A 57,671-nucleotide genomic window follows, 5' to 3' on the forward strand; every position below is an offset into this window, starting at 1 on the left:
AAGCTCACAAGGAAAAGTACGGTGGCAAGAGCAAGAAGGAAACACCTGTAACCATGCCGAACACAGTAGTTAAGCTTCTTCACGCCGAGAGTAGTTGGTGGGAGACTGCCTGCGAGGGTAGGACGCTGCCGTGCTTTTTAGTATTCCGGCTTAGCTCAGTTGGTAGAGCGCTTGACTGTTAATCAAGATGTCGTCAGTTCGAGTCTGACAGCCGGAGCAAAGAGAGAAGAGGACCTGGAAAGGTCCTCTTTTTTTGTGCCTGATGATGTTTAAGTGACGATGGCTATTATATTAGAAATACGTGAGCTAATTTTTAAAGAATGTGACATCAAACCTTTTTAACGATAAAATAATATTGGATATGTTTTATCTAAAGGAGGAAATCTCATGGTAGGAATTATTTTAGCCAGCCATGGTGGTTTTGCTGACGGTATTGCGGAATCTGCGCAGATGCTGTTTGGCGAACAAGATAATTTTGCTCATGTCATTTTGAAACCTGATGAAGGTCCAGATGATATTAGAGGCAAAATGGAAACGGCAATTGCTTCATTTGCAAATCAAGATGAAGTTTTGCTGATAGTTGATTTGTGGGGAGGTACGCCATTTAATCAAGCTAATGCCCTGCTTGAAAAGCATCCTAATTGGGCTATTGTTACTGGTATGAACTTACCAATGGTTGTTGAAGCACTAACGCAGAGAATGGCCAATCCCGATGCTACTGCTCATCAGATTGCAAGTGCCATTATTGAGCCGGCAAAGGACGGTATTAAAACCAAGCCAGTTGACTTAATGCCGCAGGAATCTGCAGCAGCTCAAAAACCGTCCCAACCTGCTAATTCAGCTAATAAGAAAACTATTCCTGAAGGTACAGTTGTTGGTGATGGTCACATTAAGTTTGTCTTAGCGCGAATTGATTCACGTCTTTTGCATGGTCAGGTAGCAACGGGCTGGATACCGACTATGCACCCAGATCGTGTAATTGTAGTTTCCGATAGTGTAGCTAAAGACGAAATGCGTAAAAGCATGATTCGTGAAGCCGCTCCTGCAGGGGTCAAAGCGCATACTGTTCCGTTGAAGAAGATGGTAGAGATTGCTAAAGATCCCCGTTTTGGTAATACACATGCCTTATTGCTTTTTGAAAACCCGGAAGATGTTTTAAAAGTAATCAAAGCAGGTGTTGACATTAAGACTGTTAATGTCGGTTCAATGTCTTACAAAGTCGGAGACGTCAATGCAAATAACGTATTGTCTATGAATCAAGAAGATGTTGATACTTTCCACGAACTTGAAAAAATGGGAGTCAAGTACGATGTGCGTAAAGTTCCAACAGATAAAGAAGGCAATATGGAAGCTATTTTAAATAAAGCCCAAAGTTTGCTTGACGAACAAAACAAGTAGGAGAATAGGAGTAAAAAATGAACGCTATTCAAATGATTTTAGTTGTCATAGTGGCCTTTCTTGCAGGTATGGAAGGTATCTTAGACCAATGGGAATTTCACCAACCATTAGTTGCTTGTACATTAATTGGTCTTGTAACTGGTAATCTAGTTTTAGGTGTTATCCTAGGTGGATATTTACAAATGATTGCCTTAGGTTGGGCTAACATTGGTGCTGCTGTTGCTCCTGATGCCGCTTTAGCTTCAGTAGCTTCCGCAATCATTTTGGTTCAAAGTGGTCAAGGAACAAAAGGAATTGGTATGGCTACTGGTATTGCTATGCCTTTGGCCGTTGCCGGACTCTTTTTAACCATGATTGTGCGGACTATTTCTACTGGTATTGTCCACATTATGGATGCTGATGCTAAAAAGGGTGATTGGCGTAAAATTAATATGTGGCAATGGCTTGATGTTTGTCTACAAGGGTTGAGAATCGCTATTCCGGCTGCACTGCTATTAGCTATTCCTGCTTCACAAGTTAGATACTGGCTGGGCTTAATGCCAGCATGGCTGAGCGATGGTATGTCAATTGGTGGTGCTATGGTTGTAGCTGTTGGTTACGCAATGGTTATCAACATGATGGCCAGTCGTGAAGTTTGGCCATTCTTTGCCATCGGTTTTGCTCTGGCAGCAATAAAAGATTTAACTTTGATTGCTTTAGGTGCAATTGGCTTAGCTTTAGCACTGATGTACTTATCTTTAGAGTCAAAAGGTGGCAATGGCGGTAGCTCAAATTCTGATAATGACGGTACCGGCGATCCACTCGGCGATATCATAGATGACTATTAGAGTGATATTTAAGAGGAGGATTTTATAATGGCTGATAAAAAAATAAAATTAACTAAAGCCGACCGCTTCAAAGTTATGTGGCACTCACAATTTTTGCAAGCTTCATGGAACTATGAAAGAATGCAGAACGGTGGTTATGCCTATTCACTTATTCCCGCTTTAAGGAAACTTTATCCTAAAAAGGATGATATGGCAGCTGCTTTACAAAGACACCTGGTATTCTTTAACGTTCACCCTTATCTGGTATCACCAATTTTAGGTGTTACTTTAGCCTTAGAGGAAGACAAGGCTAATGGTGCTAAAGTTGAAGATGAAGCTATTCAAGGTGTTAAGGTCGGAATGATGGGACCTTTGGCTGGTGTTGGTGACCCTGTATTCTGGTACACGGTAAGACCAATAGTTGGTGCCTTAGGTGCTTCAATGGCTATTCAGGGTAACGTGTTAGGACCGATTTTGTTCTTCGTTATTTGGAATGTAATTAGATTGGCCTTTATGTGGTATACACAGGAATTTGGTTACAAGGCCGGTTCTGCTATTACCAGTGATATGTCTGGTGGTCTATTGCAAAAAGTAACTCGTGGCGCCTCCATGATGGGTATGTTTGTTTTAGGCTCCTTAATTGAACGCTGGGTTAACATTAAGTTCACTCCGATTGTTTCAAAAACCCCTATTCAAAAGGGTGGCTATATTGACTGGGGATCACTTCCTGCTGGTGCCAAAGGAATTCAGCAAGCTTTAATAGATCAAGCCAACGGCTTATCACTAACCAAGTTTAAAGTAACTACTTTGCAAAACAACTTGGATAGCTTAATCCCTGGTTTAGCCGGACTACTGCTCACTTTCCTTTGTATGTGGCTATTAAAGAAGAAAGTTTCACCAATTTTGATCATTATTGCCATCTTTATTGTCGGTGTTGTTTTGCACGTTCTGCATGTGCTTTAATTTAAAATGGTTGAATCAAAAAATACTAAAGTTGATTTAACGGCAAATGCAACTTGGTTTCGTGCGTTATCAACATACGGTAAAGTAATGGTTGGAGATAAGGCGTTTGAATTCTATAATGAGCGCAATATCTCTGATTATGTCCAAATTCCGTGGCAAGAGGTTACCTACGTGGTAGCGGATGTTTATTTTCATGGACGCTATATACCTCGTTTTGAAATTCGCACTCGTGCAAGTGGTAAGTTTATTTTTACTACGCGAGACAATAAGAAAACTTTACGTGCTATTCGTCAATATGTTCCCGCTGAACATATGCGACAAGCGCTGGGATTATGGCAAAAAATCAAAAGAAGAATAAGACATAATTAAAAAAGTTCCTAGACAAAATCAATTGTCTAGGAATTTTTTGTTAATTATTGGTTTTAATACTTATGTCTACCACAACACCGAATTCCGCAGGAATTTTTTGTTTCAATGCTGGCATTGCTATGCCTTCTTTTCTTTGTGCCAAACTTTAGATACGGTTGACAAAACTATAAAGATTAACAGAGCTGAAACCATTGATACTCTGTTTGCAGGTAAAATTAATAGTAAAATTATCATTAAAATAAAAAAGATTAAAGTCATGTAATCTAAAAAAGGAAACCCTGGCATTTTGAAATCGGTAAGTTCTTGTGCAGGTGTCTTTTTCCGGTAGGCAATATGTGTTAAAAGCATTAGACACCAAATAATTAAAAACATACTGGTAGAAGTAGAAGAAATAAAATTAAAGGCCTCATTGCCAATAATAATAATAACAAATGGTGCTAAGGCCATTAGGCAGGCTGATAGAGTTAAAGCATTTTGTGGTAATTGTCTTCTTAAATGACCAAATGTCTGGTTAAATTTACCCTTACCGTTAAAAGTAACAGAAAATAATAATCGGCCTGCACTATACAAAATACTATTAGTTGAAGAAACAGCTGCTGAAATGACAACAAAGTTGATAATTGAACCAGCATTGCGAATGCCAGTTGCTGCTAAAGTCTGCACAAATGGGCTAGAGTTAGTAGCCACCTTATCCCAGGGAATAACGACCAAAATGGCGATAATAGCGAGAACATAAAATAATATTATCCGCATTGGTACTTCGTTAATAGCCTTTTTAATCGTTACCTTAGGATTTTGGGCTTCGGCAGCAGTCAATCCGACTAGTTCAACGCCAACAAAGCTAAAGATAACCATTTGAAAGCCAGAGAAAAAGCCGGTACTCCCTTTAGCAAAGAAGCCACCATGCGCAGACAAGTTAGCTAGAGTAACGGGACCAAAAGTGGTTTTGCCACCAGTTATTAACAAATAGGCTACTAAAATCACAAAAGCAATAACAGTCACAATTTTAATAATAGCAAAACTAAACTCCAAATTACCGAAAAGTCGGGCAGAAAGCAAATTAATAAATAGTAAAATTGCGATTGTGATCAAGCCAGGCACCCAGGTGGGCAAATGGGGAAACCAGTACTGGAAATATATACCTAGGGCTGTCATTTCTGCCATGCCTAACGTAACCCAACTAATCCAGTAAAGATAACCTGAGATAAAGCCAGTATTTTTACCTAAGTACTTTTCAATAAAATCAATATAGGTATGCTTGGATAAGTCTGAAACAATTAGCTCACCCAAAGCTCGCATTAGTAGAAATAAGAAAACACCAACGACGACATAAATCAGAATGACACTGGGACCGGCTCGTCTAATGCTATTACCTACGCCTAGAAATAAACCAGTACCAATTGTCCCACCCAGGGCAATCAATTGAATATGCGCGTTAGTCAAGGTTCGTTCGTAACCAGAACCGTTATTTTCCTCTTCTTCGCTCATTAAATCACTCCAAATACTTAAAAATTAGTTACATTATTAAATTATAGCATTATACATAAGCGTATGTTTTTAACAAAACCAAAATTTCGCTAAATTGTAAATTTTGTTATGTTAAAAAGGGCTTTATTTAAAGACAAATTGTAGTATCATATATTTTATTAAAAATAAATTAAGGAGGAAGATTTAATGTTTACCATTGGCCAATTTACTGTTAATAACTTGGATATTAGTTTGGTATTACCGGAAGTCAGTCATGCGGAAGCTTTATACGAAATTATTGTCCATGACCGTGATCAGCTGGCACATTTTTTACCTTGGGCAGGTAAGATTGCGAGTGTCAAAGATGAAGTTGATTTTATTAAGGCAATGCGAGTTGACACCGCTAATTATAAGAAACTGGTACTAGTTGTTCTTGTCAATGGCAAACCAGCGGGAATGGTTGACCTGCACAATATTAAGTTAAAAAATGAAAGCGGCGAAATTGGCTATTGGCTGGGGCAAAAATATCAGGGTAACGGAATCATGACTCAGGCCGTTAAAAAGTTAGTAGACGTGTCATTCAACCAGTTTGGATTACACAGTATTAAATTACTGGCAGATCATAATAATAAACCTAGTAGAGCCATTGCAGAGAGGCTGCACTTTGAATATGTGGCTAGGCTTAAAGATGAAGTTAAGTATCACGGTAAGTTCTGTGATATGGAGTTATATATCACATTTAATTCTAAAAACTAATCAAAAAAATTGCTGGTAAAATTTACCAGCAATTTTGTTATTTGTCTTCGTATCCTTGAGGATGAGTTTGGTGCCATTTCCATGCACTTGCCATTACATCTTCAGCGCTCTCATGTTGCGGCTCCCAGCCTAAAATAGTTCTGGCTTTGGTTGAATCGGCAACTAAACTGTCAGGGTCACCTGCACGTCGTGGTCCCATAGTATATGGAATTTCAATATTGGTAACTTTACGAGCCGCTTGTAAGATCTCTAAGTTGGAATAACCATGAGCAGTTCCTAGGTTGAACACATCGGATTTATTGGTTTTAATTAAGTACTCTAAAGACAGCAAGTGTGCGTCGATGAGATCTTCGATTTGAACGTAATCTCTGACATTAGTGCCATCTTTAGTGTCGTAGTCATTACCAAAAATAGTAAATTTACCATCGCCACTGACAGCACTTTTTAAAATATTAGGAATTAAATGCGTTTCCGGAGAGTGATCTTCTCCAATTGACCCATCACTTGCAGCACCAGCAACGTTGAAATAGCGCAGTGCAATTGATTTGATACCATCAGCTTTATCTGCCCAATGCATGATTTTTTCCATCATTACTTTGGTTTCACCATAAGGGCTAATCGGATTAAGAGGTGAATCTTCAGTAATTGGCAATTTCTTAGGGATGCCGTAAGTTGCGGCACTTGAAGAAAAGACGAGGTAATTGACACCGGCATCTTTCATGGCTTCTAGGAGTGCGATCATACCTGAAACGTTATTATCATAGTATTTTAGTGGGTTTTGTACAGATTCAGGCACTAAAGAATATGCAGCAAAGTGCATAACTGCCTCAATTTTTTCTTGACGCAATATTTGGCTAACTAAAAACTTGTTTTCAATATCTCCATGGTAAAACTTGGCTTTAGGGTTGACTGCTTTTCTGTGTCCAGTGTACAAAGCGTCTAGGACAACAACATCATTATTTTGTTCAATTAATTTTTTAACAGCTACCGAGCCAATATCCCCGGCACCGCCGATAACTAAAACGCGCATAAATTCCTCCAATTATTATATGGTAATGATCTTCTGTCTAAATTTTAGCACAGTCTGTTAATTTAAAAGACAATTATTGACAGTAAAATCATTTTGCAATACAGTTACTTTTAGTAAGATAGTTAGAAAGAAGTATCAAAATGATTCATAATTCCACAATTAACCAGCAAATTAATCATCGCTCTATCAGAAAATTTAAAGATCAAACACTAAGTGCAGAACAATTAAATACTTTGTACACCGTTTTTCAACATACAGCGACCAGCATGTTTATGCAAAATGCGACAATGCTTCATATTACTGATGAAAGTAAAAGGGCAAAAATCAGGGAATTGTGCGGACAAAAATATGTTGGTGCTGAAGGAGATTTGTTTATCTTTGTAGTTGATTTATACCGCAACCAACAAATTCGCCGCCAATTAGGTAAAGATGACGGACGTGTTCATACCACTGACATTTTCTTTCAGGGGATGGATGACACATTACTTGCTTGGCAAAATGTGGCTAATGCTGTTGAAAGTATGGATCTAGGCTATGTGCCTCTTGGCACCATTAATGATCATCCGTTAAAAATGCTAGACGTATTAGACTTGCCTAAGCTGACATTTCCAGCGTTAGGGATGCAAGTGGGTATTCCTGATCAAGAGCCGCAATTGAAACCGCGCTTGCCACTAGCATTTACAACTTTTGAAAATGAGTATCCGCGTGATTTTAAAGTGGTAGACTTGAAAGACTATGACCAAGTCGTTACCACTTACTATGACTTGCGGGATGCTAATAGACGTATTGATTCTTTTACCAAGCAAATAACTGGTGACAAGTTAAACGATAAGAGAATTGATCGTGACGAGTTGCCAGAATTGTTGCACAAGCAAGAGCTTTGCCTAGATTGGAAATAAAATAAAAGTCGCGCATTCGATTGCACGACTTTTTTTGTTTTGGTATAATTTAAACGTTGTGAAAGTTGCTGATTTAGCTCAGTTGGTAGAGCGTTTCCCTCGTAAAGAAAAGGTCGCCAGTTCGATTCTGGCAATCAGCATAACAAAGGCAAATATAGCATTAAAGCCCGTTGTATCAATCTTGATATGACGGGCTTTTGCTTGTTATGAAGTGTTTTAAATAGTTGTAAATTAATGTGAAATGTTGTGGTCAGTCACACTGCTAGTCACACAATGTGAAATAAGTTGAAAATTTGTCGTTATTAATTTTTCAGGAATGAACATAACTCTTGATGTAGCAGGCTTAATTGCTTGCTTTTTTGTGTGACTGAGTGTGACTAAGGAGATATATTACTTTTTCTTTAATAATTTATCTGTTTTAGCTCGATCGCAATTTTATGTTTCTCACAAAATTAGCAGCAATTAAAGTTGTTGTAGTAATAACTAAGTAAAAAATTATTAAATCGCTAAGAATAAGGATCGCTGCTTTCCAAATATTTTTTATTTATTATGGATTCCACTAGCCTTATTTTTTGACTAAGTTATAGAGTTATACCCATGTTATGTTTATTTAATAGATTTTGATGAGCATCGTGTTCAACAATATTAAGTTAGTTATGCAACAAGTTGCTAATGAGGCTGAATTAAGTTCTAAGATAAATAGTTGGAAGAGATTTACGGAATCTCTCTAAAGATTCTTAATGTATAAACAAAATAAAAAGAGAGAGCATCATAATAAATGAATTAGTTTGATATAAAATAAAATTATAGTTTTAGCTATCTCTTAGTTCCTATGAGTAATATGAGTGTATAAAATAAATTTTGTATTTTGACCATATCAGTGAATTCTAGATCACTATTCAATGTGATAGTTTTTATACTGTCTTGATTTTTATCAATTTATTTGTGAAATTTTTTAAACAATAGCACAGTAGTTGCTAACATATTTGTACTTTTTATGATTATAAAAGCAGGCAAGTATTCCGTACTCATAGAATAGGTATATGTCACCAAAATGTTTCATTCAAATCTAAGATATATCTTTATTTTTTTGAAAATAGTTTTAGATGTTACCAGTATTTAAATTAAGCTTTATAAAATTTGTTTTCTGAAATATTAGCAATTGAGCTTCGTATGTGTTATCAGTTGTTAATAATTTCATTACAAATAATTATAAAAATGGTAAATTATATTTTATAAAAATATGAAAGTTATCATTTACTTTTTAATTAATTTAATTTATACTCTGTTAAGTATTTACTAAGGAGAAATAGATGAAAAAGAAAACAAATATAGAAAAAGCAAACATAATAAACTTATTGATAAGTGGACAAACAAATAGTTTTGGTACACAAATTTTTGATTACGCTAATCAACTTGTAATTTCAGGATTAAGTAATAACACAAATCTTTATATGGGATTGTATCAAGGGGGGGGAAGCAATAGCTGGTCTGCTATTCAATTTAGTGGGTGGCGTTTTTGCAGATAAAAAAAACAGAAAGAAATTATTAATTTATACAGATATCCTTTCAGGAATTGTAACATTGATAGTCTACTTAAACTATTCATCTAAAAAAGCTTGGAATTTAATAGTTGTAAACATAATTCTTGCAATTCTTTATTCTTTTAACAGTCCTGCATATAAAGCAATTATTAAAGATCTATTATCCAAAAAAAACATTTATAAATATAATTCGTATTCTAAATCAGTTTCTGAAGTAATAAATGTCTTGTCTCCTATACTAGGAATGATAATTATTAATGGATTTGGCTTTAAAATTGGAATGCTTATAAATTCGCTTAGTTTTTTTGTGTCAGCTTTAATTGAATGTAGATTAACACTTATAGTAAATGATAGAGCTATTGATTTAAAAAAACGAGATAACTTAATAGGTTCTTTTATAGAAGGAAGCCAATATATATGGAACAATAAAAAGTTACTGATTATCATAATTTCCAGTAGCTTAATAAATTTTTTCTTGGCAGGTTATAACTTTACATTGCCTTTTATTAATAAAATAAGTAACAGCAAAAATTTATACGCTTATGTATTGGTTGCCTCTTCAGTAGGTAATATCTTGGGTGCTTTATTGAATGGTATATCTAAAAAAAGTCTGACACCTGAAAGATATAGTAATTTCCTATTAGGTATGTCGTTAGCAACTTTACTTGTATCTATTTTCAAATTTAGTAATATATTAATTTTACTACTGATTTCATTAGCTATGCTTTGCCTTACATTTTTTAATATTCAAATGATTTCAGGTATTCAATCTGAAATACCTGATGAATTTATGGGTAGGGTTTTTGGTGCTGTTTTTACAATATCCACACTTTTTGCACCAATAGGTACATATACTTTTTCAATTTTAAATATTTTAGATTGGTCGGCTTTTATTATAATCGGTTTTGGAGAGTTTATTGTTTTTGTGCTGATGAAGTTTGGTCTTATATTTTTTAACTCACATCATTTAGATTAAGTGAAAGGATAAATAATGTTATTTTCAAATACAGTAAATGATAATTATAAAATTATTAATCACAGAAATGTGGACAAAATGATAGATGTGGAATTTTTACAAGATCTGTACAGTCAAGTTGATTTAGAAATTAATCCAGTACGGTTTAGAAATATTATTTCAATTTACAGAGATGGAATTTTTCAAGCTTATGCACCGGAAAAAGAGTGGAACTTTCTCCAGGAATATGTAGGTAATAAATTTCTTGAAAAAGATAGATCTTTTTTAATCGGATTGAATCATTACATAGAATTTCCCAAAACAGAACTAAAAAAACTTCTAAAATCGATAGCTCAACGGGACTTGAACTCTGATAGTCCTAAAATATTATGTCATACATTAATTAAATTACATTTTTGTGCTTTAAATGAAATTTATGGTATAAATTTGGTTCAAATTGAAGAAGGTCTACATTATGCCATTAAAAAATTTCTTCAAAGTGAACAAAACTTTGGTACTGATGCATTTAATTGGCTGTTGGGAGACTCACACTCTATTTTAACAGATGCAATTGAATTGAAAGTTTCTCTCTCTGAAAAGAAAAGAAAAGGGTTGATTACTAATAAAGAAGCCGAACAAATTTATACAAATCAATATGGTGGCTTAGAAACAGCATATGGTAATTTTAAGGAAAAAAATAGTAATAATGAAAAAGAAAAGCAATTTGTGAAAGATACTAATAAGGAAAGTTTTTTACCTTCTTATGGGAGAAGAAAAGATAAAATTGCATTTAAAAATATGGATTTAGCAATATGTTTGAGAAATTACAGTTCCAAAATTTTTGAATTAAGGGATAAAAATAAATTTTTAATGGGACAAGTATCAACAGAAAAAAACAGAGTATTCAATACTTTATTATCAAAACTAAAAATTTTGCCACAAGAGGGAAAATTCTATATGTTAATGGAATTGTATAAAGCAGTTTATGAAGATTATAGAGTTTCAAAAAATACTATAAAAGAGCGATCAAAAGGTGTCGTATTAAGTCGTAAGGAAAATATTAAAACAGAAGCAAATAGTAATACTAAATTATTGATTACTAATTTTGCCAGCAAAACCTCAAACAGTAGAACTTTAAAATTAATGAGAGGCGTACCTGTTAGCAGAGGTTTAGTTATTGGTAAAGCACACTTAGTTAATGATTCAACGGATAGTAACCAGTTAAAAAAGGGAGAAATATTAGTTGCACCTGGAACTGATTTTAATTTGGTAGATTCATTTTATGAGTGTGCAGGTTCTATTACTGAAGAAGGGGGAATTCTAAGTCACGCGTCAATAGTTGCAAGAGAATTAAAAAAGCCCTGTTTAGTTGGCATTAAAAACTTGATAAGAAAAATACAAAATAAAGACAATTTGATTCTTAATGGCACAATAGGATTAGTTGCAAATTTGAGAGATATTAATGTTGCTTTGATAGGAACTAAAATAGACGCTAAAATATTTGGTTCAAAGGTAGCTAGATTATCTTTACTAAAAAGAAAAGGCTACCCTGTTTTAGATGGAATTGCAATTTCGTTTGATCCAAAAAAATATAATTTATTAGAACTGAATGAAATATTATATAAATCTACTGTTAATATGTGGAAAACAAAATTTTTGATTATTAGAAGTTCCTCTTCTGAAGAGGATGGTTTGAAGTTTTCGATGGCTGGAAAATATGAATCAATAAAATGTAGTAATAATTTTAATTCATTTACCAAAACTTTAAGAAAAATGGAAAAGGCAAATCATCTTCAAATTTTTATCCAGCCGTATATAGCTAGCTCAATAGGAGGTGTTTCTTTTTTAGAAAAAAATACTAATAAATTTATCACAGAAGTTTCTGAAAATGGACCTCAAGATGTTGTCAAAGGAAAAGTGAATGAAAGATTTAGTGGGTATATTGATAATGAAATGAAAAATATAGACAAAGATTGGAAAAAAGAACTATTTTTACAACTTAAAAAAATTCAATCTGAGTTTTCTTTTGATATTGATGTCGAATGGACTATAGATAAATTTGGAAATTTCAAAATTTTTCAAGTTAGGCCAATTACTAGCAAGGAGGTATTTTATGACATTAAAAAAGAATGATTTTAACAAGTATATGAGTACGAAAGGGTATGATTATTTATAAGAAAAAAGAGATAATAATAAACGACTTAAAAAAATATGTGGGTAATGAAGTTTTATTTGAATGCGAGCAATTTCGTATTAAGTATAGGGACAGAATGGGTATTGTAGGAAACTCTGGAATTGGCAAAACGACGTTCTTAAATATGCTAGCTGGTTTAGATAAAAAATTCGATGGAATAATAGAAAACAATTTTAATAGAACGTTTTTTGTTCCACAATTTGATGAATTCCCAAATTGGCTTGGGGTTAATTATATAATTAGAAGAGCTAAACATTTATCTAAAATCAGTGATATACAAGGAAATTTCATAATTGATCAATTAGGTTTAAACAGTTTATTCCAGCAGAAATATGGCACTCTTTCGGGAGGACAAAGAAAAGTAGTTTTAGTAGGTGTCGCATTACTAAGTTTACCAGATCTTTTAATATTAGATGAAGCTTTTAATGGAATAGATGACAATAAGAGAAGAGAACTGTTTACTTTTCTTAATAAATGGATAGAAAATAATAAAATTACACTTATATTTGTTAGTCATAATAAAAACGATTTGGCATTGCTAACAAATAAAGTTATAAAAATTAAAAATAAGAGGATAACTTTCTAATATGAAAATAAAAATCGGTCAATATGATATACCTGAGATAAAATTTTGTGATCTAAATAAAGAAAATGAAATTAAAGATGAAATGTTCCTTGGTGGACGACTAGGAATAATTAAGTTAGGAAATCAAAAACACAGAGGAATTATTGCAATAGACAAGCTGCATCCCCATACTTTATTTGATATTATGTTAGCCTTTTCAAGCTTAGATGGGATTGATGAAATTATTAATAATAAAAAAGAATTTAAAACTATTTTGCAGACAGGGATTGATATTCAAAAAAAAATAGAGAATTTTAAGTTAGAAAAGAAATTTAAAATATATCCTGAAACCACAAAACTAATTTATAATATTTCATCAAATATTTCTAATAAATCAGCAATGTCGCTACCAGCTTTTCACCTACATATTAACACTTTTTCTAGCTATGAACTGAATAAATTGAAAATTAAAGAGATTAATCTAAGTGAATTTGATAAAAAACTAGAGGAGGCGTGTGTTTATTTCAAATATTTGTTTAATAAACGATCTATAGGAATCAAAAAAAGCAAAAAATATGGCTTAGGGGTTGGTATTAATGTAATTACAGAATGGAAGCAGTTTTGTGAAATTGATTTAGAAAAATTAGTTTTTATTCTTCAAGAAATTCATTTTGCAATGCTTGATGTAGCAAATAAGTATTACAATTGCTTCTGCAATTATGGTGTAAGCATTTATAAGCAAAAAAAGATAATTATTTTAATTCAACCTAAGTATGGGACCTCTATTGGAGCAGCTGGAGCAATGCAATGGAAAGGAAAAGTAGATTTTTCTATTCCTCAGAGAAGCTCAGGTGTATTTGATAAAGAGACTTTACAGCGAAGAAAAAGATTTCAAGACTATGTACTTTCGAATTTTTAAGGAGAAAAAATGATAATATTAATTCATGAATTTGGCTATCAAAGTGTTAAGACGTTTGTAGAAACTATACGAAAAAATGAGAATCTTAAGGTTATAATTCATACATATAAGAAAAAAACTTTTCCAAGTTATATCGACACAATTGAACTTGATGATTTTTCTATAGAAAATATTGTTGAAGCGGTTGAAAATATTTCGAAAAATATAAGTAATGAGAATGTTGGATGTGTGACCTTTGACGAAAATTTAGTAGAATTATGTGGCATACTAAATGACAGAAATTCTAGATCAAATAAAAAATGTTTGTCTGCAGTTACTTCATATTTGTTGACAGACAAACTATTAATGAGGTCATTTCTTGGAAATATTGTACCAGAACCTAATTTTTCAGAATATACAGGAAAAGAAAATGCAAAGAAGTTTTTAAAAACAAACCCGAATGGTATAGTGTTAAAGCCGAGAGCCTTATATTCAAGCCGTGGGCAATACTATGTCAATAAAGAGTCAGATCTTAATCATATTCCAATCTCGTTAAATAATTATTTGATGGAGGAAAAAGTAAATTATACCAGCATGTATACAAGCGACGGCTTGTATACTAATGGCAATATTTTTGTTACTATTCATCAGTATGGTGAAAAAATCTCTGATTCTGAAAAAAATACTGCTCCTTTAAAAGTTAAAACAGCTGATTTGTATGAGAAAGATCCAAAATTAATAAAAAAAATAGAAAAGATGGCAAAAAACATTTTAATCAATGTTTCAACTAATGCAGAGGTTATTCCTTTTCACTTTGAATGGTTTGTTGATACTAAAAAACGAACAATTAAATTTTGTGAGGGAGCAGCAAGATTTGGAGGAGCATATATTCCTGAACTGATTATGGCAGAATATAATGTAGATGTTAAACAAATGTATGCTAAATTGTTGACTAGTTCAACAGACGCTATAATATTGGGTAATTTAAAACTACGTAATAGACTGACTTCAATTTCGTTTTCACCACGTTTTTCTTCACTAAATCAAAAAAAATTAATAAATAATATGTTAGATTTTCCTAATTGGATACTATTTAAAAAATCCTATCTCGATAATCGGAAAGTAATCATAACAGAAGAAAATTGGATGACTATTCAGGCTTATACTGTTGTTTTTAATTATTCTTCTCAATTAGATCTTGAAAAGAAAGAAAAAATATTGTTGAATTTGTTAAAGCCAAATAAGATATAACGATTTAAATAAAAAGGCGATGTTTTAATTTTAGTAATGTCGTTAAGTTAAGAAATACTTTTTCTTATAGAGTTACAATTTTGATCAATTGTAACTCTTTTTAATTGAAGCTTGTTAAATTCAAATAGTTATTTAGCTTTTAGGCAGTTTAGCGTACAGCCTAAAAAAGTATACATTTCTATAATTACATTGTTATTAATACACTATTATAGTATTTTGATCTGAACCCTAAAATTAGGACAAATTAATTTCAGGGTTCAGATCATTTTTTATTGGGGTAGTGCATTTTATTTTATGTGTGTTGGGTTTGTGTATTAAAAAAAGAATTTTGGAATTTATTTATCAGAATTATAATTTCTTCATCTGTCTCTTTAATTGAGGAATTTAAGAGTGTTTTTCCTACAATGATATGTGCAGATGTGATTGAAGTAATTGGTGGAATAGCGTAGCCAGAATTGTTTATTATTTCCATATTTTCAACCCCAATTTTAGCTATTTTACTTATTAAGGATTTAATTAGTCCGATAACAGAATTAATGATTGCTTTAGTTTCTTTTCTAGGCATCGTGTTTAACTGATTTATTTCTTTACTTAAACTTTTGTATAAGTTCTTGTATCTTAAGAATTTAAAGTTTTTGTCCAGTGAATTGGATTGGTTTTCGTCAAAGATATTTCTTAATAGAAGAGATTCAATTTTTTTGATTGCTAATATTAAGAAATTATATATTGACTCATTGTCTATGTAACTTTTGTTTAGTAACTCTATTGGTACTTTTGTGTTAAAAGCATAGAATTTTGGAAAAATTGCTTCCCCACTATTGATTGTGTTAAATAATTCAGGTGTTAGTAATCCAGCTCTACCTATAGAAGTGTCATAATTGATTTTTAGCCACGTCACAACTGAAGTTAATTGAATGTTACTTAATATCCTGTCTGTTTCAAACATTATAAAATTTCTTGCTATTTCATAAGTACATATTGGATCAATTAGCGTAGCTATCTGTTCATAACCGCGTCTAATTAAATCTTCTTTTAAAGTCTCTTGGTTAAGAGATTTAAACTCTGGAAATTTACGTTTTTTTGGTGTATCGCGAATTTTTGTCAAAACATCGCAGATATATGAAAAGACTTTATCCATAAATGGAATAATTTCTGCTCCATTAGCGAAAATTGTTTCAATATAATCTTTGTTTAATAAATTTGCGATAGCTTGTCGCTGAACACCATTTATAGGACGTTTAGGATTTTTGGAGGTTAAATTAGTCCAATCTGAAAAAGTTGAAGGAATCAATATCTTTGCTTTTCCCAATTTTTGAAATCTATCTACTTTGTATTGAATCTTATCATTTTCGTTTTCAATTAGACTGTTGATTTTTTTAATAACTTGAATATCACTAATATGTTTTTCTTTTTTATAACTATTGATTAATTCGGCTAATGTACTTGGAATTCTTGGTAGTTTAGGCATTTTTTACTCCGTTTTTTTCTGAATTTTTTCGGGAACCTTTTTCTTGATTAAAAGGCATATACTCAATTGTGAAGATTAAATCTGATTGCAATCAAAGACATCTTCAGTATTTGATATGGGTGTAAATAAAATTTTACACCTAATTATGTAAGCGCATGTAAAAAAGCGATTAGATTGGAGATAAGTATGACAATCAAAATAAATTTAACAGCAAAACAAGTATTAACTGGTATCACCGCAATTATTACAGGTATAAGCGAACGTAAAGCCAGTGAAAAGTATGATAATGCCAAAGATGTTGCTGAATATCCTTATCTAGTAAGAATGGCAATCACGGTTGATAAAAATAATGTTAATAATGGCCAAATGCTAAACTTTAAGCTTAAAAAAGTTGGTGATTTGAAAGCTGGTAAAATGATCGATTTTGATAAGAGTTCTATTAAGAATGATCAAGTCAATCTGTGGGCTAATCAACGGGGCTATGTTCAGGTTTCCATTAAAGGAGATGAGATCATTGCAGGGTAAGCATACAACTATCTGTAATTACATTGAAAATGTGCTTGATAGTGTCTTATCTGATGAAGCAAGTACAATTAAGCAATCTTATCTGGTCTTAGAAGTAATTAAGGAGCCGTATGGTTTCTTGTTTATTCCGCGCTACCCAACAAATTTGGTATTAAATACTGATACTTATTATCGTATTTACGATATTATTTCGGCAGCTGTTTTCCCTGAATATACCTGTGTTAGACCTACTTCCATGCAATTAGTAGAAGTGGACGGTGAACAATTAGCAACAGCTAGGGGTTTTTATTTTCCAGGTTACAAGGGTAAGAAACAACGTTTCGTCGGCACAATTACTAAAATTGTGGCTGACTATGATTTAAATAAGGAAATACCGTTGATGCGGGGATTAACTGTTGGCAGGAATGCCACCACTTGGATTATTAGCGGTAATACAGGTAGCGGTAAAAGCTATGCCTTACGTTATTTAGAAGAAATAATTAGTCGTTTAACTAATCAAAATGGTGATGAACCAGCACAAGTTATTATGATTGATCCCAAAAAGTCTGATGGTGCGAGATATGCTAAAAAACACTCTGAAATTAAATTATTAATTCCAGAAGATAGCGATCGACCAGAAGATTTTCTAACTAGGGTGAATGCGGAATTGGCTGCTGTGGTTAATGAAATGCAGTTAAGGCAAAGTAAGCTTTATGAAGTTTCAAATAAGATTAGCACTGACGCTAACGAAATCAATGTGCCACCAATTTTTGTTGTTTTGGAAGAAATGGCCAGCTTAACTTTGGGTTTAGCGTCAACTTCAAGACAAGTTAAAGATTTATACCGCGAATTAGAATTAATTGCCTTACTTGGCAGAGAAAGCTTAATTAATTTAATTATTACTAGTCAAATTGCTAGAAATGATATTGTGCCTATTCCAATTCGCTCACAGATGAACGTTAGAATTTTGCTAGGACGAATAGATAAGGCAACCGTTCAGTATTTGTTCCCGTCAATGATTGATGGCTTGTCTATCCCTATTGGCGGCTTAGGAACGGGAATAATTGAGATTAATGATGGTAAACATTACGGGATTGAACCACTTGCCATGCCGACAATAACCAAAGGAGAAGAATCATGAAGGGAATAGACTTAATTAATAAGTTATTTGATAAATTAATTGCTTTGCTTGGCAAGATCAGCGTAATTTTGCTGATTATTCTAGTAATTCTGTTAATCGTACATTATTTTCTGAAATTTTATGGTAAATCAATTTCTAAAACCATTGCTTTAGAACAAACATTGAAGCTCATGGAACCAGAAAAACCAGATAAAATAATTTCTGCTGTTAACAAAGTGGTTTGTTGGGCTAGTGTTAAATACCTTGATAATAAGGGGCGTGTGCAGATAATAGTTCCAACTAAACGCTGGTTTCAATTATCATCACAATTAGAAGTTAAAAAGCGAATTAGGGAAATGCTTAGTTCAGAAGATTTTAGATTATTTTTAATGGATAATTTAGACAATTATCGTTTTGTAAGTAGACCAGACTATTATCATGATCAGTTTGTTTTAACCGGTACAAGAATTTAATAGAAGCAAGGTGCCAGCTTTGTCCTCAAGACAAAAAGAATGGCACCTTGCATAATTTATAAATATTCTACTGTGTAAGTGTGCTAAGCACTGATGTGACAACATTTGCTGGGCTTGTTATGGCAAATGTTAAAAGTGTGCAAACTGTGCAGAAGGGAATTATATGGCAGAGATTAGAGCTAGACAGTTTATGTATATGCAAGATTTTGCCCATTTAAAGATAGATTTTACTGAACTAACCAATATTTTAACTAAGGCTAATATTCAAGAGTGGGCTTATATCATTCATGACCAAGATTTGGATCAAGGTAATAGGCTAATTAGGAAACATCTACATGTGGTCTTAAAATATGCTAATCCGCAAATACTTTCTCATGTTGTAAGGCTTTTTAATGATAAACCGCAATATTTAGAAGTTTGGCAAGGAAGAATCAGTAATGCTTATAGCTATCTAATTCATGCAACATTGGAAGCTAAAGATAAGTATCAATACGATCCTAATAGTGTGGTGGCTTCATTTGATTTTCCCGCAAGGATTACTGAAATACAAAGCAGTGTTAACCAAAGCAGGTTAAATTCTAAAGTAGTGGCTAATTTCTTAACGCAATATGCTAATGAAGAAATTGATTATCAAGAATTAGCGGATATTATTGGTTTAGCTGAAGTTGCTAAAAGAAAAAGCGTGATTGACAATATTACTAAATTAATTGCGGATAAAAAGCATGAGGAATGGTTACATGAATATCATGATCGCAAAGCAGAAACAATTTGGTTATGGGGCGAAGCTGGAGTTGGTAAAACACGTTATGCAAATAAGCTAGTTCGTGGTGAAAAAGTTGCTATCTTAGGCAGCAGTCGGGATTACTTTCAAGATTATCATGGTGAACATTATGTAATTCTGAATGATTTGCGTCCCAATGATTTTAGATATGCCGACTTATTAAGGCTACTAGATCCTTATGAGCATGATAAAGTAGCACCAAGACGCTACCATGATGTGAAATTAAATGTTGAAATGTTGATTATTACTACTCCTTATAGTCCGTTTGAATTTTATCAACATGTGAAAATTGCTGATGAAAAAACAGATACCTTTGAACAGCTTAAAAGGCGGGTTCATGCAATTCATATTACACCAAAATTTATTGCGGAAGTTTTTCAAGATAATGAATCTGAATTTGAAGAGTTATTTGGTGGTAGATAAAACAATGAAAGAAGATGTAAAAATGTTTGGCAATGAGTTATTAAATGCCCGACAAATAGCAAAAAAGTTAGAAATTTCTAATACTTATTTTTTCAAATTAACTAAATTAGGTATGCCGTTTCACCGCATAACGCCAGGGGGTAGGAAATTTTATAACTATGATGAAGTAGTAAATTGGATCAGAAAGCGGTGATTATTGTGGTAAAATTTAAAGTAATCAAGGGTATGTTCTTCCTAAAAGTAAAAGGAGAATAAACATGCCAATTAGTAAAATTAATAAAGGAAAGAAAGCTGGTAAGTATCGAGTAAGAATACAACCAAGAGATGAGCATACTGGGAAAGTTATTCCTGTTCCTAGTCAAGTTGCCGACAATTATCGGGCAGCTAAGGCTTTATATGAAAAAATGTGGGTAGATTTCCGTTCTAATCCGCACGGCAATTACCAAGAACTGAGTCAACCGCTAGTGCAATCATATAAAAGTTTTATCGAAAGCGAGCATAAGTTAGGTAGATGGCAATCGGCAACTACTTATAAAGCATGGACTTATACAATTAGGCTATTAAAAGACTATTTTGGTGATAAAAAAGTAAAAGATATTACTGAAACTGATATTCGACAGTTTGCCCGTAATTATGTGCAAAAACATCATGCCAGTGTAGCACCACATACAACAATTGACCGCCAATTACAAAATATTAGATGTTACTTTAGTTCACTGGACAAGATAGTAAAAAATCCTGTTCCTATAAAAGCCTTGTATAAATTCTTTCGTAATGATGAAATGACTGTACCAGATGAAAAATATGTTTTTTCTGATAAAGAAATTATTGCCATTATCACTGATATTAAGGAGCGGTTGAAGTCAATAAAACCTAATTATTGGTGTAGTCGCTTGGCAATCTGGATTGCTTTAGAGACAGGAATGCGACCGCAAGAAATTCAAGCTTTGAAATGGGCTAATTTGACTAAAGATCATGGTAAAGTAGTGTTTGAAATTAACGATTCTTGGAATAGCAAGGCAAAGAAGCTAAATGGTCATTTGAAAACTAGACCTAAAGGGGCTAAAAGATTAACTTTGCCAATATCTGAAAACTTATATCAAATATTAATGATTTTTAAAGAAAAGCAAACAGATGTATTGCAAGAATATGGTTTAGATAATGAACAGGATTATATTTTATTAGCATTAACTACTTATAATTTATGTTCGTTAGGGATGCCAATAGATCAACGTGGCTTAAATGACATGATGCGTAAAATCTGTAAAAAGATAGGCGTTAATAATCGTGGCTTGCGTGTTAGTATGTATACTTGTCGTCATACTATAGCAACTAAATTAGCTAATATTCCAAGTATGAGTTACCCTTGGGCAGCTTATCGGTTAGGACATTCACTAAAAACGTTTATGAAAGTTTATGTTCATGTTGACCAAGATAAGAACGAAGATATGTTAAATGTCGTTAGCTCACAGTTAGTCACACAAAATTAGATACAATAGTTGTAAATGCTAGATTAGCAAGGCTTAAAAGGTTAATGCTACACTGGCAATCAGCATTTTTAAATTTCAGATAGTTCAAAACCTTTCAAAGAAGTCCTAATGGGTGAGCGCTTGAAAGGTTTTTTATATTGCACCTGTATTAAATAGATTTGGATAATCAGGTAAAACTTCAGAATAAAAACAAAATATTTTTACAAATGTAGAAATTGTTGATTATCACTAATTGAGAGGTTAATAAAATGAGTAAAATTCCAACTCCCACAATTGGAGAAATATTAAAAGAAGAATTTATGAAGCCACCACAAAATTCAGCATATAGGCTAGCAAAATTAATTGGTGTGCCAACTTCAAAAATTCAAAATATATTACATGATAGAGTTGGAATAACAGTCGATACTTCTATTAGATTAGGAAGAGTATTTGGCGTGAGTAACAAGTATTTTTTTAATTTACAGGAAGATATAGCTTTTCGTAATGCTAAGATAAAAAAGGGTAAAGAATACAATCAAATTAAAAAGTATCAATCTGTTTAGCTAAAGAAAACCATTTTTCATAATTTTTCGTAAACAGATTTATCAGTGTATTAATTGGCTTAAAAGTAAAAGATCATTCATGACCTAATTGAGGTTAAATGAATGATTTTTTTATTTAAAAATAGCGAATTTCACTAGGAAGGCAGTTAAATTTATTCTTAAACTTCTGGTAAAAGAAAGTTTTGTTTGAAATTCCTACCTTTTGAATAATATCAGAAATTGACAAATTAGTTGAATTAAGTAGGTTGTAAGCATCTAGTAGCCGTTGTTCAGTTAGTGCATCTGAAAAAGATTTACCCACAGTTTTCTTAAATAAATTGCCTAAGTAAGAGCGACTATAACTGGTCTTTTTTGCAATATAAGATAGAGAAATGTTGGCACTGTTAGCAGATATTTCTTTTAAAATATACAGAATAATATCGGGAGTGTTTTCTTTTAAAATCTTGTCAGAATGGATGTTAGTATTTCTTGATAACAATATCAATAACGAATTGAGGTAACTGTCAATTAGCTTATCAGAAAAATCCTTGTCAAAGTAATATTCTTCAATTATTAAATTGGCTATATTGCGAATTGATGATTCAGTATGCTTTTTTCTATAAACCATAAAATCATGAGAGTTGTCATTGGCCAAAATAAAGCTGGACAGAACATTCTTGGTTTTGCCAATGGTTCTTAAATTTTCTAAAGAGAACTTGATGTTATTTCTGAAAATAATATTTATCAAAATGTCATCTTTACCCAGAGTAGCAATTGAATGGGTAGTGCCGACACCTAATAATAAAATATCGCCTTGGTTTAAATAAATGGTATGACCATTCACTTTTTCCTTGGCACTTCCAGATACCATATAATTCATTTCCAAGAATGTATGGGTATGTTTAGGATAGGGCGCAAAGCGGTTGTGCTTACTGACATATATATTTTTACCTTTAAAAAATTCCTCCGTAAAAATAGGGACAAATTTTTTGTCTGAAGCATGTAGCAAGGTTTTATCGTTAAAGTCATTAATAAAAAGTTGTTCATTATATTGCTTTTTTTCCACCGGATTTAGTTCTTTTAGTTTGCTTAGTAATTCATTGTTCATCCATTTACTACCTCAAATATAACTACCTATCATATTGTTATTTGATATTATCTTCAGAATAGATAAGTTTATAAATAAATGTAATTAATACTTATGTTATGGTGCTATAAAACTAATGAATAAATATTTCAAATCAAAATAGACCTACCAATATGATACAATACGCAACCTTATATGTCATTGTAAGCGGTGACATTTTAACGTATAAATATAACTGTAAGGTTTGAAAGTGAGGTGATTATAATTGACAAAGACCTATGTAGCGGTAGACATTGGTGCTTCAAGTGGCCGTCTGATGCTAAGTCAATTAAAAAATGGCAAAATGGTCTTAACAGAAATGCATCGTTTTAAAAATGGTTTTACCTTAAAAAACGGACATGACCGCTGGGATATTGACCATATTATCAAAGAGATTTTATTAGGTCTGCAAAAAATAAAAAGAGCTGGCTTTAGTAAAGTTTCTTTAGGAATTGATACTTGGGCAGTTGACTATGTTCTAGTAGGAAAAGATGGAAATAAGCTTGATGATCCGATTAGCTATCGTGATAAGAGAACCACGAATGCGATTAAGGAATTAACAGCTAAAGTATCTAAGGGACAGATTTATCAAAAGACAGGAATCCAATTTCTGGATTTCAATACTCTATACCAGTTGTTTGAGGAAAACAAAGAACTTCTGGCTCAAACGGATAAGATCATGATGATTCCTGATTATATTGGATATGTTCTCACCGGGAAAGCAGTTTTAGAGACGACAAATGCTTCAACTACACAAATGTTGAGTCTCAGAGAAGGCTTGTTTGATCAGAATCTGCTACAAGAAGTTAATGTGAGACAGGATCAATTTCCTAAATTAGTTGATGCTGGTACCCCGCTTGGTAAACTGAAGCGAGAAGAATTTCAAAGTTATGATTTGCCTGATACTGATGTGATTACAGTCGCAACCCATGATACAGCTTCAGCTGTAGTCGGCACTCCTGGAATAGGACATCATTGGGCATATATTTCTTCAGGCACATGGTCGCTTCTGGGAACAGAACTCAATGTTCCAGAAAATGGTCCAGATGCATATAAAGAAAATTACACTAATGAATGGGGCGCTTATGGCACCTATAGATTTTTAAAAAATATCATGGGGCTGTGGATGGTTCAATGTGTAAAACGTGATTTTAATGACAAGTATTCCTTCAGTGAATTAGCGCAATTAGCAAGCAAAACTAAACCGTTTAGTCAATTTATCAATATTAACGATGAACGTTTTGTCAATCCCGAAAATATGATCCAAGAAATTCAAGCTTATTGTCAAGAAACAGGCCAAAGAGTTCCAAAAACACCTGGTGAAATAGCGATGGCGATTTACTCCAATTTAGCTTTATTTTATGCTTATGAAATACAAAAGTTAAATCATATTATAGGATACCAAATTGATACTTTGAATATTGTTGGTGGTGGATCAAACGTTGCCTTGCTAAATCAGTTGACGAGCACAATTGCTGGCATCGATGTTTATGCTGGACCAAGCGAAGCTACAGCAATCGGTAATTTAGCAGTTCAAATGATTACCAGAAACGATGTTGCAAATGTTTCGGCGGCGCGACAAATTATTAAAGATTCATTTGCAATTAAGCATTTTAAACCTGAACAGGGTGAATACTTAGGCATTCTTGATGACTACATTAACTTTTTGCACACAGCTAACCGAGGTGGAGCAATATAAACATTAGCCTCAGCTAAAATAATAAATGAAATCTGTGACAGAAATATATAGTGAAAATCATATGCAATTGTCCACGATATTTGAACGAAAATTTGTGCAGTAAGCAAACCTTACAGTAGACCTATGCATGCAAGCTCAAGGGATAGTCTAGTTATTTATGTTTAGAAGTTTTTTAATAAAAGGAGAATAATGATGGTTAGTGAAAAAGCAGTTGAAACAGCATATCAAGTTGCTAAAGAACGTTACGCAGAAGTCGGTGTTGATACAGAAAAGGTTTTAAAGAAGTTACAAAATATTCGTGTGTCTCTTCCTTGCTGGCAAGGAGATGATATCCACGGCTTCTTAACGCCAGATGCTGCTTTGTCTGGAGGAATTGGCGTGTCGGGTAATTACCCTGGCATTGCAAGAACACCTGAAGAATTAACTAATGACTTGGATGAAGCCTTTAAGCTAATTCCAGCCAAGCAAAGATTGCAACTGCACCAAATTTACGCTGTGACTGATGGTAAAAAGAAGGATGTGTCTGAAGTTGGACCAGAAGACTTTAAGTTCTGGGTTGACTGGGCAAAGAAAAATGATATTTACCTTGATTTCAATCCGACATTTTTCTCAAGTCCTAAAGTAAAAGAAAATATGACTTTAGCAAGTCCTGAAAAAAGCGTTCGCGATTACTGGATTCAAGTTGGTAAAAATGCACGTGCTATTTCTAATTACTTTGGCGAAGAGCAAAAAGCACAATCAATTGACAACTTCTGGATTATGGATGGTATGAAGGATGAACCTATCAGTAGATTGGATCCGCGTGAGCGTTTGATTGATTCATTAGATCAAATTAACGAAGAGAAATATGATGAAAAGAACACCATGGAATCATATGAAGGCAAATTGTTTGGTACCGGTGTTGAAAGTTATACGGTTGGCTCTCACCTCTTTTACAACAACTATGCTTTAACAAGAGGTAAAGATTGGTGTATGGATATTGGTCACTTCCATGAAGCTGAAGATCCTTCTGACTACTTGTCATCATTCTTAGCATTTGGCAAAGGCATGTTCTTACACTTATCTCGTCCAGTTCATTGGGACAGTGATCACGTACCTGCAATGAATGACATGTTAATTAAAATGATGCGGGCTTTGGTCAGGGATAACTTATTGTCCAAGACAGTTATTGGCTTAGACTTCTTTGATGCTTCAATTAATCGCGTTTCTGCCTGGGTAATCGGTACTCGCTCAGCACAAAAAGCCTTGCTTTTGGCATTGCTGGCTCCAATTGACCAATTAAAAGATGCAGAAAATCACTATGATTATACTCTACGCTTAGCAGAAACTGAAGAATTAAAGTCATTCCCATTTGGTGCTGTATGGGATGAATTCTGCTTAAGAAATAATGTTCCCGTAGGGATGGATTGGTATCAAGAACTTAAGGATTATGAAAAGAACGTTCAATTTAAGAGAAATTAATAAGAAAGTTTCTGGAGATTAAATAATGGCTAAGTTTATCAATTCAACATTTGTTAAAGATATGTGTAATATCACTCGTCAAAGCTATGACAATGGTTGGGATGAGCGCAATGGCGGTAATATGAGTATCCGTATTATTCCTGAAGAACTAAAGGAATATGAAGACGTTAAAGAAGTAAAAAGAGTTTTTGATCTTGGCTTTGACGCTAGTTGTTTGAAGGGGCAGTATTTTCTAGTCACAGGCACAGGACGCTATTTTAGGAATGTTTTCCAAAATACCGAAAAAGATTTGGGTTTAGTTCGTATTAGTGCTGATGGCCAAAAAGGTGAAATTGTTTGGGGTTACACTGATGGCGCTTTGCCCACAAGTGAATTTCCAACTCACTTAATGAATCACTATGCTCGTTTAAAGCTCGATCCCAGGCAAAGAGTAGTTATGCACTGCCACCTAACCAACTTGATTGCAATGTCATTCACTCAGCCACTTAATGAAAAGTATTTCAGTAAAACTATTTGGAAGATGCAAGCTGAATCAATGCCAGTTTTGCCAGAGGGGATAGGAATTATTCCTTACGAAACACCTGGTACTACAGTTATTGGTGAGCACACAGCAGCTAAAGTTGCGGATGGCTTTAGAGTTGTTATGTGGCCACACCATGGCATATTTGCAGTGGGTGACACACCGGATGAATGCTTCGGTTTAATTGAAACTGTTGAAAAAGCGGCTACTATCTTTACAGCGATTCAAGCGCAGGGTGGTAACAGGTTAGACGAAATAACTGATAAGCAATTGGTGGAAATTGCCAAGTATTTCCATGTTACGCCCAGGGAAGGGTTTTTAGATTAAAAGCAAAATGAGTTGAGTATAAAAGAAAGTCGGAGTTAGTTAGCTTCGACTTTCTTTGTGTAAGGGAGATAACAATTATGAGTATGCCAATATTAGTTATTTTTTTAATTTTGATGGGTATCATTTCTGGCATTATTTCTGCCATTGCCAGCATGGCATCTTTAGTATCTTATCCAGCCTTATTAATAGCGGGTTGCTCACCAATCGCAGCAAACATCACAAATACAGCCGCTTTAATTTTTACGGGCCCTGGTGTACTTTTAGCTTCTGCCAAAAAAATGAAAGGCCATTGGCAAGAGTTCAGCTTCTACTGTCTTTTCTTGTTATCTGGCGCGGTGGCAGGAGGACTGCTTTTAATCTCTTTTCCTGGAAAAGTCTTTGAAAAAATAGTCCCGTTTCTGGTGCTTTTATCTGCGGTTGGTTTAATAATGACAAGTGGCAAAAAAAGTAGTGAGAATCAACCAAGAAAAAGAACTAAAGGAAAAATTTTGGGGGCTTATATTGGTTTATTTCTAGGAGGGGTTTACTCTGGTTATTTTGGAGCTGCTGCTGGTGTAATTCATTTGATTTGCATTAATTATCTATCTGATGATGAGTTTTATACTATTAACGCTATGAAAGATCTTGTAGGTGCTTTAGCAAATTTAGTAGCCTTAATTGTTTTTATTTTTGGTGCTCATGTCAACTGGATGATGGCCATATTGCTAGCAATTGGCTTATTTATCGGTGGCTATATAGGTCAATATAGTATCAAGTTCTTGTCTTTAAAGATTGTATCTTGGATTACCTTTGCTTTTTCAATTGTTTTAGCAGGTTGGTTATTTTATACTGCTTATTTTGCCTAATATGAAATTTTTCCACTTAAGGACTTATAAAAACAGTGAGTTAAGTACGAATTTGGATACTTAATTCACTGTTTTAATTTAAAAAAGTTCATAGTTTATTTAACTGTTTTGCGAAATTGGTCGGGAGTAACATTATTCTGCTTTTCAAATGTTTTAAAAAAATAGCTAACACTTTTATAACCCACCAGCCTTGAAATTTCTTCAACTGAATAATTAGTTTCTGATAAATATTTTTTAGCTTGTTTCATCTTTTCTTGCATAATAATTTTTTTAATAGTTAGTGCAGTATGCTTTTTAATGTATCGTGATAAGTAAGCCGTACTGTAGCCAAAATTTTGGGCTAATTGTTGCACAGTAACAGTTTGAACGTTATCTTTAATGGCCGATATTACTTTTAAACTTAGGCTATCGATTCCAGTGTAAGAATAATAATTTTCATGGCTCAATTGGTCAAAAAAGATGAGCAATAACCCCAGCATTGCGTAATTATAATGATAATTATTGGTAACATATTCAGATAAAATTCCGTTAATTATAGGTAAATATCTAGATAAGCTGGTAGGGGAAAAATAGAGGTAACTGTTATTACCTTTATCACAAAGAAAATTACATAAATAATTGTCTTGCTGTAAAAATTCAGCAAAAACACCACCTGCAAAAATTTCCGGTTTAATACAAATATTGATTACTTGTGCCTTAGGATCTTTGACCTTTAATGAGTGTGCACTATGTAAATTCATTAATAACAACGAATCAGGAAGTAGGTAGATATCTTTATTATTAATATTGCTAATAGCAATGCCGTTAGTAATAAAAACAAATTCATAAAAATCATGTTTATGAAAGGGTACAGGAATATCTAAATCGTGGCTTACCACAAAGATTTTTTCAGAATTTGGTATATTGCTTGAACGAACCAAATTTGGAATTTTAAAAAAATCATTTCTTGAAAGCTTAGGCAATTTATTAGAATCAATCAATTTCATTTTTGTTAATCCTCAATGTCATAAAAACACACAAACTTATCATAGCACAGTATTGTAAGCACTTACAATAAGCTGTTAATATGACCATGGATTAAAGAGATAGGCCTATTAATGAAAGTTATTATGTAAGAGGTATTCGTTATGAATAAAACAAAAATGAAAATAAGTATTCTAAGTATGAGCTTGCTAACAATGAGCTTCTTAGTAATCACTAACGCATTTGGGGCGATGACAAAGTCTTTTCCAGATGTTCCTGTCGCTAAAATTCAAATGATAGGAACAGTTCCTTCTTTAGGAACACTAATTGCCACAGTGGTAGTTGGAACTTTGGCCGTTAAATATTCAAAAAAATTGTTATCGTTAATTGGTTTGGGAATAGCTACGTTGGGCGGTTTATTACCGCTATTAGTTCATAGCAGCATTGATGTTTTAATCGGATGTGCTTTTATTCTGGGATTTGGCTTAGGCTTTGTTAACACCTTAATTCCTATGCTCATTTCAATCTTTTTTGAAGGAGAAGAAAGAAATGCAATGATGGGTAAGAATACAGCGATGAATAGTTTAGGCTCTATTTTAATGATGCTTGGCGGTGGACTTTTAGGAGCTAAGAATTGGGTTAATTCTTATTGGGTATTTCTTTTAGGTATATTTGTTTTTCTCCTAGTGCTGTTTGCCTTACCGAATGATAAAGTAGACCGTAGTGAAAAGAATGCTAGCGGCAATATTTTTGGGATTTTAAAACATTTAAATGGATATGTCTGGCTGATAGGATTTGTTACTCTTCTAATGGGGATACTTTACACAATCTATCCGACTAACCTGTCAATTATTATTGGACAAAAAGAACTAGGTAGTACTAGTATTACGGGTATTATCAATGCTGTCGGCACAGCGGGCGGTTTTATTGCCGGCTTTAGCTTAAAGTATCTGAACAAAATATTTAAAGACAAAATAATTGCTGGTGGTTACATTACTTTGGGAGTTACCTTCTTACTGGGAAGAATTGCCAATAACCTTATTTTAATTGGTATTGGCGGTGTTCTTTCAGGTTTTGCCATGTCTATGATTATGTCCACAATTCCGTTTTATATGTCTGTCCTTTCACATAAATATGAATTAGCAGTATCAATGATGCTTTTCCAATTTATGAATTCCATAGGAGGTTTTATTAGTCCGGTATTATTAAATTTACTTCACATTAAAGTTGGTGAAAGTTCCTTTACTTTTGGGTGTGTAAGTTGCTTTGTAATTGGTATTTTTTGCATTTTGACAAATCTTGGTAAAAAAGTTTTGTCTAATTCTGTCAAAGAGGGATAGTAGAAATGATTAAAAATAGTGAAGATAAATGGTTAGGAAAATGGATAAGTTCAGATTTTGCTGAGGTTAGTAAAGAACCAGAGTTTTCTTTAGCTGACATGTTTGGTGGCAAAAAGGCACCAGTTCCCAAGCCTGTTGATGAAAGACTACATGCGCCAATAGTTTTTAAGAAAATTTTTAATATAGCAAAAACTATTAATTCTGCCAAACTAGAGATTACTGCACAAGGCTTGTATCAAGCATATTTAAATGGTCAGAAGATTGGTGATGCCATCTTTACGCCAGATTATACACAATACCAAGAATATTTACTATATCAAACTTATGACATAAAAGATCTATTAGTCAGTGGGCAAAATGTGTTGACAGTAGTTGTAGCAGATGGTTGGTATGCCGGCAGAATCGCTGTTTCAGGAGAAAGTTGTCAGTTTGGTGATCGGTTAGCATTACTAGCTGACTTAACTGTTGAATATGAAGATCACAGCTATTTAAAAATTGGTACGGATAAGTCTTTTACTGCTGGTACCGGCAAGTGGCGTTATGCAGATGTCGTTATCGGTGAAAAACAAGATCTGCGCATTAAAAATGAGTTAGCTACTAATACTCCTTTTTCGCAAGAGGCAGAAGTAATTGATGCAGATTATGAGCGTTTAGCCCCACAATTTGGCCCGCTGGTAAAACGAATGCAAACTTTAACAGCAAAAAAGATTTGGCAAGAAGAAAACAAGTTAGTAGTTGATTTCGGTCAAGTTATAACGGGACGAATTCGGCTAACAGCTACTTTTAAAAAGGATGTTGATATTAAGATTGAACATACTGAAGCTTTGGACCAAGATGGTCATTTCTTCAAAAATATCATTGGTCGTAATAAGGATCAGGAAGATCATGTGATTGGTGCTGGGAAGTTGGCAACTTTCGAGCCTGACTTTACGTATCATGGCTTCAGATATATTAGGATCACTGGCCTTGAGCAAGCAGATATTCAAGATTTGACTGCGATAGTTATTTTTAGTGATATGAAAAGAACTGGTGAGATAAGTACTTCTAACCGGCAAATAAATCGTTTACTACAAAACATTAAATGGAGTCAACAGGGAAACATGTTGTCTATTCCAACTGATTGCCCGCAGCGTGAACGTGCTGGTTGGACCGGGGATATGCAAGTCTTTGCACCAGCTGCTACTTTTTACTACAACGCAGAAAATTTGATTCGTCGCTGGCTAAAAAATGTGCGGATTGATCAGCAAAAAAACGGGGAAATTATTGACTACTCACCGGCTCCTGCCAGCTTTTATCAAAGCACGTTAGATTTTAAAGGCAGCTTAAGTTCAGCTGGTTGGGGCGATGCAATTATAATGGTGCCGTGGACTTTATATCAAAGATATGGTCATAAAGAGGTTTTGACCGAAAATTATGCTGCCATGAAGAAGTGGCACAATTATAGCGTCAAAAGTGCTGCTGGTCATAAGAGTGGCATTGATCGCTACATTTGGGATACTACATTTCATTATGGTGACTGGATGCTTCCAAGCATGATGATTGGAGATCCTAATCCAATGAAATCTGCTGAGGCAACTAAAGATGTAGTTGCTACTGCTTTTCTAGCTCATTCTTCTGACCTTCTAGCTAAAATAAGTAATGTTTTAGGTGAAAATGGTGACGAATATATTGCCTATTCTAATAAAGTTAAGCAAGCCTTTACTGAAAAATTTGTCAAAGACGGGAAATTAACCAGCGACTATCAGGGATGTTATGTTCTGGCCTTAGCATTTGATATGATTAGTGATACTAATACGAGAAAGAAATTACTAAGTAGATTAGTGGCATTAATTCATAATAATCATGACTGCCTGGATACAGGGTTTTTATCCGTTCCTTATTTGCTGGATGTATTAGTTGATAATGGAGAAACTGATTTGGCCAGAAAGGTCTTTCTCCAGAATAAATGTCCGTCTTGGTTATATGAAGTTGACCATGGTTCAACAACTATTTGGGAATCATGGGCAGGAATTCAACCAGATGGTAAAACAGGAACATTTTCGTTCAATCACTATGCGATGGGGTGTGTTCTTGACTGGTTTATTAGAAAAGTTGTTGGTCTAAAAGAGGTTAAACCTGGATTTAAGGAAGTAGAAATTAAACCTCAGATAAAAGGCATTGTTGATGATTTCCAAATGAAGTACTTAAGTGAAAATGGCTTGATTACAATAAAATTACTGAATGGAAAATATGAATTTACTATTCCTGAGGCTTGTCAAGCTATAGTATATCTTCCAGATCCTGCTGGCTTTTTAGAGAAATACCCCGAAGCAAAAACTCAAAATACCGGAATTAGTGTAAAACCGGGTACTTATCAATGGGAATATTAATATAAAAATAAAGGATTGGTCCAAAATGGTGGGCTGATCCTTTATTTTTATGCGATTTTTCAAAAAGGTTAAAATGTTTGCCAACGTGTGTACTATAATTTTGTAACTTGATATGATAGCAGGCATTATGAGACAAAAACAAACTTTTTCAGAAATGATTTTTCAATTTGATCAGAAACTGAGTAATGTAAAGATTGATTTACCTGACTCATATAAAATAATTAATCCTTATAGTGGCAGAAACAAAAAGCAAGTTTTGCAAATTGTCCAAATTTTCTATCAGAAGTATTTCAATGACAACAACAAGCGTTGTTTAATATTAGGTAGTTCACCGGCAAGAAGAGGCTCAGCTAATACTGGAATTCCATTTGAAGATGCCTCAAATCTCCAGAAAGAAACAGGAATTGCAATAGCAAATTTTCATGTCAGTAATGCATCTTCTAATTTTTTAAATAAAGTCATAGATAAATATGGTGGAAGGAACAAATTTTATCGAGATTTTTACCTCAATTTTGTTTGTCCCGTAGGCATTTGCAAGACTAATTCTAAGGGTAACCAAGTAAACTGCAATTATTATGAAAATAAGCGAGTTGAAGAAATGTTAACTCCTTTTATGATTTCTGCACTTAAAACGCAAATTAACTTTGGAATTGATACTTCTGTTTGTTGCTGCATCGGCAGTGGTCAAAATTATCAAGAACTAAGCAAAATTAATAAGAAATTACATTTGTTTCAAAAAATAATTCCACTTGAACATCCGCGTTTTATTACCCAATATCATCCTGAAGATGAAGAAAAATATCTGAGTAAGTATCTCAATGCTCTGACATGTGAATAATAAAAATCATTAGTTTTAAAGATAAGTGAGGTCATCAATTTATGTCCGATGTAATCCTTGAAAAAGTAAAAACAATTTATCAAATGTACCAAAATGGCGATTTAGGTGATACTACTTTACCTGAAGATAGCAACCCGCACTTAGATCCAAGTACTAATGAAAATGCGCTCTATTTCACGTTGCCAATGGCTTTAAATTATCAGAGAAATTCCTATACTTTGTGGGAAAGTGCCTTGAAAACATATGAAGATCCCGAAACTAGTTTTGTTTTTATACCGGCAAGAGTTATTACTGCTGGGTATAAATCAGTACAAAAAGCTTTGACTAAGTATCGGCTTGCTTTGCAAAAGAACAAGCAAACAGATATTTGGCTTAAATTATGTCAGACATTTACAGAGCTTTCTGATGGTAGTGTTATTAAATTCGCTAACAACTTGGATAATGATGTGAATAAGATTAGGCATTTTATGCAAAAAGATGCCAAGAAAAAGTTCCCGTATTTGTCTGGTAATAAGCTTTGTAACTATTGGCTGTATGTTCTCAGTAAATGCACTGCAATTCCCTGTGGCTTAAATACTGTGAGACTTAAGGGTAGAGGATATAAGTCTCTTATTAAACAAGGAGATTTATTACTTGAAATGGATGTAACGAGTATAAAAAGTTAAGGATTGGATCCTATCACAAGGGTTTTGGTGACTAATTATAAGAATTTCAGTAGTGTTAAGGCTATTGCTAAAGATAAGATCAATTATTTAGGTGATCTTTTACAAATAGAAGTTTAAGGTGTTAAAAATATGATTTTTCCGAAAAACTTTTTATGGGGTGGAGCAACTTCTGCAGCTCAGTATAAAGTTGCATATTTGGAAGTTGGAAAGCTCCTTCAACAGTCGATGTTATGCCACTTGGTTCAAAAAAAATAAACGGAGATCAGAAATCAAATAAATAAAAAAATTTTATCCGTCACATACAGCTGTTGATGGCTACCATCATTATCAACGAGATATTGAATTATTCCATAAAATGGGCTTTACAGTCTATCCCGTTTCAATTGCTTGGAGCAGAATTTATCCACATGGAGATGATCAAAATCCAAATCAAGCTGGATTGGATTTTTATGACAAATATAGTTGACCAATGTTTGAAATATAATAATGAACCCATAGTAATTTACAGCACTTTGATACACTAATGGGGCTAAAAAATATGGCTTTTGGGCTAGTAGTAAAACCGTAGATTTTTTGTTAAATATGCTCAAACTTTGCTTATACATTTTAACAATAAGATTAAATACTGGCTAACCTTCAACGAAATTAATAATATGTCAACTATGTCTTGGAATGCTGGAGGTATCAAAATTGAAGAGACTGAATCTGTAAAAGAAAAAGCCGCTTATTTTCAACTTCTGGCTTGTGCAAAAGTTGTGAGTTTAGCATATGAAATAAATTCAAGTAATAAAGTTGGTATGATGTATAATAGTCATTTTGGATCGGGGGTCTTTAATGATACAATTACTTTATAGATTCCAATAAGGAACAATAAGTATCTATATATAGATAGAGTTTTTATATTAAATTACAAATGTATTACTTTTTTATTTGAAAATCACGAAATTGGTTCATAATAATAAATGAGACTATGAAATTTTAATAAAAAGATTATTGATATTGTAATTTGTAAAAATGAAGGCAAATATTAATTTAATAAACAGTGGTAGACTTTGGTACAATAGTACTCAGCATGGTTCAAAAAGCAGAAAATTAATAAACCCCCTCAATCAAACTATAATTTAAGAAATAAAAATTCCAAAACGCAACAAGTTATACCAACCAATTATGAAAATACCGAATAACAAATATAAAAAGTAAAACTATTAGAATTAAATGCTGAAGAAACAAAATAATACATTATATGAATACTATGATTTAAACTTAAATTAAACCATTTTATATGATAAAATGCTTAAAGACAACAAAAATAAAAACGGTAATAAATGACATTATCGGTTGTGAATTTTAAAGAAAGCTGAAAAGATATTAGTAAGTTTGTAGTTAATTACCGAGATTACATTAGCGGTTATATCGAAACTAATTATTTTCTATCAATATGCTGATCATATTAATTGTAATTTTGCATAGCTCGTATCTTATTCAATTTGATTATCATTTAGAAAAGAATTTAATGGTGAGAATTGCTTCTTTTGATATTTATTTACCAAGTATTTATTTTTGGTGTTGCCTATTGATTTTTTTATATTGTTGATAAGAGGTTTATAAATGATAAAAGATTTATCCAAAAAACAGTTAATTGAAGTTATAAAAAACGGTGATGATAATTTTACTAATATGCTTGTTGTCGATAAAAACGGTAATATTTCTTTGTTTACTTACGAAAAACATGAGATTAATAAAGATGTTTTTAGTTATCCTTATGCAGTTATAAATTGCGAAAGTTTTCAGCGTCATAATGATTATGTTGGGGCGGCTGCAAGCAAGGATCAGCACTTCATTGAAACTGAGTACGCTCGTTTGAATGAAGCGTGGCATCTATACCAAAAAACTGGAATACAGCAGCAAGCTAGGGAGTATTAAAGGCATAAATTGAGAGTATAAAATGTATGCTTATATAGTAAAGCGCGACTCAATATTTAGCAAAATAAATTTGAAAAATAATAAAAAGACGTAAGAATAAGTTAATACCGAAACTTAGACAACTTATGGTGTTAACTTCAAAGTCTGGCTTTTTGTAGCAAATTATCTTGTTGCTCAAATAGTTTAAAAAATTTAAAATTAAACTTTTTAAAAACTCTCTTTTGAATAAAAACGTCTTTACTAATAGTAAAATTAACTTTTGCCCATTAGATTGTAGATAAAGTTGTTTTACATGTATAAAATCTTTATAAACAAAAAGACCTTTCAATCAGTTCTTAACGAATCTGTATTTGAAAGGTTTTATTTTGCAACTAACTTTATATAGATTAAAGACACTCAGGCATAGTAGTCAATGATTGCTTTCAATATTTTTGCAGCGTCAGGGTTGCCCGTGGCTTCTTCATAATATTTGCTAAAACGTTTGTCACACACATACATTTGGGCAAGTTTCTTATGTGCTTCTCCCGAATACTGACCTTTAGGCCATATTGTCAATAAATATTCTTTATGTAGGTCAAAAAGATGTTTGCCAGCAGCTTGTTTGATATCAGCAGTCTTATTAAAGTTCTTTAATTCAGTTAAAATTTCAGCGGACAATTTTTTGAAATGTGCTAATTCGTCTGCAGAAAAAGAACTGAACTTGTCATTACTAAAATCTATTTGAGCATCACCATATTTCTTCCTGATTTCTGCGCCATATTGTCTTTCATTTTTGTTAATCATTTCTTTTTTTAATGTGGCAAATTTTTCCGTGTCAGTCATTTGTGTTTCTCCCTTCATTGTTGCAAGTGTCTTATCTAAGTTCTTAATCAAATCATCTAGATTTTGCTGCTGTGCAACTAATTTGCTCCGCTGGTTTCGTAAAACTTGATATTGAGTTTTCGGTGAAGTCTGCATTACCTGTTTTATTTGTTCAAGTGGCAAGTCAAAGAGCTTTAAAAATAGAATTTTTTGCAGTTGATCAACTTCACTTTTTTCATAATAGCGATAATTATTTTCGGGATTCCTGCGCGCTTTTAAAAGTCCCTGCTTATCGTAATAGCGTAAAGTTCGTGTTGAAATGCCAGCTAGTTTTGCTAGTTCATTGATAGAATATGACATGTTTAAACTCTCCTCACTTGCAAAATTAAGTATATTGGTTGACGTAGCGTCAAGGTCAAGCACGGAAAATGATTTTTGAGAATAAAAAAGCCAGTATTTAATCAGAATACTGGGTTCTTGGCTATGATTTTTAATTTACGACGTTTAATTTTTCACCTTTTAGAAATGCTTGCAAATTTTCAACGACAATACCAAGCAAACGATTGCGGGTTTCGCGTGGTGCCCAGGCAATATGAGGGGTAATATAGCAGTTCTTAGCAGAAAGAAGTGGACTGTCAGCAGGAATGGGCTCTTTTTGGGCAACGTCAATCCCCGCTGCAGCAATCTTGCCTTCATTTAAAGCATCTGCGACATCTTTTTCATTAATTAAACCGCCGCGAGCAGTATTAATTAAAATGACGCCATCTTTCATTTGACTAATTGCCCCTTGATTAATCATTTCCGTAGTTTCTGGAGTTTGTGGCACGTGTAAACTGGCGATATCTGCTTTTTGATAAAGTTCGTCAAGTTCAACCTGCTTAGCGTAATCCGGTAAATCTGATTTTGGCCGATGGTTCCAAAAAATGATATTCATAGAAAAGGCATGACCGATTTCTGCCACTTTTTTAGCTATGTTGCCAAAGCCAATTAATCCTAAAGTTTTACCGTTTAGTTCCATTAACGGTTTAGCCCAAAAAGTAAAATCAGGGTTGCTGCTCCAGCGACCTTCATGGACTAACTGATTATGCAAGCCAACATGACTAGTAATTTCAAGTAGCAAAGCAAAAGTAAATTGCGCAACGGCATCAGTACCATAAGTAGGGATGTTAGTTACAGGAATGCCAGCTTTACGAGCTGCATTGGTGTCAACAATGTTATAACCAGTAGCAGTCACACCAATATATTTAATGTTGGGTGCCATTTTTAGCACTTTTTCGTCAAGGGGCGTTTTGTTAGTCAAAACAATTTCAGCATCCCCAATCCGCTTTAAAATTTCATCATCGTCAACTGGTGTCCGATCATAAAAAGTGCATTCGCCTAGTTTTTCAAGGGGCGTCCAGTCTAAATCACCAGGATTCAAGGCATAGCTATCTAAATTAACAATCTTCATATCTTTGACCTCACATTAATATATCTGTACTTCTTAAGTTTACTACATATTTTACGCATAACGATAAATTGTAGGACAATCAATAAGGAAGAAGTTGAGAGGTAATAATGACTGTATTTCTATCCTTATTAATTTTGCTACCTTATATCAAATTGAATATTGCAAGTTTAAATAAGATGTTATGATTTGTAGAATTTTAAAAATTTAGAATATTTGAATTGAACTAGAGTAGTAGTTATTACTGATACATGAAAATACCTTTTTATTAATAAAACGCTTTCTTTTTTAAATGAATAAAAAAATATTTTTTTAAAGAAAAACATCTGTTATAACTCTTAATATTGTGCTATTATTTTTTATATAATAAGAAAGAGAGGTAATTTTCTTCATATGCATGGATTAACTCAAATTGATGAGCCTTTTGCAATGGGGAAAGTGCGGCTTTCTTATCTATATAAATTGTTGCTGCTGTTTTTTAATATGATCAATAATAGACTTAGCTTGATACATTAGTATTATGCTAAGTCTTTTTTGATTGCAATATTTCCAGATTAGGAGGAAATCATGCCAAAATTTAAAAAGTTTTTAGTTGGTGCTATTGCAGTTTTAGGTACAGCTTTACTTGCCGGATGTTCTAATTCAGCAAAAAAGCAAAGCGATAGTGGTACACCAAAGTCTCTCAACGTACAGTTCGTACCCAGCGTTTCGGCGAATACGCTAGAAACTAAGGCAAAGCCATTAGAAAAAATGTTATCCAAGCGTCTGGGAATTCCAGTCCATGTTTCGGTTTCAACTAGTGGTAATGCGTTGGTAGAAGCAATGAAGTCTAAAAAAGTAGATGTTGGCTTTTTACCAGGGGATGACTATGTGCAGGCTCACAAACAGCATGCAGCTGATGTTTTATTACAGTCAGAGCGTTTTGGCTTAAGCAGACCGGACGGCAACTGGACTAAAAAACTAGTTCATACTTTTCATTCCGAGATTTTAGTTAGAAAGGACTCTGGCATTAAGAGTTGGAAAGATCTTAAAGGTAAGAAAATTTCAATTCAAAGCCCAACCTCAACATCTGGTTATATTTTCCCAATTGCTGAGTTAAAAGAGAAGGGATTGGATGTTCCTCGTAGCTGCAAATTAGTTACTACTACTGGGCACGATCAAGCCGTACTTAATGTCTTAAATAAAGACACTGATGCTGCTTTTGTTTTTGAAGATGCCCGCAACAATGTAATCAAGGATAATCCTAAGATTAAGTCCGAAGTTGTGCCAATTTACTATACACGTGCTATTCCCAACGACACTATCTCAGTTATTCCTAGTTTGTCAAAATCTTTCCGGGAAAAATTAGCTAACGCATTTATTGCAATTGGCAAATCTAAAGAAGGTAAGAAAGTAATCGAACGTGTTTACTCACATGAAGGATATGTCAAAGCCAAAGATAGTGACTATGACACTGTGCGCAAATATGAAAAAATTTCTCAGTCAATTTCTAAATAGTCAGATTATTAATTAATAGTAAATGCATCTTTTTAGCCAAAAGTTAAAAAGATGCATTTTTTGTGGATAAAATATAAACTAAATTCAGATAAATATAAGTTTTTAAATAATTGCGATCTTAATTTTGTAAAAAAGCTCCAGATTGTTTTAATTAACTTAAATGTAAATTGCAACCTTTTTAGTTCAGACTATAGCTATCGAACAATTTCAAACATTGACAAACAAAAGTTAACAACTATAATAAAAATGGACTAAGTTAGTTGCTTAATCTAGTTAAGAAGTAGGTTACTAATGTTAAAGAGTGAAAGACTGAAAACTATCTTACAAGTAGTAAAAACTCAGAAATTTGTTACAGTTGATGAATTGGCACAGGCTTTAAAAGTTTCGGATATGACAATTAGACGGGACCTCAATGAATTGCATAAGGCAAATAAAATTTTGCGTATTCATGGTGGAGCTCAATTATTATCTGATCAGATTCGGACCGAAAAAAGCTACCAGCAAAAACGGGAAATTCATAGTAAAGAAAAGTATGAAGTAGCTAAAAGAGCTTGTAACTTAATCCACGAAAATGACTCAATTTATGTCGGCCCGGGAACAACGTTAGAGTTACTTGTTGCTAACCTAAAAGTTAAGCATTTGAGAATAGTTACTAATTCATTACCAGTATTTGAAGCTGCAAAAGATAATATGAATGACTATGACTTGATTATGGTTGGCGGCTCATATAGAAGAATAAGTGGAGCTTTTGTGGGTGCTTTAGCTAACAATGAGTTAAAAACTATGTCTTTTTCTGTTGGTTTTGTCGGCGTTAATGGCATTAATGATACTTCTTTGACAACTGCTAACTTAGAGGAGGGTCAAACCGAAGGTATTGGATTAGACCGTTCTCAAATAAAATTTGTTGTCGCTGATTATACAAAGTTGGATCACAGTGATTTTCACCAATTTTACGATTTGCGCAATGTGGATGGACTAATTACTAACCATGGAATTGAACCTGAGTTGGAAAAGCATTACAGCCAGTTTACAACTATATATAAATAGTTTTTGAGAGGAGATTTGACTATGAAGGTTGTCATTGGTAGTGACAAGGCAGGTTTTGCTTTAAAGGAAAAAGTAAAACAATACTTGCAAGCACACCATTATGATGTTTTGGATGTTACGCCGGAAGCCGCAGAGGACTTTGTTGAATCGAGTTTAAAGGTGACTCATGAAGTCTTAGATAATGGTATCAAAAAGGCCATTATGTTTGACGAATACGGTGTAGGCTCGGCTATGGCTTCAAATAAAGTTAAGGGCATGGTTACAGCAAACGTCAATGAAGAAAGAACTGCACATATGACCGCTATGCACAATGGTGCAAAAGCAATTGCGTTGGGTAGCGGCATCGTAGGTGAAAAACTAGCTTATTCAATTGTGCAGCATTATCTAGATACAGAATATGCTGGCGGACGCCATCAGGTTCGCTTGAATATGCTTGAAGAAATGATTTAAGGAGGCTTACTAATGTTAGATAACGATAGACCACAACCAGAATTTGTTGATCCCAAAGTTGACAAGCATACTGTTATTGCCTTAGGAAACGATCATATTGTAACCTCTGTTAAAATGGCCATTTCTGATCATTTAAAAGAAGAAGGATACCAAGTCATTGATGAAGGTACTCATGACAATACTAGAACTCACTACCCAATTTATGGTAAACGCGTAGCTGAAGATGTTGCCGATGGTCGTGCAGATTTAGGTATTGTTCTTTGTGGTACAGGTATCGGCATTTCTACTGCTGCTGATAAGAACGAGGGAGTTCGTGCAGCAATGGTAGGCGATGTTGCCCAAGCCGAATATGCTCGGCGTGAATTAAACGCCAATATCTTGGGTTTTGGTGGCATTGTTTTAGGACGTGACTTTATTTTTGACATTGTCGATTCATTCTTGAATGCTAAATATGAGTCTACCCCAGAAAGACAAAATTTAATTGCCAAAATAGACGGTATTGCTAAACCTAATCCTGATCAAAAAGATAACGTACACTTCTTTGATGAAGAAAATAAGAAGTGGGCTGAAGGCGTATACCACGACTAATAGCTAAATAATAATCTAAAAATTTAAAGTTTTAATCGCACACAAAAACCATGACTTAAAAGAGTCATGGCTTTTATTTTGCTTAAGAAATTAATAGTGAATGTAAATCAAAAATGCGTAGTGCTAAAAAGTACAATATGATACTATTAAAGTTTTCAAATCGAATTATTTTGATTTTAGTAGTAGGACTAAATTTTTACAAGTAGTTTTTGTAGTTTAAATAGATATTAAAAATATATTGTTAATAATTTACCTACTCTTTGCTAGTTTAAATATTAATGTCAATTAAAATGTTTTATAATTTGATTGGACTATTATATTTTAATTTTGAAACATATTGTCTGGCATTTTCTTCTACCTGATCAAAGTTACCATTTGCTCCTGGACTTACAAGGTTACTGCCAATTCCCACTGCTGCAACGCCTGCTTTTACCCAGTCTGAAATATTATCTAAGTTAACTCCGCCAGTAGGCATTAAATTAGCATTAGGAATTGGTCCCAAAATACTCTTGATAAACTTAGGACCAAGGACATTACCTGGAAATACTTTGATTATATCAGAACCATATGATAATGCTGTTGTTATTTCTGTAGTGGTCATACAACCGGGGATGTATGGCCTTTGATATAAATTAGCAATAAGAGCAATTTCTTTGTTAAAGTTTGGTCCCACAATAAAGTCTGCGCCTGCTAAAATAGCTAAGCGTGCGGAAACTTCGTCTAAAATTGTGCCAGCACCAATTATTACATCATTTTGATATTTTTCTTTTAATTTTTTTATTACGCTATCAGCAGAAGGAACGGTAAAAGTTAGTTCGATGGTTTTAATTCCGCCCTTAATGCATGCGGCAGCGTCGTTAAAGGCCTCATCAGCAGAAGCACCTCTAATGACAGCGACTAAGAAATTATGATTAATTGATTTTAAAATATTTATTTTTTTATCCATTTTATTGTCCTGTTTCCAAATAATAAATTATAATTACAAATAATAAATTCAAATTGAGTATAACGCTTGCAGTTTTTTTAATCAAGAAAGGAAAATAAATTATGGCAGATAAATTTTATGGTACTGTTCTTTTAAAAGCGAAAAAGATAATGGATGTACTTTCTGCATCAGAGACAAGCTTGACTTTAGAGCAAATTTCTAGTGCAGCAGGAATACCTAAGCCAACGACATTTAAAATATTGACTACCTTGGACTACATTAATTTTGTAAGAAAAGATCAATCTGAGAAAAAATATTCTTTAGGAACAAATTTAATTGGTTATGGCAGTAAAGCTATGAGCGGTTTTGATATAGTTTCTATTGCAGAACCATATTTGATTGAATTAAATAAAGTAACAAGTGAAACTGTAAATTTAGGAATTGAGGAGCATTCTCAAATTGTACTGCTAAAGAAAATTGATAGTCCTCAGCCAGTTAACTTAAATTCAAAAGTTGGAGGAACCCTTGAACTTTATTCTTCTGCAATGGGTAAAGCAATACTAGCAACTAAATCGGAAAGAGAGCTTGATCAATACTTTTCAAGCGTTGAGTTGAGGCCAAGTACACCAAATACAATTACAAGCATTGCTAAATTAAAGAAGCAGATCGAAGAGGTCAAAAAAACAGGATATGCAATTGATAATCAGGAAAATCAAGCAGAAGTAGTTTGTGTTGGGGCAGCGATTCAGAAATATGGCAAGGTTTTTGGGGCAATTAGTGTAAGTACGCCAAATTACCGTTTGGACGAGCTATTGTTTAATGACTTGAAAAAGCTTGTTAAATCAGCAGTTGATCAAATTAATCAAATTATTTAAAAAAAACACTTGTAAAATCGCTTACATTGTATTATATTTTATTTGTTTGGATAAATAAGAAATATAATTTCTTATATGGAAAGGAAAAGCAATGTATGAAGACTTAACAAAAAAAGTTATTAACCCTGATCATAAAACCTTTTTAAGTAAGCAAGAGATTGAAGCTGCGATAAATACGGTGTTGAAGCAAATTAACCTGAATATCAAGTTTTTCGACAATCTTTATCCAGGTCCAGCCGCTTCTCAGGGAATTTATCGCAAAATTACCAATAATGAATGGACCAATGGTTTTTGGACTGGAATTTTGTGGCTAGCTTTTCAGTATACACACGACCCTAAATATAAAAGAATTGCAGAAAAAGACGTTGACTCATTTGAAAACAGAATTAGTCAAAAGATTGCAGTCAATCATCATGACTTAGGATTTTTATATACGACTTCGGTAGTTAGTGATTTTAAAATTACTGGAAATGAAAACGCCAGACAGATAGCTTTGAAGGCTGCTGATTGTCTAGTATCAAGGTTTCAATCTAACGGTGGGTTTATTCAAGCTTGGGGGGATTTAAATGATAACAATGAATATAGACTAATCATTGATTCTTTAATGAACATCCCTTTACTTTATTGGGCTGAACAGGTCACACGGAATTCTAAATACGGTAAAATTGCTGATCGACATTATCAAAATGTTATTAATACCGTTATTAGAAGTAATGGTTCAACTTATCATACATATTACTTTGACAAACAAAATGGTAGACCTTTAAAAGGTATGACCAAACAAGGATATAGTGATGATTCAAGTTGGGCCAGAGGACAAGCCTGGGCTGTTTATGGTATTCCTTTACACTATAAATATCGTCACGATCAAGAAGATTTTAAACTTTTTAGAGGCGTAACTAACTATTTCTTAAATAGGTTGCCTAATGATTTTATCCCGTACTGGGATTTGATCTTTGATGATGGTGATAATCAACCTAAAGATTCTTCATCTGGTGCTATAGCAATTTGTGGGATTGCTGAAATGCTAAAGCATTTACCTGAATCTTTTAGCAACAAGTACGAATATGTATTGTTACTGCATAAAATGTTGAGATCGTTAATTGATAATTATGCAAATAATGATTTGAAGCCTGGTGCCCCATTACTAAATCATGGTGTGTACTCTTGGCATTCAGGTAAAGGAGTTGATGAAGGAAATATTTGGGGAGACTATTTTTATTTTGAAGCACTTATGAGATTTTATGAAGACTGGAAAGTATTTTGGTAGAAAAGGGCGAAAGAAATGACAAATCCAAATATTGTAGCTGTCCGTTTGGATGAAAGATTAATTCATGGCCAGGGCAGATTATGGATTTCTAATTTAGGAGTTAATTTAGTCATAGTTGCAAATGATGAAGTTGCTAAAAGTTCAATTCAGCAAACTCTGATGAAGTCACTATTACCTGACTCAATTGGGGTTAGATTTTTCACAATTGCAGAAACTATTGACAAGATTTTTAAAGCGGCACCTCAACAGTCAATTTTTATAATTGTTAAAACTGCGGCTGACACGTTAAAACTAGTTGAAGGAGGCGTACCAATTAAGAAATTAAATGTGGGAAACATTCATTTTAAAGATGGAAAAACTAAAGTTACAAATTATATTTCGGTAGATAAGGAAGATATGACGGCTTTTAAAACAATGAGAGATAAATATCAAATTGATTTTAATACCCGTGTAACTCCGATTGGAAACGAAGTAGGATCAGACTTTAATTTAAATAAATATGTTGATGATTGGAAAGGAGAATAAATATGAACTTTACCGTTTGGCAAGCTATATTGGTAGGTTTATGGGCCGCATTTTGTTTTGCAGGACAAGTTTGGGGTACTTATACAAATAGGGCTTTGTTTATATCATTTGGTGTTGGTCTCATTTTAGGAGACTTAAAGACAGCAGTTATTTTTGGTGCTACAGCTGAATTAGCATTTATGGGCTTTGGTGTTGGACCTGGAGGTTCCACTCCACCTAATCCGCTTGGACCAGGTATTGTAGGTTCAATTTTAGCAATTTCTATGCATAAATTGTCTCCAAGTGCAGCTTTAACTCTGTCATATCCATTTGCTATGTTAGTACCATTTATTATCACTTTGATTTTTACGATTAACTCAGGTTCAATGGCTTCTGCTAAAAAAGCCGTTAGTGAAGGAAAATATCATAAGTTCAATATTATGTCTAATTTAACTTTGTGGGAATTTATGTTATTTGCTTTTCTGTTCGGACTAGCAGCTACATTAAGTACATCAGCTTTAAGAGCATTTGTTATGATGATTCCTCAATGGTTGATGAATGGATTAACAGTTGTCGGTGGTTTGCTTCCAGCTGTTGGTTTTGCTCTTATCATGAGTACCATGCTTAAAAAAGAATATATACCAGCCATCATAGTTGGATATATCTGTGTTGCTTACCTTAAGATGCCGGTTATTGGTCTTGCATTTGTAGGTGTAGCCTTAGCATTTAATAATTACTACAATCGTAAAAAATCTGGTAGTAATCATCAAGAGCAAAACAATGGAGGTGTAGAAAATGGCATCTAGGAAACCAGTTTTAACTAAAAAAGATTATGCCATATCTATTTTAAGATCATATTATCTGCAAAATGTCCAGAATTACGGCAATATGCAGGGAACAGGAGTTTTAAAATCTATTTGGCCAGAATTGCATAAAATCTATCAGGATGATGAACAAGAGTTTAGACGTGTAGCTATTTCTAACTTGGAGTTTTATAACACTAACCCACAACCTTATCCTTTTGTTACTAGCATTATGCTGGCTATGTATGATAGTGGCCAAAGTGAAAGTGATGTACAAGCAATTAAGATGGCTTTAATGGGACCTTTGGCGGGTATCGGTGATGCGTTATCACAATTTGCCTTGGCGCCATTGTTTTCAACTATATTTGCGTCACTTGCTTTACAAGGCATTATTTATGCACCATTAATGTTCTTTGCTTGCTTATTTGGAATTACATTTGGTGTTAGATGCTTAATGGGCTACTTAGGCTGGAAAGTCGGTACTAGTATCATTGATACTTTGAGTGACAAGATGGCTGTTATAGCTGATATTGCCAGTACAATTGGTCTGACAGTTATTGCCGGGTTATCTGTTTCATTCGTTAAAGTAAATTTAGGTTTAAAATATTCCGCTGTGATTAAAGGTAAGACTCAACTAGTAACAGTGCAGGCATTTTTAGACAAAATCATGCCGTACCTATTGCCTGTATTACTAATTTACTTTGTTTATTGGCTAATTACCAAGAAGAAGTGGACAGTTTATAAGATTATACTCTTACTTTTAGTCTTAGGAATTGCACTTTCAGCCATGGGCATATTAGTTCCTTGAGGTAAATAATTATGAAATATGATGTATGTATCATAGGACATGGTAATTTCCCTTCGGGCCTTAAATCAGCTGTCAAATTAATTGCAGGAACTTGTGAAAGAATCACCTGCTTTAATTTAAATGATGAAACAACTCATGAACAGTTTGAGCAAGATGTTGAGCAATATATTCAATCACATACAAATGTAATTTTCTTTGCTGATATGGTTGGTGGTGCACCATACCAAATTGTAGCTAAAAAAGTTTTATTACAAAATGATGTACACAAATTTATAGTAGCTGGTGTTTCTTTAAATTTAGTTTTGGATATATATCTGAAAAACATGTCTGAGCAGTTGAACACTCAAAATATTGACAATGAAATTAAGCACGTAATTAATGAATCAAAATCATTAATGAAAGAGATCTCATGTAAACAAGATTTAGAAAAAGAGTCCTAATAGTGAACTGGATCAATATTTTAATAACCATTATGGTAATTATCTTGGTAGTTCTTTATTTTGTTATTATTCCAATTGCCAGAAAAAAAAGCAATGAAAGGAAAAAGGCAGAGATGGATAACTTTTTTGCTTCACTACATGAAGGTGAAAAAGTTATGCTGCTTAGTGGTGTTGTCGGTACTATAAAAAACATAACAAAAAATTATGTCGACTTAAAAGTAACAGATAATACTGTAGTCAAAGTCAATAAGCACGGGATAGCTTCGAAAATAAAAAATGAAACCAAATAATCTAAAAGAAAAAATAAATTTAAATAGTTTGATTCATGATGATAGGATTTCATATGCAAAAGACTATTTAGACAACGCAAAATTATTATTGAATAATCAATTTCGTTTTCAACATGTGTACGATATGGAGCCTAGCCCTGAAGTATATCAATTAAATAGTTGGCAGGAGTCTCCTAACGGTGACCCCGAGTGGCTTTATGTTTTAAAGCGTCAAGAATATTTACAGGATCTTTTGTATTCTTATCTACGGACAAATAAAAGTGAATATTTATTTAAAATAAAAACATTTATCTTTGACTGGATGCAAAATAATGACGCAGACAAATCAGCTCGTTATAAGACTTGGCGCACAATTGATACTGGGATACGGCTGTTAAATTGGTCAAAGCCTCTTAGCTATTTAATTAATAGGAATATCGTTAGTGCGGAAGAAGAAAGCCAAATTAATCAATCAGTCAAGCGTCAAGCTAAGTATTTAGAGGATAATTATATTGAAAAGTATGACCTAAGTAATTGGGGAGTACTAATAACCACTGGAATACTAACCTTTTCTGCTGAACACCCTAATATAATAGATGACCAAATTTTAAATTGGGCCTTGGATAAGTTAATTCAAGAGTTAAAACTGCAAGTAGATGAGACGGGGCTTCAATGGGAACAATCACCACTGTACTTCATTGAAGTATTTAGAAGCTCATTATCAGTCGTCGCTAGCTTTAATGCTAATAAAAAGTTTGTTCCTGCAGAAATTACGAATGTATTAAAAAGAATGCTTAAAGCAAGCAAATTTTTGATTAAACCTAATGGCAATCTTTTACAGCAGGGAGATACTGATTCAATTAAAATAGCTGACTTAGTTGCAACAGCAGAATATATTTTAGATGGCAAATTCAATCCCAGTTATAAATATGATTTTTTACTGATTTCTCTAGCAGATAAAGCAGAAATAACTTTAGAGCAAAAAGAATTAGATGAAAATAGATATTTTGATTCGATTACTTCGGGAAACTTTTTCTTTAAAGATACTAATAACAAGAATTATTGGCATATTTATAACGGTAATTTAGGAAGCGGACACGGTCATGCGTCTTCCGGTCATTTAGACTTGGTAATTAATGATAATGATATATTTCTTGATCCTGGAAGGTATACGTATGTCAATTCGCATGAGCGCAGATATTTGAAATCAGGCTTTTCACATAATGTTATTTTAGTAGATAATACTTTTCCTACTGTACCGCTAAATTCTTGGAAGTTTAGTACAGTAGTTTCGAACCAGAGAAATGAAGTAGCCCATTTTAAAGTTTTTGACAGTGTCAAATGTACTTATATGGATAAGAAGTTAAATTACATTGTCACAAGGTATTTTATCTGGATTAAGACTACTGCAATTATGGTTGTTGTGGATATTGTCGAAGATTCTGGTCAGCACTTACAAAGCAATAATTGGATTTTAAATCCGGCATCTCATGTAAAGGAAATAACACAAAATCAAATTGAAATTAGTATTAACGGAAATGAATACTATTTATTCCATTCTTTAAAACAAGTTGAAACACAAAGGCAATTACTTTCAGATAGATATAATCAGATACAGCAAACTTCGAAACTGATTATTTCTGATAATTTTAATAACAGTAATGTTTCTTACACTGTAGTTGGTAAAAAAGAGATTATTGCAGGTGTTAATCATGTGGACTCAATGAGGAATGGCAAGGTTGATACAAGCGCTATCCATAACTATGGAATAGTTATTTCTTTGAATGGAAGAAAACCGATAACTGTTAATATTCAACATGAAAATACAATTAAGGGGAATAAGTTATATTTTGTAAATAATATTCCTTTTTATGGCAACATCAGTGTTGAGGAGTAGTTTTAATGTCAAAAAGAGGTGAACGAAGATGAAAAAAAAGAAAATTTTTTGTTTCATTTTAACATTTGCTATAGCTATTTTAGGAATTGCATTTACACAGACGAGTGTTAAAGCAACTACTTATTATGTTGATCCTAAAGGATCGGATTCAAATAGCGGCACAAGTAGAATTTATGCGTGGAAAACACTTGCTAAAGTTAATTCTGTTCAATTTGTACCCGGCGATAAAATTCTTTTTAAGAGCGGGGCAGAATGGAACGGTCAGCTTCATCCTAAAGGAAGTGGCAATGAAAATCATCCAATTGAAATAAATAAGTACGGGGGAAAAGAAAGACCTCTTATTAACGGCAATGGTACTTCAAATTATGTTAGAAATTCTGGAACAGTAATGCTTATTAATCAACATGATTGGGTGATAAGTAACTTAGAAGTTACAAATTATAGTTCACAAGTTCATTCTCAAAGGTCCGGAATTTTAGTAATTAATAACGGAAATACACCAGAAAAAAATATTACAATTGCTAACAATTTTGTCCATGATGTTAATTCTGACACACAAGTAGATCATGCTTGGAAAGTAACTGGTGGAATCATACTGATTGGTATCAATGAAGATCTCAATGGCAAAATAAATAACAATAAGAACTTTGGCTTTCAAAATGTTTCGGTCACAGGTAATCAAGTTAAAAATGTAGCAACAGCTGGAATTAGAAATAAAACTACGATGCTTTATTCTAATGGTTCAGAAAGTTACCCTAAACTAAATAAAAATATTAGTTATGAAAATAACAGAGTTGACGATGTGTTTGGTGATGGATTAATTATTTCGGAAGTTGCTAGCGACGGTATTGTAAAAAATAATATAGTTAATAAATTTTGCAATGCAAATACTAGTTATAACTACGCTGGACTGTGGGTAATGTCTTCAGATAATGTTGTAGTTGAAAGAAATGAAGTTGCTAACGGAAAATATGGTTCTAATGACGGTACTGCGTTTGATATTGATTTAAATTGCAATAATGTTATCGTTCAACACAATTATTCTCATGATAATGCTCGTGGTACAGTATTGTTTATGAATTATTCTAGAAACGGGGTATTTCGATATAACGTCAGCGTCAATGATGGTTGGGATAATAATAAATTGATTTCTTATTTACCTGTAAACAATGCTGAAAAAGTGGATATTTATAATAACCTGTTTATTACTAATCCAAATACGGCTGAAATATTTAAAACAAGTTCTAAAAAACGGGCTTTAAGGTTTGTAAATAATGTCATTATTTCTCAGTCGGAAAAGCTAAAAACTTTCAATTATGACGACATGACGGGTGATATTAATATTTGTAATAACGCTACTTATGGTTTTAATGATAAGTGGTTCACAAGTGGCGAGAATATTAAATTACAAAATCCCGTACTGGTGGAAAAATTACTTTCTGATATTCAAGATAGTGACCCAGGAATAAATAATTTGAATATCACTAAGTTATTACAAATGTCAGAATTACAGAAAGCTGGCACCACTATAGCAAGTAATATCACTGATTTCTCTGGTAATCCCATTTCAATTAATCCTTCAATTGGACCGTTAGAATTTAAGTAATATAAAGAAAAGAAAGGTTTTTATTTTTATGAAAATGAATATTAATTATGGTCATAACCCTGAAGATATTAAAAACTATTCAACTTCAGAATTAAGAGATCAGTTTTTGGTAGAAAAAGTATTTGAACCTGGAAAAATCAATTTGACCTACACTTTTAATGATCGAATGATTCTTGGTGGAGTAATGCCAACTGATAAGCCATTGGAAATAGTTCTAGATAAGGACTTAGGAGTTGACTACTTTTTGCAAAGACGTGAATTAGGAATTATTAATCTAGGAGGCGATGGTGCATTAGAAATTGATGGTCAAAAAGAACAAATGACAAAACATGATGGCTTTTACATTGGTAAAGGAAATAAGCACGTGGTGTTTACTTCTGCTAATCCAAAAGAGCCGGCAAAATATTACGTAGTATCAACACCTGCTCAAAAAACGTATCCTAATAAAAAGTTGTTGTTTAAGAATGCTCTTAAGAAACGTTTAGGTGATCAGGAGCATATGAATAAGCGTACTATTTATAAATATATTGATGCCAGCCAGATGGATACCTGCCAATTACAAATGGGGTATACCGTTCTAGATAGTGGCTCAGGCTGGAATACAATGCCTGCGCATACTCACGCCAGACGTATGGAAGCTTATTTATATTGTGAGTTTGCTTCACCAGAAACCCGAGTGTTCCACATTTTGGGTAAGCCACATGAGACTAAGGAAATTGTTATTAGAAATGAACAAGCTGTAATCAATCCTAGCTGGTCAATTCATTGTGGAGTCGGAACAGCAAATTATGCTTTTATCTGGGCTATGGCTGGTGAAAATCAAACTTATGATGATATGGATACAATTCCAATGGAAGATTTAAATTAAAAGAGGACAAAATGGAACAATCAAAAGAAGAAATTAAAAATAACGAAAAAGCATTAGATAAATTTAAGATGAGCTTCTTTGATCTATCAGGTAAGGTTGCTGTTATTACCGGCGGCAATACAGGATTAGGTCAAGGCTATGCAGTTGCCTTAGCAGAAGCAGGAGCCGATATATTTATTCCTACTTTCGGTACACTTGAATGGGATAATACACGTGCAATGATTGAAAAACGCGGACATAAAGTAGAATTTATGGATGTTGACTTAACTAAGCCAGGCGTTCCTCAACAAGTAGTAGATAAAGCTCTAGAGACTTTTGGTCATATTGATATTTTAATTAATAATGCAGGTATGATTAGACGTAATCCGTTACTAGAATCAAAAGACGAAGATTGGGACAAAGTTATTAATATTAACTTGAACGCAGTTTACCATATGTCAATGGCAGCAGCTAAGGTAATGGCAAAGCAGAAGTCAGGTAAAATTATAAACATTGGCTCTATGTTATCCTTCCAAGGTGGTAAATTTATACCATCATATACTGCATCAAAGCACGGGGTTGCAGGACTTACTAAATCTTTTGCTAGTGAGTTAGGTGCTTACAATATTCAGGTTAATGCTATTGCACCAGGCTATATTAAAACAGCTAATACCGCTCCAATTCGTGCTGATAAAGATCGCAACAAGGAAATTCTGGATCGTATTCCAGCTGGTCATTGGGCAGAGCCTTCAGAATTGATGGGAGTGGCAGTCTTCTTAGCTAGTGCTGCTTCAAATTATGTCAATGGTATTATTTTACCAGTTGATGGTGGTTATTTAGTAAGATAGGATACTATGAAGCGGCTTAAATGCCGCTTTTTTATTGGTGAAAATAATGGAGTCTAAAAAAAATAAAGTTTTAACGGTAGGTGAGCCAATGATTGTGTTTAGCTCAAGAGACTTAGACCAATCATTAATTGATTCTGAGCATTTCACAACGTTTCCTTCTGGTGCAGAGCTAAATGTCGCCGTTGGCCTCGAAAAATTAGGAATAAAAACAACATATTTATCAAATGTGGGTAAAGATCTTTTAGGCAAAAAAATTGTTAAATTTATGCGAAAGCAAGAAATAGATATAAGATATTTGCGACAGGATGATGAATGGCCTACGGGATTTTACTTTAAGGAGTTAGTGTCAAAGGGAGATCCGCAAGTTTCATATTGTCGTAAAAATTCTGCTGCTTCACATTTGTGTTGTGCAGACTTGGCAAAAATTAATGTGTCAGATTTTAAGGCGGTTCATGTGACAGGTATTTTAGCTGCATTATCAACTAGTACTTTACATTTGACTGAAAAGATTTTGACTGAAGCCGAAAAACAAGGTGTTATTAGTTTCTTTGACCCAAATATTCGAATGTCTCTTTGGCACGATAAGGAAAAAATGATTAGAGTCCTCAATGATTTATCATTTCAGTCTAAAGTTGTTCTGCCTGGAAGCAATGAAGGAAAAATATTAACTGGTACTTCTGATCCAAAAGAAATTGCTAGTTTTTATTTAAGTAAAAGTGATATCACAAAATTAGTGGTTGTTAAGTTGGGAGCTAAAGGTGCCTATTACCAAACTAGTAGCGGTTCTAGTGGATATGTAAAAGGATATCATACAGATAAAATAGTTGATACTGTTGGTGCTGGAGACGGTTTTGCAGTGGGACTAATCTCAGGCTTGATTTCTGGCTTAGAAATAAAGCGATCTGTAAAAAGAGCTTGTGCAATTGGTTCTTTAGCTATTCAGTCTCATGGTGATAACGATGGCTATCCTAATGTAAGTCAATTAGAACAATTTATGAGGAAAAATAATAAATGCGAATAAAGGTTAGCTTAAAAGATGCAAAAGATAAGGTATTAGTGGAGCAAATGCAAGATGATATTACAGTTCTTGCGTTTAAAAAAAGATATCAATTGGGGGACTATTATGAAATTGAATTAGAAAAACCCAATTCATATATAGTCGTTCAGCTTGATCCTATTTTAAATCCAGCATTAATATATATTCAGGGAAATCACTGGCGGTATAATATTCCCTTTAATTTTCAACGCTACCCGGCTATGGCAGATGGTTCTTTTGGAGGGATTGCTCATTATGCCTACGTCCGTGAGGCAACAACAGAAGAAATATTAAGAGAACAGAACCTGGCATATAATTCACACGATCAGCACCATAATAGTGGAGCCTTTCCTCATGTTACTGCCAATGCAGAGACCAGAAATGAAGATGCCTTTTTAGCTAAAAATGTGATTGATGGTTATTTAGCAAATAAAGGACACGGTCGGTTTCCTTTTCAGTCATGGGGAATAGACCAAAGAGATGATGCTGAATTAAAATTAGATTTTGGCCGTGAAGTGTTGGTTAAAAAAATTGGTATTCTTTTGCGTGCAGACTTTCCTCATGATAATTATTGGACTAAAGCAGATATTACGTTTTCTGATGGAGCAACTATAACATTAAATTTAGAAAAGACAGATAAAATTCAGTATTTTTCCGTAGCAAAAAAGAAAAGCAGTTATTTAAAAGTCAACCATTTATGTAAGGCTGCAGATGGCAATGATGCTTTTCCTTCTCTAAGTCAGTTATTGGTGTGGGGAACAAATATCAACTAAGTATTTATTATATTTCGACTGATTCGTTTTTCTTTAAATTAAGTGAATCAATAATAAGTCAAAAACTTATTTATTTGAATGAAAAATCTGGAAAAAGATTACTTTTAAAAATTAGTAGAATAAATATTTTCAATACCATTAAGGGTTTTTCTCTTAATGGTATTTTAATTTTCTATTTCATTTTTTATTATCAGTAAATTACCAAAATCAAATTGCAATGAACCGCTTTCTCTGATAAACTTTAAGTGGTATCAACCAGTTAACTGAGGAGGGGGAATTAATGGAAAAGCCACTTTATCGACAAGTAATTTTAGACTTAGAACAACAGATAAAAAATATGCAACCTAACGCCAAATTACCTAGTGAACGACAACTACTGGTTAAATATGGCGTTAGCCGTAATACAGTTAGGTTAGCATTACAAGATCTTGAAGAACGGGGACTGATTTATCGTCTTCATGGTAAAGGTACTTTTGTTTCAAGTACGTTTATTAATCAGCCTAATATTGGAGGGATGTACTCTTTTTCAGAAGAATTAAAACGAACTGGTCAAAAGGCTTCAACTAAAAACAAAAGTTTAGACTTAATTATTCCGGATAAAAATATTGCAGCACAACTAAATTTGAAACCGACAGAAAAAACATACAAGCTGGTACGTTTGCGTCTTGCCAATAATGAGCCGCGAATTTTCAGTACGTCCTATTTACCGGAAAAAATCTTCCCTGAACTAGTTATTGATGATCTAAATTCAAAGCCACTCTATACTGTCATGAAAGAAAAGTATAACCAAATTAGTGTAATGGCATTTGAAGACGTTGAAGCGGTTTGTCTTAACTCTGAAGAAAGTAAGAATTTGGCTGAGGAAGTCGGCGCACCGAGTCTAAAAATATTTCGAAAAACTATTAATGATAAAAATGTACCAGTCGAATTTACAATTTCTTTGGCTAGAGGCGATAAATTCGTTTATCGTTCACGCCAATATAATGATTTATCTTAGTTATATAAGGAAGGAAAAAAACTATGTTTTCAAAAACGGATGCAGAATTAGAAAAAATGGGCGCTAAAATTACTACTCGTGAAATCGAGCAACAGCCTGAATTATGGGGACAAACTTGGTCAATTTATCAGAACAATAAAGCGAAAATAACTGAATTTTTAGACGAAATAAAGCAAAAATGCGGCAAAGTCAGAGTTATTTTCACTGGTGCCGGTACTAGTGCATATGTTGGGAATACGATTATGCCATATTTACAAAAGCATGGTGACAGAACAAGATATGACTTTGAAGCTATTGATACTACTAAAATTGTCTCTACTCCGGAAGATTATTTGGCAAAGGATACTCCTACAATTCTGGTATCATTTGCTCGCAGTGGTAACTCACCGGAATCTGTAGCAACTGTAGAGTTAGCTAAAAAGTTAGTTAAAAATTTATATCAAATAGCAATTACTTGTGCACCAGAAGGCCACTTGGCACAAGACTTAAAAGGTGACCCTTCTGGATTAGTTTTATTAATGCCGGAAAAGTCACTAGATCAGGGATTTGCTATGACAGGTTCGTTTTCTTGCATGAGCTTAATGGCACTTCTTGTTTTTGATACATTGTCAGATGAGAAAAAAGAGCAGATCGTTAAGCAAATTGCTCAGATGGGTAAATGTGTCATTGACCGTGAAGATGAAATTCAATCTTTAGTTGATATTGACTTTAATCGTATTACTTATATAGGAAGTGGCAGTTTAGGAGGTCTTGCTGAAGAAACGCGACTTAAGATTTTGGAATTAACTGCAGGAGAAGTGGCAGCACTATTTGATACATCAATGGGCTTACGTCATGGCCCTAAGTCATTTTTGGACAAAAAGACAATTGTTTTTGATTTTGTTTCAAATAATACTTATACCAGACAATATGATTTGGATATTTTAAACGAAATTAAAGATGACGAAATTGTACCGCTAGTGATGGCCGTGGGGCAGGAGAAAGAAGGACAAAACTTCTCAGGTAAATCATTTACGTTTGCTGAGAAAGAATTGTTGCCAGATGCATATTTGGCTTTACCCGATGTAATGTTTGGTCAAACAATTGCTTTGTTAACCTCAATCAAAGTTAATAATAAGCCTGATACACCTTCACCAACAGGCACGGTTAACCGTGTGGTTAAAGGAGTCACAATTCACGAATTTAATTAATATGCTTTTGTTGTTATTGAAAAAAGTATAATTATGTTTTCAAAAAAAGGCATTTTAAATATACCAAAATATATATTGACAAAAATTGGTTGGTACCTTAATATTAGGGTTGAAAGCGTTTTTGTTAATATTTAGATTTCCTTAAAAGATATGGAGGAAGAAATATGAATATTGTAGGAGCGAGAGTTGATGAACGCTTGGTTCATGGTCAGGTGGCAAACTTGTGGACACCTCAGTTGCAAGTAGAACGAATTATTGTTCTTGATGAGAAGGCAGCTAAGGATGACATCCAAAAAAGCGGTTTGAGAATGGCTACACCTATGTCTACTAAGCTAAGTGTTTTACCAACTGAAATTGCTGCTGATCACCTCAAGAAAGAACGTTATGGTAAACAGAGGCTGTTTTTAGTAGCTAAGAAGCCGGATAAGTTTCTTGACCTACTCAACATGGGTATCAAGCTTGATACAATCAATGTTGGTAATATGTCTAAGCAAGATGATACTACTGAATTGACTAAGCAAGTTAATATCAATGAGCATGAAGCCGATGTTTTCAGAGAGATTTCTGGCAAAGGCGTTAACTTAATTGCCCAATTAAATCCTAGTGTTGAGTCACGGGATTTAATGAAATTGATTAATGAAAAGATGAAGTAGGAGGAGAAAAATGGCTTGGTGGCAAATATTACTGCTTACGTTGTATGCAGGATTAGAAATTTTAGATGAATTGCAAATTTATTCATCATTAAACACACCAGTTGGTGCTGGGTTGATCGCCGGTCTGATCATGGGAGATCTGCCTACCG

The 57,671-nt window shown here is 33.5% G+C and carries 59 protein-coding genes, 2 tRNA genes and 1 rRNA gene (1 of these 62 running past the window's edge); 54 read left to right on the top strand and 8 right to left on the bottom strand.

Annotated features, from left to right (window positions below):
• Positions 1-17: 17 nt before the first annotated feature.
• From rrf to F5ESL0260_RS01940, 6 genes are all read left to right on the top strand, one after another.
• Positions 18-134: ribosomal RNA gene (gene rrf / locus F5ESL0260_RS01915) — 5S ribosomal RNA — on the top strand.
• A 10-nt stretch (positions 135-144) separates the two neighbouring features.
• Positions 145-217: transfer RNA gene (locus tag F5ESL0260_RS01920), tRNA-Asn, on the top strand.
• A 170-nt stretch (positions 218-387) separates the two neighbouring features.
• Positions 388-1,398, top strand: coding sequence for a PTS sugar transporter subunit IIB (locus tag F5ESL0260_RS01925; RefSeq protein WP_122025685.1), 1,011 nt, complete (start codon positions 388-390; stop codon positions 1,396-1,398).
• Between the two features lie 17 nt (positions 1,399-1,415).
• Positions 1,416-2,225 (top strand): PTS mannose/fructose/sorbose transporter subunit IIC, encoded by an 810-nt coding sequence (locus tag F5ESL0260_RS01930; protein WP_046324358.1) that lies wholly within the window; start codon positions 1,416-1,418, stop codon positions 2,223-2,225.
• 27 nt (positions 2,226-2,252) lie between these two features.
• Positions 2,253-3,167 (top strand): PTS system mannose/fructose/sorbose family transporter subunit IID, encoded by a 915-nt coding sequence (locus tag F5ESL0260_RS01935; RefSeq protein ID WP_122025686.1) that lies wholly within the window; start codon positions 2,253-2,255, stop codon positions 3,165-3,167.
• A gap of 6 nt (positions 3,168-3,173) precedes the next feature.
• On the top strand, positions 3,174-3,536 hold the full coding sequence (locus F5ESL0260_RS01940) for a DUF956 family protein (RefSeq protein ID WP_110445632.1): 363 nt from the start codon (positions 3,174-3,176) through the stop codon (positions 3,534-3,536).
• Between the two features lie 117 nt (positions 3,537-3,653).
• On the opposite strand, the gene F5ESL0260_RS01945 is transcribed toward F5ESL0260_RS01940, so the two are convergent.
• On the bottom strand, positions 3,654-5,024 hold the full coding sequence (locus tag F5ESL0260_RS01945; RefSeq protein WP_110445633.1) for an amino acid permease: 1,371 nt from the start codon (positions 5,022-5,024) through the stop codon (positions 3,654-3,656).
• Between the two features lie 186 nt (positions 5,025-5,210).
• Between F5ESL0260_RS01945 and F5ESL0260_RS01950 the strand changes: the two genes are divergently transcribed.
• On the top strand, positions 5,211-5,759 hold the full coding sequence (locus F5ESL0260_RS01950; RefSeq protein ID WP_046324362.1) for a GNAT family N-acetyltransferase: 549 nt from the start codon (positions 5,211-5,213) through the stop codon (positions 5,757-5,759).
• A gap of 37 nt (positions 5,760-5,796) precedes the next feature.
• Here the strand turns inward: F5ESL0260_RS01950 and galE are convergent, their stop codons facing one another.
• Positions 5,797-6,789, bottom strand: coding sequence for a UDP-glucose 4-epimerase GalE (galE, locus tag F5ESL0260_RS01955; RefSeq protein WP_122025687.1), 993 nt, complete (start codon positions 6,787-6,789; stop codon positions 5,797-5,799).
• 140 nt (positions 6,790-6,929) lie between these two features.
• On the opposite strand from galE, the gene F5ESL0260_RS01960 reads away from it, so the two are divergent.
• The 8 genes from F5ESL0260_RS01960 to F5ESL0260_RS01995 all read left to right on the top strand — a co-directional run bounded on the left by F5ESL0260_RS01960 (position 6,930) and on the right by F5ESL0260_RS01995 (position 15,095).
• Positions 6,930-7,688 (top strand): NADPH-dependent oxidoreductase, encoded by a 759-nt coding sequence (locus F5ESL0260_RS01960; RefSeq protein WP_046324363.1) that lies wholly within the window; start codon positions 6,930-6,932, stop codon positions 7,686-7,688.
• Between the two features lie 67 nt (positions 7,689-7,755).
• Positions 7,756-7,828 (top strand) — tRNA-Thr (locus F5ESL0260_RS01965).
• 1,173 nt (positions 7,829-9,001) lie between these two features.
• Positions 9,002-9,217 (top strand): hypothetical protein, encoded by a 216-nt coding sequence (locus F5ESL0260_RS01970; protein ID WP_122025688.1) that lies wholly within the window; start codon positions 9,002-9,004, stop codon positions 9,215-9,217.
• Entirely contained in the window at positions 9,195-10,208 is a 1,014-nt protein-coding gene (locus F5ESL0260_RS01975) for an MFS transporter (RefSeq protein ID WP_158593803.1), read from the top strand. Before F5ESL0260_RS01970 ends, F5ESL0260_RS01975 begins: the two co-directional genes overlap by 23 nt.
• 15 nt (positions 10,209-10,223) lie before the next feature.
• Positions 10,224-12,320 carry a PEP-utilizing enzyme gene (locus F5ESL0260_RS01980; RefSeq protein WP_046324365.1) on the top strand — a complete coding sequence of 699 codons (2,097 nt, stop codon included), beginning with the start codon at positions 10,224-10,226 and terminating at the stop codon, positions 12,318-12,320.
• A 29-nt stretch (positions 12,321-12,349) separates the two neighbouring features.
• Positions 12,350-12,967 carry an ATP-binding cassette domain-containing protein gene (locus tag F5ESL0260_RS01985; protein WP_122025690.1) on the top strand — a complete coding sequence of 206 codons (618 nt, stop codon included), beginning with the start codon at positions 12,350-12,352 and terminating at the stop codon, positions 12,965-12,967.
• A 1-nt stretch (position 12,968) separates the two neighbouring features.
• The gene (locus tag F5ESL0260_RS01990) at positions 12,969-13,865 is read left to right on the top strand and encodes a hypothetical protein (protein WP_046324370.1); all 897 of its coding nucleotides are present in this window, start codon (positions 12,969-12,971) and stop codon (positions 13,863-13,865) included.
• Positions 13,866-13,874: 9 nt separating this feature from the next.
• Positions 13,875-15,095, top strand: coding sequence for a hypothetical protein (locus F5ESL0260_RS01995; RefSeq protein WP_046324371.1), 1,221 nt, complete (start codon positions 13,875-13,877; stop codon positions 15,093-15,095).
• A 292-nt stretch (positions 15,096-15,387) separates the two neighbouring features.
• Here the strand turns inward: F5ESL0260_RS01995 and F5ESL0260_RS02000 are convergent, their stop codons facing one another.
• Entirely contained in the window at positions 15,388-16,563 is a 1,176-nt protein-coding gene (locus F5ESL0260_RS02000) for a hypothetical protein (protein WP_046324372.1), read from the bottom strand.
• Positions 16,564-16,749: 186 nt separating this feature from the next.
• Here F5ESL0260_RS02000 and F5ESL0260_RS02005 point away from each other — a divergent pair, with 186 nt between their 5' ends.
• The 7 genes from F5ESL0260_RS02005 (at position 16,750) to F5ESL0260_RS02035 (ending at position 21,896) form a co-directional block, all read left to right on the top strand.
• Positions 16,750-17,088: a hypothetical protein gene (locus F5ESL0260_RS02005; protein ID WP_046324373.1), complete on the top strand. Its 339-nt coding sequence runs from the start codon at positions 16,750-16,752 to the stop codon at positions 17,086-17,088.
• Positions 17,069-18,208 carry a chromosome partitioning protein ParA gene (locus F5ESL0260_RS02010; protein ID WP_052724623.1) on the top strand — a complete coding sequence of 380 codons (1,140 nt, stop codon included), beginning with the start codon at positions 17,069-17,071 and terminating at the stop codon, positions 18,206-18,208. Before F5ESL0260_RS02005 ends, F5ESL0260_RS02010 begins: the two co-directional genes overlap by 20 nt.
• The gene (locus F5ESL0260_RS02015; protein WP_046324375.1) at positions 18,205-18,660 is read left to right on the top strand and encodes a hypothetical protein; all 456 of its coding nucleotides are present in this window, start codon (positions 18,205-18,207) and stop codon (positions 18,658-18,660) included. The genes F5ESL0260_RS02010 and F5ESL0260_RS02015 overlap by 4 nt, the downstream gene beginning before the upstream one ends.
• 163 nt (positions 18,661-18,823) lie before the next feature.
• Positions 18,824-19,864 carry a Rep family protein gene (locus tag F5ESL0260_RS02020; protein ID WP_046324376.1) on the top strand — a complete coding sequence of 347 codons (1,041 nt, stop codon included), beginning with the start codon at positions 18,824-18,826 and terminating at the stop codon, positions 19,862-19,864.
• A complete protein-coding gene (locus F5ESL0260_RS02025) occupies positions 19,854-20,057 on the top strand; it encodes a hypothetical protein (protein ID WP_046324377.1) in 204 nt (67 codons plus the stop codon). Before F5ESL0260_RS02020 ends, F5ESL0260_RS02025 begins: the two co-directional genes overlap by 11 nt.
• A 64-nt stretch (positions 20,058-20,121) precedes the next feature.
• A complete protein-coding gene (locus F5ESL0260_RS02030) occupies positions 20,122-21,354 on the top strand; it encodes a site-specific integrase (protein WP_046324378.1) in 1,233 nt (410 codons plus the stop codon).
• Between the two features lie 248 nt (positions 21,355-21,602).
• Positions 21,603-21,896, top strand: a complete 294-nt coding sequence (locus tag F5ESL0260_RS02035) for a HigA family addiction module antitoxin (RefSeq protein ID WP_122025691.1) — start codon at positions 21,603-21,605, stop codon at positions 21,894-21,896.
• Positions 21,897-22,011: 115 nt separating this feature from the next.
• Here the strand turns inward: F5ESL0260_RS02035 and F5ESL0260_RS02040 are convergent, their stop codons facing one another.
• The gene (locus tag F5ESL0260_RS02040) at positions 22,012-22,983 is read right to left on the bottom strand and encodes a helix-turn-helix domain-containing protein (protein ID WP_122025692.1); all 972 of its coding nucleotides are present in this window, start codon (positions 22,981-22,983) and stop codon (positions 22,012-22,014) included.
• A 244-nt stretch (positions 22,984-23,227) separates the two neighbouring features.
• On the opposite strand from F5ESL0260_RS02040, the gene rhaB reads away from it, so the two are divergent.
• The 4 genes from rhaB (at position 23,228) to F5ESL0260_RS02060 (ending at position 27,853) form a co-directional block, all read left to right on the top strand.
• Positions 23,228-24,700 (top strand): rhamnulokinase, encoded by a 1,473-nt coding sequence (gene rhaB, locus F5ESL0260_RS02045; protein WP_122025693.1) that lies wholly within the window; start codon positions 23,228-23,230, stop codon positions 24,698-24,700.
• Positions 24,701-24,892: 192 nt separating this feature from the next.
• On the top strand, positions 24,893-26,161 hold the full coding sequence (locus tag F5ESL0260_RS02050) for an L-rhamnose isomerase (RefSeq protein ID WP_110445639.1): 1,269 nt from the start codon (positions 24,893-24,895) through the stop codon (positions 26,159-26,161).
• Positions 26,162-26,186: 25 nt separating this feature from the next.
• Positions 26,187-27,008 (top strand): rhamnulose-1-phosphate aldolase, encoded by an 822-nt coding sequence (gene rhaD, locus F5ESL0260_RS02055; RefSeq protein ID WP_122025694.1) that lies wholly within the window; start codon positions 26,187-26,189, stop codon positions 27,006-27,008.
• 77 nt (positions 27,009-27,085) lie between these two features.
• Complete coding sequence (locus F5ESL0260_RS02060) at positions 27,086-27,853, top strand: sulfite exporter TauE/SafE family protein (protein ID WP_233557698.1); 768 nt, start codon at positions 27,086-27,088, stop codon at positions 27,851-27,853.
• Positions 27,854-27,948: 95 nt separating this feature from the next.
• Here the strand turns inward: F5ESL0260_RS02060 and F5ESL0260_RS02065 are convergent, their stop codons facing one another.
• Positions 27,949-28,839 carry an AraC family transcriptional regulator gene (locus F5ESL0260_RS02065; RefSeq protein WP_122025695.1) on the bottom strand — a complete coding sequence of 297 codons (891 nt, stop codon included), beginning with the start codon at positions 28,837-28,839 and terminating at the stop codon, positions 27,949-27,951.
• Between the two features lie 141 nt (positions 28,840-28,980).
• Here F5ESL0260_RS02065 and F5ESL0260_RS02070 point away from each other — a divergent pair, with 141 nt between their 5' ends.
• The 7 genes from F5ESL0260_RS02070 to F5ESL0260_RS02100 all read left to right on the top strand — a co-directional run bounded on the left by F5ESL0260_RS02070 (position 28,981) and on the right by F5ESL0260_RS02100 (position 35,951).
• Positions 28,981-30,156 carry an MFS transporter gene (locus F5ESL0260_RS02070; protein ID WP_122025696.1) on the top strand — a complete coding sequence of 392 codons (1,176 nt, stop codon included), beginning with the start codon at positions 28,981-28,983 and terminating at the stop codon, positions 30,154-30,156.
• A 5-nt stretch (positions 30,157-30,161) separates the two neighbouring features.
• Positions 30,162-32,525 carry an alpha-L-rhamnosidase gene (locus F5ESL0260_RS02075; RefSeq protein WP_233557699.1) on the top strand — a complete coding sequence of 788 codons (2,364 nt, stop codon included), beginning with the start codon at positions 30,162-30,164 and terminating at the stop codon, positions 32,523-32,525.
• A 127-nt stretch (positions 32,526-32,652) separates the two neighbouring features.
• Positions 32,653-33,363, top strand: coding sequence for a uracil-DNA glycosylase family protein (locus F5ESL0260_RS02080; RefSeq protein ID WP_122025697.1), 711 nt, complete (start codon positions 32,653-32,655; stop codon positions 33,361-33,363).
• A gap of 41 nt (positions 33,364-33,404) precedes the next feature.
• Entirely contained in the window at positions 33,405-34,028 is a 624-nt protein-coding gene (locus tag F5ESL0260_RS02085) for a hypothetical protein (protein ID WP_122025698.1), read from the top strand.
• Positions 34,029-34,383: 355 nt separating this feature from the next.
• Positions 34,384-34,494, top strand: a complete 111-nt coding sequence (locus F5ESL0260_RS09605) for a family 1 glycosylhydrolase (RefSeq protein WP_370448579.1) — start codon at positions 34,384-34,386, stop codon at positions 34,492-34,494.
• A 127-nt stretch (positions 34,495-34,621) separates the two neighbouring features.
• Complete coding sequence (locus F5ESL0260_RS09560; protein WP_122025700.1) at positions 34,622-34,882, top strand: family 1 glycosylhydrolase; 261 nt, start codon at positions 34,622-34,624, stop codon at positions 34,880-34,882.
• A gap of 754 nt (positions 34,883-35,636) precedes the next feature.
• A complete protein-coding gene (locus F5ESL0260_RS02100; protein WP_122025701.1) occupies positions 35,637-35,951 on the top strand; it encodes a hypothetical protein in 315 nt (104 codons plus the stop codon).
• A gap of 396 nt (positions 35,952-36,347) precedes the next feature.
• Here F5ESL0260_RS02100 and F5ESL0260_RS02105 read toward each other — a convergent pair whose 3' ends face one another.
• On the bottom strand, positions 36,348-37,112 hold the full coding sequence (locus tag F5ESL0260_RS02105; RefSeq protein ID WP_122025702.1) for a MerR family transcriptional regulator: 765 nt from the start codon (positions 37,110-37,112) through the stop codon (positions 36,348-36,350).
• A 130-nt stretch (positions 37,113-37,242) separates the two neighbouring features.
• On the bottom strand, positions 37,243-38,202 hold the full coding sequence (locus tag F5ESL0260_RS02110; RefSeq protein WP_122025703.1) for a D-2-hydroxyacid dehydrogenase: 960 nt from the start codon (positions 38,200-38,202) through the stop codon (positions 37,243-37,245).
• A 564-nt stretch (positions 38,203-38,766) separates the two neighbouring features.
• Between F5ESL0260_RS02110 and phnD the strand changes: the two genes are divergently transcribed.
• From phnD to lacB, 4 genes are all read left to right on the top strand, one after another.
• The gene (phnD, locus tag F5ESL0260_RS02115) at positions 38,767-39,696 is read left to right on the top strand and encodes a phosphate/phosphite/phosphonate ABC transporter substrate-binding protein (RefSeq protein WP_122025704.1); all 930 of its coding nucleotides are present in this window, start codon (positions 38,767-38,769) and stop codon (positions 39,694-39,696) included.
• A gap of 291 nt (positions 39,697-39,987) precedes the next feature.
• Complete coding sequence (locus tag F5ESL0260_RS02120; protein ID WP_046324394.1) at positions 39,988-40,743, top strand: DeoR/GlpR family DNA-binding transcription regulator; 756 nt, start codon at positions 39,988-39,990, stop codon at positions 40,741-40,743.
• A gap of 21 nt (positions 40,744-40,764) precedes the next feature.
• Complete coding sequence (gene lacA / locus F5ESL0260_RS02125; protein ID WP_110445649.1) at positions 40,765-41,193, top strand: galactose-6-phosphate isomerase subunit LacA; 429 nt, start codon at positions 40,765-40,767, stop codon at positions 41,191-41,193.
• 12 nt (positions 41,194-41,205) lie between these two features.
• Complete coding sequence (gene lacB, locus F5ESL0260_RS02130; RefSeq protein ID WP_110445650.1) at positions 41,206-41,781, top strand: galactose-6-phosphate isomerase subunit LacB; 576 nt, start codon at positions 41,206-41,208, stop codon at positions 41,779-41,781.
• Positions 41,782-42,076: 295 nt separating this feature from the next.
• On the opposite strand, the gene F5ESL0260_RS02135 is transcribed toward lacB, so the two are convergent.
• Positions 42,077-42,727, bottom strand: coding sequence for a bifunctional 2-keto-4-hydroxyglutarate aldolase/2-keto-3-deoxy-6-phosphogluconate aldolase (locus tag F5ESL0260_RS02135; RefSeq protein WP_046324397.1), 651 nt, complete (start codon positions 42,725-42,727; stop codon positions 42,077-42,079).
• A 101-nt stretch (positions 42,728-42,828) separates the two neighbouring features.
• Here F5ESL0260_RS02135 and F5ESL0260_RS02140 point away from each other — a divergent pair, with 101 nt between their 5' ends.
• The 17 genes from F5ESL0260_RS02140 to F5ESL0260_RS02220 form a co-directional block, all read left to right on the top strand.
• A complete protein-coding gene (locus tag F5ESL0260_RS02140) occupies positions 42,829-43,581 on the top strand; it encodes an IclR family transcriptional regulator (protein WP_122025705.1) in 753 nt (250 codons plus the stop codon).
• 91 nt (positions 43,582-43,672) lie between these two features.
• A complete protein-coding gene (locus F5ESL0260_RS02145; protein ID WP_122025706.1) occupies positions 43,673-44,851 on the top strand; it encodes a glycoside hydrolase family 88 protein in 1,179 nt (392 codons plus the stop codon).
• A 15-nt stretch (positions 44,852-44,866) separates the two neighbouring features.
• Positions 44,867-45,376, top strand: coding sequence for a PTS sugar transporter subunit IIB (locus tag F5ESL0260_RS02150; RefSeq protein ID WP_046324400.1), 510 nt, complete (start codon positions 44,867-44,869; stop codon positions 45,374-45,376).
• A 2-nt stretch (positions 45,377-45,378) separates the two neighbouring features.
• The gene (locus F5ESL0260_RS02155; protein ID WP_046324401.1) at positions 45,379-46,161 is read left to right on the top strand and encodes a PTS sugar transporter subunit IIC; all 783 of its coding nucleotides are present in this window, start codon (positions 45,379-45,381) and stop codon (positions 46,159-46,161) included.
• A complete protein-coding gene (locus F5ESL0260_RS02160) occupies positions 46,151-46,966 on the top strand; it encodes a PTS system mannose/fructose/sorbose family transporter subunit IID (protein ID WP_046324402.1) in 816 nt (271 codons plus the stop codon). The genes F5ESL0260_RS02155 and F5ESL0260_RS02160 overlap by 11 nt, the downstream gene beginning before the upstream one ends.
• A gap of 11 nt (positions 46,967-46,977) precedes the next feature.
• The gene (locus tag F5ESL0260_RS02165) at positions 46,978-47,406 is read left to right on the top strand and encodes a PTS sugar transporter subunit IIA (RefSeq protein WP_122025707.1); all 429 of its coding nucleotides are present in this window, start codon (positions 46,978-46,980) and stop codon (positions 47,404-47,406) included.
• A gap of 2 nt (positions 47,407-47,408) precedes the next feature.
• Positions 47,409-47,696 carry a preprotein translocase subunit YajC gene (gene yajC / locus F5ESL0260_RS02170; protein WP_122025708.1) on the top strand — a complete coding sequence of 96 codons (288 nt, stop codon included), beginning with the start codon at positions 47,409-47,411 and terminating at the stop codon, positions 47,694-47,696.
• Positions 47,683-49,572 (top strand): heparinase II/III family protein, encoded by a 1,890-nt coding sequence (locus F5ESL0260_RS02175; RefSeq protein ID WP_122025709.1) that lies wholly within the window; start codon positions 47,683-47,685, stop codon positions 49,570-49,572. The genes yajC and F5ESL0260_RS02175 overlap by 14 nt, the downstream gene beginning before the upstream one ends.
• A gap of 28 nt (positions 49,573-49,600) precedes the next feature.
• Positions 49,601-51,178: a hypothetical protein gene (locus F5ESL0260_RS02180; protein WP_122025710.1), complete on the top strand. Its 1,578-nt coding sequence runs from the start codon at positions 49,601-49,603 to the stop codon at positions 51,176-51,178.
• 22 nt (positions 51,179-51,200) lie between these two features.
• Entirely contained in the window at positions 51,201-52,046 is an 846-nt protein-coding gene (gene kduI / locus F5ESL0260_RS02185) for a 5-dehydro-4-deoxy-D-glucuronate isomerase (RefSeq protein ID WP_370448580.1), read from the top strand.
• An 11-nt stretch (positions 52,047-52,057) separates the two neighbouring features.
• Positions 52,058-52,873, top strand: a complete 816-nt coding sequence (gene kduD / locus F5ESL0260_RS02190) for a 2-dehydro-3-deoxy-D-gluconate 5-dehydrogenase KduD (RefSeq protein WP_122025711.1) — start codon at positions 52,058-52,060, stop codon at positions 52,871-52,873.
• A 46-nt stretch (positions 52,874-52,919) separates the two neighbouring features.
• Positions 52,920-53,894: a sugar kinase gene (locus tag F5ESL0260_RS02195; protein ID WP_122025712.1), complete on the top strand. Its 975-nt coding sequence runs from the start codon at positions 52,920-52,922 to the stop codon at positions 53,892-53,894.
• Positions 53,885-54,682, top strand: coding sequence for a hypothetical protein (locus F5ESL0260_RS02200; protein WP_122025713.1), 798 nt, complete (start codon positions 53,885-53,887; stop codon positions 54,680-54,682). The genes F5ESL0260_RS02195 and F5ESL0260_RS02200 overlap by 10 nt, the downstream gene beginning before the upstream one ends.
• 280 nt (positions 54,683-54,962) lie before the next feature.
• Positions 54,963-55,679 (top strand): GntR family transcriptional regulator, encoded by a 717-nt coding sequence (locus tag F5ESL0260_RS02205; protein ID WP_122025714.1) that lies wholly within the window; start codon positions 54,963-54,965, stop codon positions 55,677-55,679.
• Between the two features lie 23 nt (positions 55,680-55,702).
• On the top strand, positions 55,703-56,869 hold the full coding sequence (locus tag F5ESL0260_RS02210; protein ID WP_122025715.1) for an SIS domain-containing protein: 1,167 nt from the start codon (positions 55,703-55,705) through the stop codon (positions 56,867-56,869).
• A gap of 164 nt (positions 56,870-57,033) precedes the next feature.
• Positions 57,034-57,522, top strand: coding sequence for a PTS sugar transporter subunit IIB (locus F5ESL0260_RS02215; RefSeq protein ID WP_122025716.1), 489 nt, complete (start codon positions 57,034-57,036; stop codon positions 57,520-57,522).
• A 10-nt stretch (positions 57,523-57,532) separates the two neighbouring features.
• A protein-coding gene (locus tag F5ESL0260_RS02220) for a PTS sugar transporter subunit IIC (RefSeq protein WP_122025717.1) crosses the window boundary here: on the top strand, positions 57,533-57,671 show its start. The gene runs 785 nt beyond the window's last position; only the first 139 of its 924 coding nucleotides appear in the window; its start codon is at positions 57,533-57,535; its stop codon lies off the right edge, out of view.

It is taken from the genome of Lactobacillus sp. ESL0260 (assembly GCF_003692935.1).
Classification (GTDB): domain Bacteria; phylum Bacillota; class Bacilli; order Lactobacillales; family Lactobacillaceae; genus Lactobacillus; species Lactobacillus melliventris.

What these genes read in the sequence shown, in the direction of transcription:
- F5ESL0260_RS01925 (WP_122025685.1), top strand. Translation starts at nt 388, where the DNA reads ATGGTAGGAATTATTTTAGCCAGCCATGGTGGTTTTGCTGACGGTATT.
- F5ESL0260_RS01930 (WP_046324358.1), top strand. Translation starts at nt 1,416, where the DNA reads ATGAACGCTATTCAAATGATTTTAGTTGTCATAGTGGCCTTTCTTGCA.
- F5ESL0260_RS01935 (WP_122025686.1), top strand. Translation starts at nt 2,253, where the DNA reads ATGGCTGATAAAAAAATAAAATTAACTAAAGCCGACCGCTTCAAAGTT.
- F5ESL0260_RS01940 (WP_110445632.1), top strand. Translation starts at nt 3,174, where the DNA reads ATGGTTGAATCAAAAAATACTAAAGTTGATTTAACGGCAAATGCAACT.
- F5ESL0260_RS01945 (WP_110445633.1), bottom strand. Translation starts at nt 5,024, where the DNA reads ATGAGCGAAGAAGAGGAAAATAACGGTTCTGGTTACGAACGAACCTTG.
- F5ESL0260_RS01950 (WP_046324362.1), top strand. Translation starts at nt 5,211, where the DNA reads ATGTTTACCATTGGCCAATTTACTGTTAATAACTTGGATATTAGTTTG.
- galE (WP_122025687.1), bottom strand. Translation starts at nt 6,789, where the DNA reads ATGCGCGTTTTAGTTATCGGCGGTGCCGGGGATATTGGCTCGGTAGCT.
- F5ESL0260_RS01960 (WP_046324363.1), top strand. Translation starts at nt 6,930, where the DNA reads ATGATTCATAATTCCACAATTAACCAGCAAATTAATCATCGCTCTATC.
- F5ESL0260_RS01970 (WP_122025688.1), top strand. Translation starts at nt 9,002, where the DNA reads ATGAAAAAGAAAACAAATATAGAAAAAGCAAACATAATAAACTTATTG.
- F5ESL0260_RS01980 (WP_046324365.1), top strand. Translation starts at nt 10,224, where the DNA reads ATGTTATTTTCAAATACAGTAAATGATAATTATAAAATTATTAATCAC.
- F5ESL0260_RS01985 (WP_122025690.1), top strand. Translation starts at nt 12,350, where the DNA reads ATGATTATTTATAAGAAAAAAGAGATAATAATAAACGACTTAAAAAAA.
- F5ESL0260_RS01990 (WP_046324370.1), top strand. Translation starts at nt 12,969, where the DNA reads ATGAAAATAAAAATCGGTCAATATGATATACCTGAGATAAAATTTTGT.
- F5ESL0260_RS01995 (WP_046324371.1), top strand. Translation starts at nt 13,875, where the DNA reads ATGATAATATTAATTCATGAATTTGGCTATCAAAGTGTTAAGACGTTT.
- F5ESL0260_RS02000 (WP_046324372.1), bottom strand. Translation starts at nt 16,563, where the DNA reads ATGCCTAAACTACCAAGAATTCCAAGTACATTAGCCGAATTAATCAAT.
- F5ESL0260_RS02005 (WP_046324373.1), top strand. Translation starts at nt 16,750, where the DNA reads ATGACAATCAAAATAAATTTAACAGCAAAACAAGTATTAACTGGTATC.
- F5ESL0260_RS02010 (WP_052724623.1), top strand. Translation starts at nt 17,069, where the DNA reads ATGAGATCATTGCAGGGTAAGCATACAACTATCTGTAATTACATTGAA.
- F5ESL0260_RS02015 (WP_046324375.1), top strand. Translation starts at nt 18,205, where the DNA reads ATGAAGGGAATAGACTTAATTAATAAGTTATTTGATAAATTAATTGCT.
- F5ESL0260_RS02020 (WP_046324376.1), top strand. Translation starts at nt 18,824, where the DNA reads ATGGCAGAGATTAGAGCTAGACAGTTTATGTATATGCAAGATTTTGCC.
- F5ESL0260_RS02030 (WP_046324378.1), top strand. Translation starts at nt 20,122, where the DNA reads ATGCCAATTAGTAAAATTAATAAAGGAAAGAAAGCTGGTAAGTATCGA.
- F5ESL0260_RS02035 (WP_122025691.1), top strand. Translation starts at nt 21,603, where the DNA reads ATGAGTAAAATTCCAACTCCCACAATTGGAGAAATATTAAAAGAAGAA.
- F5ESL0260_RS02040 (WP_122025692.1), bottom strand. Translation starts at nt 22,983, where the DNA reads ATGAACAATGAATTACTAAGCAAACTAAAAGAACTAAATCCGGTGGAA.
- F5ESL0260_RS02050 (WP_110445639.1), top strand. Translation starts at nt 24,893, where the DNA reads ATGGTTAGTGAAAAAGCAGTTGAAACAGCATATCAAGTTGCTAAAGAA.
- rhaD (WP_122025694.1), top strand. Translation starts at nt 26,187, where the DNA reads ATGGCTAAGTTTATCAATTCAACATTTGTTAAAGATATGTGTAATATC.
- F5ESL0260_RS02060 (WP_233557698.1), top strand. Translation starts at nt 27,086, where the DNA reads ATGAGTATGCCAATATTAGTTATTTTTTTAATTTTGATGGGTATCATT.
- F5ESL0260_RS02065 (WP_122025695.1), bottom strand. Translation starts at nt 28,839, where the DNA reads ATGAAATTGATTGATTCTAATAAATTGCCTAAGCTTTCAAGAAATGAT.
- F5ESL0260_RS02070 (WP_122025696.1), top strand. Translation starts at nt 28,981, where the DNA reads ATGAATAAAACAAAAATGAAAATAAGTATTCTAAGTATGAGCTTGCTA.
- F5ESL0260_RS02075 (WP_233557699.1), top strand. Translation starts at nt 30,162, where the DNA reads ATGATTAAAAATAGTGAAGATAAATGGTTAGGAAAATGGATAAGTTCA.
- F5ESL0260_RS02080 (WP_122025697.1), top strand. Translation starts at nt 32,653, where the DNA reads ATGAGACAAAAACAAACTTTTTCAGAAATGATTTTTCAATTTGATCAG.
- F5ESL0260_RS02085 (WP_122025698.1), top strand. Translation starts at nt 33,405, where the DNA reads ATGTCCGATGTAATCCTTGAAAAAGTAAAAACAATTTATCAAATGTAC.
- F5ESL0260_RS09605 (WP_370448579.1), top strand. Translation starts at nt 34,384, where the DNA reads ATGGGCTTTACAGTCTATCCCGTTTCAATTGCTTGGAGCAGAATTTAT.
- F5ESL0260_RS02100 (WP_122025701.1), top strand. Translation starts at nt 35,637, where the DNA reads ATGATAAAAGATTTATCCAAAAAACAGTTAATTGAAGTTATAAAAAAC.
- F5ESL0260_RS02105 (WP_122025702.1), bottom strand. Translation starts at nt 37,112, where the DNA reads ATGTCATATTCTATCAATGAACTAGCAAAACTAGCTGGCATTTCAACA.
- F5ESL0260_RS02110 (WP_122025703.1), bottom strand. Translation starts at nt 38,202, where the DNA reads ATGAAGATTGTTAATTTAGATAGCTATGCCTTGAATCCTGGTGATTTA.
- phnD (WP_122025704.1), top strand. Translation starts at nt 38,767, where the DNA reads ATGCCAAAATTTAAAAAGTTTTTAGTTGGTGCTATTGCAGTTTTAGGT.
- F5ESL0260_RS02120 (WP_046324394.1), top strand. Translation starts at nt 39,988, where the DNA reads ATGTTAAAGAGTGAAAGACTGAAAACTATCTTACAAGTAGTAAAAACT.
- lacA (WP_110445649.1), top strand. Translation starts at nt 40,765, where the DNA reads ATGAAGGTTGTCATTGGTAGTGACAAGGCAGGTTTTGCTTTAAAGGAA.
- lacB (WP_110445650.1), top strand. Translation starts at nt 41,206, where the DNA reads ATGTTAGATAACGATAGACCACAACCAGAATTTGTTGATCCCAAAGTT.
- F5ESL0260_RS02135 (WP_046324397.1), bottom strand. Translation starts at nt 42,727, where the DNA reads ATGGATAAAAAAATAAATATTTTAAAATCAATTAATCATAATTTCTTA.
- F5ESL0260_RS02140 (WP_122025705.1), top strand. Translation starts at nt 42,829, where the DNA reads ATGGCAGATAAATTTTATGGTACTGTTCTTTTAAAAGCGAAAAAGATA.
- F5ESL0260_RS02145 (WP_122025706.1), top strand. Translation starts at nt 43,673, where the DNA reads ATGTATGAAGACTTAACAAAAAAAGTTATTAACCCTGATCATAAAACC.
- F5ESL0260_RS02150 (WP_046324400.1), top strand. Translation starts at nt 44,867, where the DNA reads ATGACAAATCCAAATATTGTAGCTGTCCGTTTGGATGAAAGATTAATT.
- F5ESL0260_RS02155 (WP_046324401.1), top strand. Translation starts at nt 45,379, where the DNA reads ATGAACTTTACCGTTTGGCAAGCTATATTGGTAGGTTTATGGGCCGCA.
- F5ESL0260_RS02160 (WP_046324402.1), top strand. Translation starts at nt 46,151, where the DNA reads ATGGCATCTAGGAAACCAGTTTTAACTAAAAAAGATTATGCCATATCT.
- F5ESL0260_RS02165 (WP_122025707.1), top strand. Translation starts at nt 46,978, where the DNA reads ATGAAATATGATGTATGTATCATAGGACATGGTAATTTCCCTTCGGGC.
- F5ESL0260_RS02175 (WP_122025709.1), top strand. Translation starts at nt 47,683, where the DNA reads ATGAAACCAAATAATCTAAAAGAAAAAATAAATTTAAATAGTTTGATT.
- F5ESL0260_RS02180 (WP_122025710.1), top strand. Translation starts at nt 49,601, where the DNA reads ATGAAAAAAAAGAAAATTTTTTGTTTCATTTTAACATTTGCTATAGCT.
- kduD (WP_122025711.1), top strand. Translation starts at nt 52,058, where the DNA reads ATGGAACAATCAAAAGAAGAAATTAAAAATAACGAAAAAGCATTAGAT.
- F5ESL0260_RS02195 (WP_122025712.1), top strand. Translation starts at nt 52,920, where the DNA reads ATGGAGTCTAAAAAAAATAAAGTTTTAACGGTAGGTGAGCCAATGATT.
- F5ESL0260_RS02200 (WP_122025713.1), top strand. Translation starts at nt 53,885, where the DNA reads ATGCGAATAAAGGTTAGCTTAAAAGATGCAAAAGATAAGGTATTAGTG.
- F5ESL0260_RS02205 (WP_122025714.1), top strand. Translation starts at nt 54,963, where the DNA reads ATGGAAAAGCCACTTTATCGACAAGTAATTTTAGACTTAGAACAACAG.
- F5ESL0260_RS02210 (WP_122025715.1), top strand. Translation starts at nt 55,703, where the DNA reads ATGTTTTCAAAAACGGATGCAGAATTAGAAAAAATGGGCGCTAAAATT.
- F5ESL0260_RS02215 (WP_122025716.1), top strand. Translation starts at nt 57,034, where the DNA reads ATGAATATTGTAGGAGCGAGAGTTGATGAACGCTTGGTTCATGGTCAG.